This window comes from Kocuria rosea (assembly GCF_006094695.1).
Classification (GTDB): domain Bacteria; phylum Actinomycetota; class Actinomycetes; order Actinomycetales; family Micrococcaceae; genus Kocuria; species Kocuria rosea.
In genome coordinates this window covers 2,611,310-2,667,955 of the sequence record NZ_CP035103.1, presented here as the reverse complement: position 1 = coordinate 2,667,955, position 56,646 = coordinate 2,611,310, and the positions used below count along the sequence as shown (strand labels likewise).

The following is a 56,646-nucleotide window of genomic DNA, read 5'->3' as shown; positions in this document are numbered from 1 at the left end:
AACCGGCTCTCCTCGTCAGCGCGGGTATCCGGGTGCCGACAACGGCACGTGACGGATGATCCTGACGTGATGGAGTGCTGGGTCCGGAAGGTGCTCCGCTCCGGGATCTCGAGCAAGCACGGCACAGGGCGAGTGAGTTGTTCGCCGCTCCCGCCGGACCCTGTTCCCCGAAGGGGGCCCGACATGCTTCAAGGATGACCGACGGGTCGGACGCTGTAGTCGGCCTCCGGATGGAGAAATCCTGTCCACCCGTGGTTGTACGCGGTGACGATCACGGGACGCGGACGGTCAGCGCCGCCCGAGACTCCGCACGGTCCGGACCGGTGGCCGGCGGAAGAGCCAGGTCCAGGATCCGCCACCCGGCCACGGGCCGCCCCGGGACGGGGCCCGCCCCGACCTCGTCGACGGAGGGCTCGCGGAACAGTCCGGAGCCCATGGCCTTGAGCAGGGACTCCTTGCGCGCCCACACCGTGGTCACGGCGGCCGGCCGGTCCGCGGCGGGCAGGGTCCGCAGGGCGATGATCTCGGCGGGGTGGAGCAGGGGGACCACCTGCTCGGCGGCGGCCGAGTCCTGGAGGCGTTCGACGTCCACCCCCACCTCGCGCTCGGCGGTGGCCACGAGCACCTGGTCGCCGCTGTGCGAGAGGGAGAAGTGCAGGGCGTGGTCCTCGAGCCGCGGCTTGGGCCGGGGCCCCACAGCGGGAACGGGCGGTCCCAGGCGCAGCGAGGCCGGGTCCGCGCCGGTGCGGGCGGCGAGCTCGTGGCGCAGCACGCAGTGGGCGACCACGAACCGCCGCCGGTCGCTCTCGTGGCGGAACGCCGCGGCCCGTTTCCGCTCGTCCTCGTCCAGGCAGTCCCGGACAGACTCCGCCCAGCCGATCAGCGGGGCCACGCGGGCGAGCACGACCCGCACGTCCGCGGGGGCGCCCGGCACCGGCAGCTCGACCGTGCCGGGCACGCCCGGCGGGAGCGTCGTCACGACGACGGGCTCACCGGGAGCGGCCGGGATCGGCGCACGCCTCGAGGTCCTCGAGCAGGCGGTGCCGGTTCTCCGCGAGCGGGTGGTGGCCGCCGGGGTACTCGCGCCGCTGCACGGCCCCCGTGCTGACGGGACGCCAGGCGTCCATGCCGGCGGCGTCCACCGTGTGGTCCTCGCTGCCGCGCAGCAGCAGCAGGGGCGCCCCGACCGGGGCGGGGAGCCGGTCGTGGGCCATCGAGACCAGCAGGTCCGCGCGCAGGGCTGGCAGTTGCAGGGCCATCAGCTCGGGGTTCGCCAGCACCGCCTCGGGGGTGCCGCCGAGCCGCCGCAGCCACCGGGCGAGCGCCTCGTCCGCGCCCGGGTCCTGCGGGTCGAGCCCGGCCCGCAAATCGTCGTCCCCGTCGTCCGCCGCGTCCACGGCGCCCGGGGCGGTCTTCGCGGAGAGCGCGAGCAGCGACACCCGGATCCCCTCCCGGTGCTCGAGGAGCGAGGCGAGCTCGGCCGCGACGGAGGCGCCCATGCTGTGGCCCAGGACCACGAGCGGGACGTCCGAGGCCGCCCACGGCGCGCCGGCGACGGCCTCGGCCGCCTCCGCGGCGAGGGCGGCGACCGAGGGCGCCGGCGGCTCCCGGAAGCGGCTCTCCCGGCCGGGGTACTGGACGCCGAGGACGTGCACGTCCTCGCGGACGAGGAACCGCCAGTACCCGGCGGCCGCGCCCGAGGGCGGGCAGCAGAGCACCCGCAGCCGCGGCGTCCGGGCGGGGGCGCCGCTGCGCAGCCGGTCCTGCGCGGAGAGGTCCACGAGGCAGCGCCCGGGGGCGCCGGTCGGTCGGGTGCTCATCGGGGCCGGGCCGCCCGCCTCAGGAGATGGTCGCCAGAACGGCGCCGGCGGAGACGGTGTCCCCGGGGCTGACGGACAGCCCCGAGACCGTGCCCGACTTGTGGGCGGTCAGCGGCTGCTCCATCTTCATGGCCTCGAGCACCAGCACGAGATCGCCCTCGGCCACCTCGTCCCCGTTGTCCACCGCGATCTTCACGATGGTCCCCTGCATCGGGGAGCTCAGGCTGTCGCCGCTCGCCGCGGCGGTGCCGCCGCCGCGGGCGGAGCGGGACTTGCGGGGCTTGGCCGCGGCCCCGTTGGGCTTGGCCGTGCCGGGCAGGGCGGGCAGGACCACCTCGAGGCGCTTGCCGGAGACCTCGACGACGATCGCCTGGCGCTCCTCGGCCTCGGGCCCGGCCTGCGGGACGCCCTCGAAGGGCGGGATGGTGTTGTCGAACTCCGTCTCGATCCACCGCGTGTGCACGGAGAAGGGGGCGCCGTCCGCGGGGGCGAACGCGGGATCGGCGACGACGGCGCGGTGGAAGGGGACCACGGTGGGCATGCCCTCGATGCGCAGCTCCGCCAGCGCCCGGCGGGAGCGCTCGAGCGCCTGCTGCCGGGTGGCCCCGGTGACGATCAGCTTGGCGAGCATGGAGTCGAAGTTCCCGCCCACGGTCTCGCCGGCCTGCACACCGGAGTCCACGCGCACGCCGGGACCGCCGGGCAGGTCGAGGGCGGCGATGGTGCCGGGGGAGGGCATGAAGTGCCGTCCCGGGTCCTCGCCGTTGATGCGGAACTCGATCGAGTGGCCGCGGACCTCCGGGTCGTCGTAGCCGAGGGCCTCGCCGCGGGCCAGCCGGAACTGCTCCCGCACCAGGTCGATGCCCGTGACCTCCTCGGACACGGGGTGCTCCACCTGCAGGCGGGTGTTGACCTCCAGGAACGTGATCGTGCCGTCCTGGCCCACCAGGAACTCGCACGTGCCCGCGCCCTGATAGCCGGCCTCGCGCAGGATCGCCTTCGAGGAGGCGTAGAGCAGGCGGTTCTGCTCCTCGGACAGGAACGGCGCCGGCGCCTCCTCCACGAGCTTCTGGTTGCGCCGCTGCAGGGAGCAGTCGCGGGTGGAGACGACCACCACGTTGCCGTGGGCGTCGGCCAGGCACTGGGTCTCGACGTGCCGCGGGGCGTCCAGGAAGCGCTCCACGAAGCAGTCGCCGCGGCCGAACGCCGCGGTGGCCTCGCGCACGGCGGACTCGTAGAGCTCCGGGATGTCGTCGCGGTTGCGGACCACCTTGATGCCGCGGCCGCCGCCGCCGAAGGCGGCCTTGATGGCCAGGGGCAGCCCGTGCTCGTCGGCGAACGCGAGGACCTCCTCGGCGGAGCCGACCGGGTCGGTGGTGCCGGGGACCTGCGGGGCGCCGACCTTCTCCGCGATGTGGCGGGCGGCCACCTTGTCGCCGAGCTTGGCGATGGCCGCGGGCGGGGGCCCGATCCAGGTCAGTCCGGCCTCGAGCACGGCGAGGGCGAACTCGGCGTTCTCGGACAGGAAGCCGTAGCCGGGGTGCACGGCGTCGGCTCCCGAGCGGGCGGCGACGTCGAGGATCTTGTCGATCACCAGGTACGAGTCCGCGGCGGTGGACCCGCCGAGCCCGTACGCCTCGTCCGCCGTGCGGGCGTGCAGGGCGTCCCGGTCCGGGTCGGCGTACACGGCCACGGAGGCGATGCCCTCGTCGCGGGCGGCGCGGATCACGCGCACCGCGATCTCGCCGCGGTTGGCGACGAGCACCTTGGTGATGGGGCGGATGGCGCCGTCCGCGGGGTTCTTACCGGTCACGTCTCACTCCTTGTCGAATCCTCCGATGCACTGTATTCCCCGTCGTGAGCAATCGCCCAACCACCCGGCGGCGGACCGGAAATGCGACGCCGTTTCTGTAGGAGTCCTACAAAGCGCAGACCGGTTCCGGCGGGGAGCGGTTCTCAGCGGCCGGCGGTCCACAGCTCGGGCACGCCGACGCCCGCCCGGCCGAGCAGCGTGCGCAGGGTACTGAGGCTCAGGCCGACGACGGCGTGCACGTCGCCCTCCACCCGCTCCACGAATGCCGCGCCGAGCGAGTCGATGGTGAAGGACCCGGCCACCTCCAGGGGCTCGCCGGTGGCCACGTAGGCCGCGACCTCGTCGTCGGACATCTGCGCGAAGAACACCTCGGCGCTGGCGGGCGCGCCGCCGCTCCAGCCGCTCCCGCCGTCCGCCGGGCTCCGCGTGTCCACGAGCCAGTGGCCCGTGTGGAGCACCCCCGAGCGCCCGCGCATGGCCCGGATCCGGGCGGTCGCCGTCGCGGCGTCCAAGGGCTTGCCGTGCACCTCGCCGTCGAGCTCGAAGACCGAGTCGCAGCCCACCACGAGGGCGCCGGCGGCCTCGGGCAGCGCCGCCACGGCCTCCGCCTTGGCCCGGGCCAGGACCATCGCGGTCTCCTCGGCGCCGGTCACCCCGCGCTCCCGGACCACGGCGTCCTCGTCCACGTCGGAGACGAGCCGGTCGTGGCCGATCCCGGCGTCGGCCAGCAGCTTGGTGCGGGCGGGGGAGCGGGAGGCGAGGACGAGGCGGGGAGTCACCGTCCCAGGATACGCAGGCCGTGCGCGCGAGGGGCCGCGCTGCGCCCCTCGCCCACGCGCGAGGGGCCGCGTCCTGCTGATGAGACGTTCTCCCACCGACAGGACGCGACCCCTCACGATCGCCCGGGACAGGACGCGACCCCTCGCGTCCGCCCGGCTCAGTACTCGACGACCACGCGGCCCTCGATCTTGCCCTTCTCCATCTCGTCGAGGACGGCGTTGACGTCCTCGAGCGGACGGGTGCTGTAGGTCGGGTGGATCAGACCGCGCGCGTAGAAGTCGAGGGCCTCGACCATGTCCTGGCGCGTGCCCACGATGGACCCGCGGATGGTCAGGCCCTTGAGCACGATGTCGAAGATCGGCGCCGGGAAGTCCCCGGGCGGCAGGCCGTTGAACACGATCGTCCCGCCGCGGCGGACCATGCCGATCGCCTGGCCGAACGCGGCCGGGTGCACGGCGGTCACCAGCACGGCGTCCGCGCCGCCCGGGATCTGCGCGAGCACGGCCTCGGCCGGGTCCTCCGCGAACGCGTTGACGGTGATCTCCGCCCCGTGCTTGCGGGCGAGGGCCAGCTTGTCGTCGGCGACGTCGACCGCCGCGACCCGCAGGCCCATGGCCACCGCGTACTGCACGGCCAGGTGCCCCAGGCCGCCGATGCCGGAGATCACCACCCACTCCCCAGGCCGCGCCTCGGTCATCTTCAGGCCCTTGTAGACGGTGACCCCGGCGCACAGCACCGGCGCCACCTCGTACGGGTCGGCGCCCGCGGGGATCTGCGCGGCGAAGCGGGCGTCGACCAGCATGTACTGGCCGAAGGACCCGTCGATGCTGTAGCCGCCGTTGACCTGCTCCTCGCACAGCGTCTCCCAGCCGGTGCGGCAGTTGCGGCAGTGCCCGCACGCCGAGGCCAGCCAGGCGTTGCCCACGAGGTCGCCCTCCTGCACCTCCGTGACGCCCGGGCCGAGGGCCACGACCGTGCCCACGCCCTCGTGGCCCGGGACGAAGGGCGGGGTGGGCTGGACCGGCCAGTCGCCGTGGGCGGCGTGCAGGTCGGTGTGGCACACACCGGTCGAGATCAGCTTGACGAGGACCTGGCCGGGGCCGGGTTCGGGGACCGGGAGGTCCTTGACCTCCAGGGGCTGCCCGAAGGCGGTGACGACGGCGGCGGTCATGGTGCCGGGGACCGCGGTGGCCGCGGACTCCTGGACGGTCGGGGCTTGATGGGCGTTCATGGTGCTCCTCCTGGAACGGGCGGACGATCGGGACGGGACGGGTGAGGGCGGTTTAGAAGAATCCCTGGGCGTCCTCGGAGTAGGAGACCAGCAGGTTCTTGGTCTGCTGGTAGTGGTCCAGCATCATGAGGTGGTTCTCGCGGCCGATGCCGGAGGACTTGTAGCCGCCGAACGCGGAGTGGGCGGGGTAGTTGTGGTACTGGTTCACCCACACGCGCCCGGCCTGGATGTCGCGGCCGGCGCGGTAGGCCAGGTTGCCGTTGCGGGCCCAGACCCCGGCACCCAGGCCGTAGAGGGTGTCGTTGGCGGTGGCCATGGCGTCGGCGTAGTCGGTGAAGCGGGTGACCGACAGGACGGGCCCGAAGATCTCCTCCTGGAAGATGCGCATCGAGTTCTCGCCCTCGAACACCGTGGGGGAGACGTAGAAGCCCTCGGCGAGGTCCCCGTCCAGCACGTTGCGCTCGCCGCCCACGAGGACCTTCGCGCCCTCCTGCTTGCCGATGTCGATGTAGGAGAGGATCTTCTGCAGCTGGTCGTTGGAGGCCTGCGCCCCGACCTGGGTGTCGAGGTCCAGCGGGTTGCCCTGGACCATGCCCTTGACCCGCTCCACGCCGTCGGCGAGCAGCCGGTCGTAGATCGAGCCCTGGATCAGGGCCCGCGAGGGGCAGGTGCAGACCTCGCCCTGGTTGAGGGCGAAGAACGCGAAGCCCTCCAGCGCCTTGTCGTAGAAGGAGTCCTGGGCCGCGGCGACGTCCTCGAAGAAGATGTTCGGGGACTTCCCGCCCAGCTCGAGGGTCACCGGGATGATGTTCTGGGACGCGTACTGCATGATGAGCCGGCCGGTGGTGGTCTCGCCGGTGAAGGCGATCTTGCGGATCCGGGGGCTGGAGGCCAGCGGCTTGCCGGCCTCCACGCCGAAGCCGTTGACCACGTTGACCACGCCCGGGGGCAGGATGTCCGCGAGCAGCTCCATGAGCACCATGATCGAGGCCGGGGTCTGCTCGGCCGGCTTGAGCACCACGGCGTTGCCCGCGGCCAGGGCCGGGGCGAGCTTCCACACGCCCATGAGGATCGGGAAGTTCCAGGGGATGATCTGGCCGACCACCCCGAGGGGCTCGTGGAAGTGGTAGGACGTGGTGTTGTCGTCGAGCTGGGAGAGGGTGCCCTCCTGGGCGCGGATGGCCCCGGCGAAGTAGCGGAAGTGGTCGATGGCCAGGGCGATGTCCGCGTTGATGGTCTCGCGCACGGGCTTGCCGTTGTCCCAGGTCTCGGCCACGGCGAGCATCTCGAGGTTCTGCTCCATCCGGTCGGCGACCCGGTGCAGCACGAGGGCCCGCTCGGCGACCGGGGTCTTGCCCCAGGCCGGGGCGGCGGCCCACGCGGCGTCGAGCGCGGCGTCGATGTCCTCGGCGGTGCCGCGGGCCACCTCCGTGAAGGGCTTGCCGTTGACCGGGGAGATGTTCTCGAAGTACTGGCCCTTGACCGGGGCCACCCACTGTCCGCCGATCCAGTGCTCGTAGCGGGGCTTGAAGGTGACCTTCGAGCCCTCGGTGCCCGGCTGCGCGTAGACGGTGGTGAGGGACTGGGTTTCAACGCTCATGGTGACCTGCTCCTGGTGCGTGACGGTGCGAGTGGCACGGGTGCGGACCGCCTCGTCCGCACCATCGTGTGATGCGGATCACGCTACGGGGGGTCACGTTGCACGCACGTTGCACGCACGGTGCGGCGGGCTCCGTGGCCGGTCAGCGGCGCAGCCGCTCCAGCTCGAGCACGGCCTCGGCGCGGGCGGGGGAGCGGGCCGGCAGGAGGCGCAGCAGCAGCGCCCACGCCTCGGCGTCGTCGGCGGCCTCCGGCAGGGTGAGGTACTCGCGCACGGCTTCGGCCGAGCCGTCGGTCAGGACGGCCTCGCGCAGGAGCCCGGTGAGGCGGTGGCGCAGGGCCACGAGGGACGGCGCCTCGGAGTGGGGCAGCAGCGCCCCGGTGTACTCGCGCAGCGCCCGGCGGTGCGAGCCCCGGGCGAGCAGCTCGAGCACCCGGCCCGCGTCCGAGGGCAGCGGGGTCTCGAGCCGGTAGGGGCGGGAGGCGATCGCCGGCCCGCCCCGGGACTCGAGCAGCCGGCGCAGCCGCAGCACCTCGGCGCGCACCGTGGTCTCCTGCGCCCGGCCGGCCCACAGCTGCTCCGACAGCTCCGCGGTGCACAGGCCGTTGCCGGCGCGGGACAGGGCCAGGAGGATCTCGGCGTGGCGCTCGGTGAGCTCCAGCGCCTGACCGTCCAGCACCAGCGCCGGCGGGGCGTCGCCGAGTACGCGCAGGAACGCGCCGTGGGCAGGGGCGGCGGCCGGCGCCGCGGCGGTCTCGGAGTGGCGGGCGGAGCGCAGGGCGAGGGCCAGCTCGGCCCGGGCGGCGCGCACCGCCGCGCCGACCAGCGCCCGGGTGGCGGGGGCCGCGGCGGCGTCCCCGCCCGTCAGGTCCACCGCCCCCAGCAGCGCCCCCGTGACGGGGTGCAGCAGCGGGGCGGCCGTGCAGGTCCAGGGCCGGGCCTCGGGGTAGAAGTGCTGCTCGCGGTGCACGGTCACGGGCCGGCGCAGGACCAGGGCGGTGCCCGGGGCGTTGGTGCCCACGGCCGGCTCGGACCAGTCGGCGCCCTCGACGAAGCCCATGGACTCGGCCCGCCGCCGGGTCGCGGCGCTGCCCCGGACCTGCAGGATCACGCCGCCGGGGTCCGTGACGGCCACGACCAGGCCGGTGTCCTCGGCCAGCGGGGTGAGCAGCTCGTCGAGCACGGGCATCAGCAGGCGCAGCGGGGAGCGGGCCTCCCGGACGTCGGGGCCGTCCAGCACGACCCGCGGGGTGCAGCGCTCGGGCGCCGAGAGGTGGTCCAGCGACCGGGCCCAGGACAGTCGCAGCAGCGGGTCCGTCGTCGTCGGTCCGTCCGCCGGTGCGCCCACGCGCCGCCTCCTGTCCCGTGCTGTGACCCAGCTCTCATGCCCGTCCCAGGGTAACCCGTGACGCGTCCAGGAACAGCGAGGGGCGGGGAACTGCCGGAATGCGTCGAGCATTCTCGCAGTTCCCCGCCCCTCGCGGTGGGGACGGCGGCGCCGGGGCTCAGCGGACCCCGGTCGCCGCGGCCTCCTCGGGGGTGGCGCCCTCGGGGGCGGCGTCCTCGGGGACGAAGGGGTCGCCGGAGCGCGGGGCGTCGTAGAGCTCCCGGTCCAGCAGCCCCTCGCGGTGGGCGACGATCGTGGGCACCAGGGCCTGGCCCGCCACGTTGAGCGCGGTGCGGCCCATGTCGATGATCGGGTCCACGGCCAGCAGGAGGCCCACGCCGTCGAGCGGCAGGCCCAGCGTGGACAGCGTCAGGGTGAGCATCACGGTGGCGCCCGTGGTGCCGGCGGTCGCCGCGGAGCCCAGCACGGACACGAGCGCGATGAGCACGTAGTGCGTGACGTCCAGCTCGATCCCGTAGAACTGCGCGACGAACAGGGCGGCGATCGCGGGGTAGACCGCGGCGCAGCCGTCCATCTTGGTGGTGGCCCCGAGCGGCACGGCGAAGGACGCGTAGGCGCGGGGCACGCCGAGGCTGCGCTCGGTGACGCGCTGCGTCAAGGGCATGGTGCCCACCGAGGAGCGGGAGACGAAGCCCAGCTGCACGGCCGGCCACACGCCGGAGAAGTACTGCCGGACGGAGAGCCCGTGCGCCTTGACCAGGGCCGGGTAGACCACGAACGCCACGACCAGCAGGCCGGCGTAGACGGTCGCGACGAACGCCAGGAGCCCGCCCATCGAGGTCCAGCCGTACTCGAACACGGCCCGGCCGATGAGCCCGAGGGTGCCCAGCGGGGCGAGGCGGATGATCCACCAGACCACCTTCTGCACCACGGCGAGCGCGGCCCGGACCACGGCCAGGAAGGGCTCGGCGGGGGCGCCCACCTTCAGTGCCGCGATGCCGACGGCGGCCGAGACCACGAGCACCTGCAGCACGTTGAAGCCGAGGGAGGTCTGGACGGTCTCCGGGTCCACCACGGAGGAGGAGACCTGCAGGCCCAGGAAGTTGGCGGGCACCAGGCCGGTGAGGAAGCCCAGCCACGAGCCCTGCGTCCCGGTGTAGGCCTCGGCGGGCGCGGCCGCGCCGCTGCCGGCGCCGGGCTGGACGACCAGGCCGAGCACCAGGCCGACCGTCACGGCGATCAGGGCCGTGATCCCGAACCACAGCAGCGTCTTCCACGCGAGCCGGGCGGCGTTGGAGACCTCCCGCAGGTTGGCGATCGAGGAGATCACCGCGGTCACGATGAGGGGGACCACGGCGGCCTTGAGCAGGCTGACGTAGCTGGTGCCGATGGTGTCCAGGGCGGTCATCAGCCAGTTGGGGTCCGTGTCGGGGTCGCCGCCCAGGGCGTCGGCCACGGTGCCCAGGACCACGCCCAGGAGGAGGGCGAGCACGATCTGCGGGCCGAAGGAGGTCATCCACCGGGGCAGCCGTCGAGTGCTTTCTGCGGAAATCATGTGGCCACGATAGGGCGCGGGAATATACAACACCGAATGACGGTGACGAAATGTGACGCCGGAATGACGGAGGTCACAGGGCGAGCGCGTACCGCAGGGTGTCCAGGCCCACCGAGCCGACCCGCAGCGCGCGGGTGTGGAAGTCCTTGAGCAGGAACTCCGGGCCCGCCACGGCGCGGGCCGCCTCCCGCGCCTGCTCCCACAGCTGCTGGCCCACCTTGTAGGACGGCGCCTGCCCGGGCCAGCCCATGTAGCGCATCCACTCGAAGCGCAGCATCGGGTCCGCCATCACGATGTTCGAGCGCAGGAACTGCCAGCCGTCCTCGGGCGTCCAGACCTCGCCGGGGCGGGCCCCGCCGAGGGCGTCCCCGAGCTCCGCGGGGATCCGGTAGCCACAGTGGAAGCCGACGTCGAACACCACCCGCGCCGCCCGCAGCCGCTGGGCGTCCAGCATCCCCATCCGGTCCCCGGGGTCCTGCAGGTGGCCCAGCTCGTCCATGAGCCGCTCGGCGTACAGCGCCCAGCCCTCCCCGTGGCCCGAGACCCACACGCCCATCCGCCGCCACCGGTTGAGCTCGCCCGAGTTGGCGAGCGCGGTGGAGAACTGCAGGTGGTGGCCGGGGACGCCCTCGTGGTAGACGGTCGTGGTCTCCTCCCACGTGGTGAAGGTCCGGGTGCCCTCGGGCACGGACCACCACATGCGCCCGGGGCGGGAGAAGTCGGCGCTGGGCATCGAGTACCAGATCCCGCCGTCGTGGGTCGGGGCGATGCGGCACTCGAGCCGGCGCATGGGGCCGGTGAGCTCGAAGTGCGTGTCCGCGAGGGCGTCCACGGCGGCGTCGGAGAGGTCCTGCATCCACGCCTGCAGCGCGTCGGTGCCGTGCAGCTGCCGCGCCGGGTCCGCGTCCAGGGCCGCCATGGCCTCGGCGACCGTGGCGCCGGGGGCGATCCGGCGGGCGAGCTGCTCCTGCTCCGCCACGATCGTGCGCAGCTGCTCCACGCCCCACGCGTAGACCGTGGCCGGGTCCAGGACGGCGCCCAGGAACTCCTGCAGGCGCAGCGTGTACACGTCCGGTCCCACCGCGTCCGTGCGGGGCGCGTCCGCGGCGAGCTCCCTGCCCAGCACGGCGGCGAGGCCCCGGTAGGCGTGCCGCGCCGCCTCGGCCGCCTCCCCGACCTGCTGCCGCAGCGCCTCGGGGACGCGGGGGCTGCGCGCCAGCCGGTCGAAGAAGCCGTGGCGCGCCGCGTAGCCGGTGCACTGCCGGGCCGCGTTGCGCAGCTGCGCCGCGGAGGCCGAGCGGCCGAGGGAGCGGGCGTGCCGCAGGCCCAGGACGTAGGAGTCCACGGCGGCGGGCACGGCGCGCAGCCGGCCGGCGAGGTGCGCCCAGTCCTCGGCGGTGCTCCGGGGCAGGTCGTCGAAGACCTCCCGGATCTCCTGCACCGGGGAGGAGATGTTGTTGACCTCCCAGCCCCGCAGCCCCTCCTCGTGCAGGAGCAGGTCCAGGCCCAGGCGCTCGCGCAGGGCGTGGCCGGTGATCCGGTCGACGTCGTCGACCGGGGCCGCGCGCTCGAGCTCCGCCAGCGTCCGGCGGGCGGCGTCGGCGTGGGCCTCCAGGCCCTCGGGCCCGAAGTCGCGGTACTCGGCCTCGTGCCCGGGGAAGCCGTGCACGGTGGCCTGGGCCGGGTCCAGCTCCATGGCGCACGCGAACCAGCGCTCGGCCACGGCGTCCACGTCCGTGGGCTCGCGCCGCCCCGCGCCGAGGGGTGCGGGGCCGGCGCCGGTCAGGGGGTCGGGCCGTTGATCGGTCATGCACGTCACAGTAGCGCCGGGCGCTCCCTAGACTGCGGAGCATGTCCGCTCCTGCGCCGCGCGCGAACTCCGCGCCCCCCGCGACCGTCCCGGCCGGGCCCTCGGGGACCGCCGGGACCGGGCCCGCCCTGCTCGTGGTGGTCGCGGGGGTGGTGGGCGCCCTGCACGTGTGGAAGCTGGCCCCGGCGCTGCCCGTGCTCTCCGCCGAGCTCGGCCTGAGCCTGGTGCAGGGCGGGTTCCTGCTCTCCACCGTCCAGGTGGCCGGCATGCTGCTGGGCGTGGTGGTGGGTCTGTCCGGGGACCGGATCGGCCTGCGCCGGGGCCTGGTGCTCGGCCTGGGCCTGCTCACCGCGGGCTCCGTGACGGGACTGCTCTCCACGGGGTACGGCCCGCTGCTGGGCTCCCGGGTGCTGGAGGGCGTGGGGTTCATGCTCGTGTCGATCTGCGCCCCGGCCCTGATCCGGCGCACCGTGGCCCCGGCCCGGGTGTCCTTGCTGGTGGGGCTGTGGGGCTGCCACATCCCGGTCGCCGCGGCCCTCTCCCTGCTCCTCGGCGGGCTGCTCAGCGAGGCCCTCGGCTGGCGCACCTGGTGGGCGGCCGCCGCGGCCGGCTCCGCGCTCCTGGGCGTGCTGGTGCTCGCCGTGCTCCCGCCGGACCCGGCCCACACGGTGGTGCACGGGGTGCGGCAGCGCCTCGGGCTGACCCTGCGCGCACCGGGGCCGTGGCTCGTGGCCGCGGTCTTCGGGCTCTACACCGCCCAGTGGAACGGGGTGGTGCAGTTCCTGCCCTCCATGTACGCCGAGGCCGGGATCGCGGCGGGCGCCGCCGCGGGGCTCAGCGCGCTCGCCGCGGGGGTCAACGTGGTGGGCAACCTCGGCGCGGGCCGGGCCCTGCATCGCGGGGTGCGCCCCGTGGTGCTGTGGTGCACGGGCTTCGCCGTGCTGGGCCTGGCCGCCGTGGTCGCGTTCGGGATCGCCCCGCTGCTGGACGAGGGCGTGCGCTTCGGCGCCCGGTACGGCGCGGTCCTGGTGTTCTCCGCGGTGGGGGGAGTGGTGCCGACCACGGCGATCGCCAGCCTCATGCGCGTCGCGCCCACCCCCACCACGGTGGCCACCACGCTGGGCCTGGGCCAGCAGTTCAACGCCCTGGGCCAGTTCGCCGGCCCGCCCGCGGTCGCCTCGGTCGCGCAGGCGACCGGCTCCTGGGACCTGACGTGGGCGGTGACGGCGGTGCTCGCCCTGGCGGGCATCGCGGTGGCGCTCGTCGTCTCCCGGCGGATCCCCCGGGAGCCGTGACCGGGCGCCACCCGGGGCACGGCGTGCGGGTCACTCCTCCGGCCCGGTCACTCCTCCGGCCGGGTCCGCCGCCACGCGCCGCGGCCCGGTCACTCCTCCGGCCGGGTCCGCCGCCACGCGCCGCGGCCCGGGCGCAGCTTCAGGCCCAGCCGCATCCGGCGGAACTGGTCCCGGCGCCCCGGGGAGCCCTTCGCGTCCTCCTCGCCCGCGTGCCGGCGCGCGAGCAGGACGGCCGTGACGGCGGCGACCTCCTCCGGCGTGGGGCTGCCGGCCGTGAAGCGCAGGGACGGGGTGCCCTCGGCGGGCTCACGGAGGGTCACAGCGGGATGTTCCCGTGCTTCTTGGTGGGCATCGACGCCCGCTTGTCGCGCAGGGCCCGCAGGGCCTTGAGCACCTGCACCCGGGTCTCGGACGGGGAGATCACCGCGTCCACGTAGCCCAGCTCGGCGGCCTGGTAGGGGTTGAGCAGGCTCTCCTCGTACTTGCGCACCAGCTCGGCGCGCAGCGCCTCGACGTCCTCGTCGTTGTCCGCGGCGGCCTTGAGGTCCCGGCGGTAGAGGATCTCCACGGCGCCCTGGGCGCCCATCACACCGATCTGCGCGGTGGGCCAGGCCAGGTTGACGTCCGCGCCGAGCTTCTTGGAGCCCATCACGATGTAGGCCCCGCCATAGGCCTTGCGGGTGATCAGGGTGACCAGCGGGACGGTCGCCTCGGCGTAGGCGTAGAGCAGCTTGGCGCCGCGCCGGATGATGCCGTTGAACTCCTGATCGGTGCCGGGCAGGAACCCGGGCACGTCCACGAGGGTGAGGATCGGGACGTTGAACGCGTCGCAGTGGCGCACGAACCGGGCCGCCTTCTCGGAGGCCGCGATGTCCAGGGTGCCGGCGAACTGCATGGGCTGGTTCGCCACGACGCCCACGGTGTGCCCCTCGACCCGGGCGTAGCCGATCATCACGTTGGGGGCGTAGAGGGCCTGCATCTCCAGGAAGTGCCCGTCGTCGACGATCGCCTCGACCACCGCGCGCATGTCGTAGGGCTGGTTCGCGGAGTCGGGGACCAGCACGTCCAGGGCGAGGTCCTGGTCGGTGACCTCGTCCTCCTGGTCGTGGTCCACCAGGGGTGCCTCCTGCAGGTTGTTCGCCGGCAGGAACTCGAGCAGCTCGTGCACGAAGTCCAGCGCGTCCTGCTCGTCCTCGGCGAGGTACGTGGCCGTGCCGGTCGTCGCGTTGTGCTGGCGCGCCCCGCCCAGCGTCTCCATGTCCACCGTCTCGCCCGTGACCGTCTTGATGACGTCCGGGCCGGTGATGAACATGTGCGAGGTCTTGTCGACCATCACGATGTAGTCGGTCAGGGCGGGGGAGTAGGCCGCCCCGCCCGCGCACGGGCCCATGATCAGCGAGATCTGCGGGACCACCCCGGAGGAGCGGACGTTCATGTTGAAGATGTCCGCGAACATGGCCAGGGAGGCCACGCCCTCCTGGATCCGCGCCCCGCCGCCGTCGTTGATCCCGATGACCGGGCAGCCGTTGCGCAGGGCGAACTTCTGGACCTTGACGATCTTCTCCCCGTTGACCTGGGACAGCGACCCGCCGAAGACCGCGAAGTCCTGGGAGTAGACCGCCACCAGGCGCCCGTCCACCGTGCCGTAGCCGCTGACCACGCCGTCGCCGGGCAGCTTCTTCGACGCCATCCCGAAGGCGGTCGAGCGGTGGGTCGCGAGGGCGTCGAACTCCACGAACGAGTCCTCGTCCAGGAGCATCTCCACGCGCTCGCGGGCGGTGTTCTTCCCGCGGGCGTGCTGCTTCTCGACCGCCGCCTGCCCCGCGGGCACCTCGGAGCGGGCCCTGCGGTCGTGGAAGTCGGCGATCTTGCCGGCGGTGGTCGTCAGGTCGTGGGTCACAGGCACCTCGTGGTCTGGTACGCGGCCGGCCCGGCGGGCCGATCGGTCCGGTCCGGGGTGGTCAGGGGACCTGCTCACTCTAGTCCGCGGCCGCGGGGGCCTCCGTTGTAGAACTCCTACAAAATCCGTGCCCGGGTCCGGGGGACACGGGACGGTGCTCAGCCGACGCTGCCGAGGACCACCTTCCAGGGGCGGACGGTCCGCTCGGTGACCACCCCGTGGCGCACCAGCGGGTCCTCGTCGGTGAGCCGCTCCACCGCCCCGGCGTCCTCGGCGGCCAAGACCAGCAGCGCGCCGGGCGCGCCGTCGTCGTCGAAGGGACCGGACGCGAGCAGGTGCCCCTGCTCCACGAGCCCGCCGAGGTACTGGCGGTGCTCCGGCCGGCGCGCGGCCAGGACGTCGGCGGGCCCGCCGTAGACGTAGGTGACGGCGAAGGTCGTGCGGTTCTCGGCTGCGCTCACGGTGGCTCTCCCGGGGGTCGTGCCGCGGCCCCGCCCGGCCGGACGGGACCGTCCAGCCGGTTCCCGGGGAACGGGGCTACTACTGTGGATGTGGTCCGAACACTACGCGGACGGCGCCCGGCCGGACAGCACCGACCGCCCCGGCCCGTGCGGACCCGCCCGTGACGACCGACCCGTGACGACCGACCCGAGGAGCACCGTGCCCGACCCCTGCGCCGCCGACCTGCGCGAGCCCGCCCTGCTCGCGGCCCTGGCGGGCCTCGGCCTGGGGCGGATCGACGTCCTCGACGAGGTCGGCTCCACGAACGAGCACCTGACGGCCGCCGTCACCCGGCAGGCGCGCGGGCCCCGCCCGGACCGGCCGTGGACCGACCTGTCCCTCGTGCTCACCGGCCACCAGAGCGCCGGGCGCGGCCGGCTGGACCGGGTGTGGACCACCGAGCCCGGCACCGCGCTGACCTTCAGCCTCCTGCTGCGCCCGGCCGACGCGCGCGGCCGCCCGCTGCCCACCCAGCACTTCCCGTGGCTGACCCTGCTGATGGCCGCGGCCGTCGTCGACGCCCTGGACGGGCTCGCGGCGGCCGGCGCACGGATCAAGTGGCCCAACGACGTCCTGGTGGACGGGCGCAAGGCGGCCGGCCTGCTCGCAGGTCTCGTGCTGGACGGGCAGCACCCGCCGGCGGTGGTCCTGGGCACGGGCATCAACGTCGCCCAGCAGGAGCTGCCCGTGGACACGGCCACGTCCGTCCGGCGCGCCACCGGCCGCGAGGTCGAGCGCGCCGCCGTCCTGCGGGCCGTGCTGGGCGCGTTCGTCCCCGTCTACCTGCAGTTCTGCGCGGACCCGGAGGCCGCCGTGGGCCCGGGCGGGCCGCTGCGCGCCCGGATCACCGAGCGGATGGAGACCATCGGCCGCCCGGTGCGCGCCGAGCTGCCCGGCGGGGCCGCCCCCGTCACGGGCACCGCGACGGGCCTCGGCGAGCACGGGGGCCTCCTGGTGCGCGAGGACGGCGGCGCCGAGCGCGAGGTGACGGCGGGCGACGTGGTGCACCTGCGCCCGGCCCCGGACCCCCCCGGGACGGCCTGAGCGTGCCCGCCCGTCCCGCCCTGCAGCCCGGGGAGCGCGTGCTCGTGTCCACACGGGCCCACGGCGCCCGGCTGACCCGGCCCTTCCTGGTGCTGCTGCTCACGGTGTTCACGCTCTCCTTCGCCCAGCGGGCCCTCGAGCTGCGCTGGCGCCCCGTGGCGGAGCCGTGGACCACGGTGCACGCCGGGGTGGAGCTCACCCTGCTCGTCGCGGCCGGCTGGGTGGTGCTCCGCAGCTGCCTGCGCCCGCTGGTGCGGTGGTGGCGCACCCGCTACGTGCTCACCACCCGCCACCTCGTGCTGCTGCGCCCCGGCGGTGCCCGCAGGACCGTGTCGCTGCCCCTGCAGCAGCTGCGACGGGTCTCGGTGGAGCGCCGGCGCGGTCCGGCCCTGGGCCGGCACGACGGGCGCGTCGTGGCGGACTTCGGGCCCTTCGGCGGCCTGCGCCTGGAGCACGCCCCGGAGGCGCAGCGCCTGGCCGGGCTGATCCGCCGGGCCGCCGAGGACGAGTGGGCGGCGGGCGGCGGCGCCGGCCGGGCGGGGGATCCCGGTCCCGGTGGGGGTGCGCCGTGGCTCCGTCCCACTAGAGTGGACCGCGACGCGGTCGTGGCACCACGCCCAGGTCCGTCCGGCGCCCCGCGCCGACCGTGGAGCCGGCGGGCCGTCCACCAGGAACAGGAGTGACGTGTGGCGAGTGAGGACCCGGAGAACCAGGGCGAGCCGGAGCTCGGCCCCCAGACGGCACAGCTGAACCTGAACCTGCACAACCCCGTCCAGGCCAACCTGTACCGCTCGGACGAGTCCAAGGCCGCCGTGCAGGCCCTCGAGCAGACCCTCCTGGGCTCCGAGCGCGACCTGCGCCGCCGGGAGGCCGCGCGCCGGGGCGGGCTGTCCCTGCTGTCCGCACGGAAGGTGTGGCGGGCCCTGGGCTTCCCGAACCTCACCGACGACGACCTCTGGTTCACCGAGCAGGACTCCGAGGCCCTCCGGGTGCTGTCCACCATGGTCCTCGAGGAGAAGGTCACCGAGGAGGCGGCGCTGTCCCTGGTGCGCTCGATCGGGCAGATGACCGACCGCATGGTCGTGTGGCAGGTCGAGGCGCTCGTCGAGGACATGGTCGTCCACCGGGGCATGACCGACGCCGCCGCCCGGCGGCAGCTGCTGCACCTGCTGCCCGACCTCATCGACGCGATCGAGAACCTCCTCGTCTACTCGTGGCGGCGGCAGATGAACGCCGCCGTGCAGCGGCTCGCGATGCGCGTGGAGCGCCCGGACGGCTCGACCGCCACCGGCCCCACGTCCGACGACGGGGCGTCCGCCGTCCTCCCGCTCGCGCGCGGGGTGGGCTTCGCGGACCTGGTCTCCTACACCTCGCTGTCCCGGCAGATGAACGAACGGACCCTGGCGAACCTCGTGCAGCGCTTCGAGAACCGCTGCGCGGAGGTGATCGCCGTGGGCGGCGGCCGGCTCATCAAGACCATCGGGGACGAGGTCATGTTCCTCGCCGAGACCCCCGAGGGCGGGGCCCAGATCTCCCTGGCCCTGGCCCGCGCCATCCGCGACGACCCCGAGCTGCCGCAGGCGCGCGTGGCCTTCGTCTGGGGGCGCGTGCTGCCGCGGCTCGGGGACATCTACGGGCCCACGGTGAACCTCGCCTCCCGGCTCGTGTCGCTGACCGAGCCGGGCTCCGTGCTCGTGGACGCCTCGACCGCCGCGGTGCTCTCCGGCGACGACCGCTTCATCCTCCTGCCGCAGCCCACCCGCAACGTGCGGGGCTTCGGCGACGTCCAGCCCGTCGCGCTCTCCCAGGGCGCCGGTCCCGGGCTGGAGGTCGACTTCGAATGAGCGCACCCCTCGTCATCCGCGCGGGCGCGTCCACGGACCGGGGCCTGCGCCGGGAGTCCAACGAGGACGCCCTGGTGGTCACGGCCGCGATGTGCGCCGTGGCGGACGGGATGGGCGGGCACGAGGCCGGTGAGGTGGCCAGCGCCCTGTGCGTGCGCACCCTCGGGGCATCCCCCCTGTTCCAGCTGGAGGACTTCCGCTCCTTCGAGGTCCTCGAGCCGGAGCCGCCCCGGGACATCGCCCGGTTCCGCGCCGTCGTGGAGCGCGAGCTGCGGCTGGACCCGGAGATCCCCGAGGACGCGATCGAGGCTGTCCGCCGGGTCCGCTCCGTGCTGTGGCAGGCGGACCAGCACATCCAGCACGCGGTCGAGGGCCGGGCGGGCACCACCGTCACCGGCGTGTGGCTGCTGCGCATCGACGGGCGCATGCTGTGGGTCGTGTTCAACACGGGCGACTCCCGGACCTACCGGCTGGTCTCGCCCCAGCCCGGGGGGCGGGCCGGCGAGGGCGAGGGCGGGCCGCGGATCGAGCAGCTGACCGTGGACCACTCCGAGGTGCAGTACCTCGTGTCGATCGGGCAGCTCACCGCCTCCCAGGCGCTCGTGCACCCGCGCCGCAACGTGATCACCCGCGCCCTGGGCACCGGCCAGGTGTGGGAGCCGGACGTGTGGGTGCTCCCGGCCCGGCACGGGGACCGGCTGATGCTGTGCTCGGACGGGCTGACCAACGAGCTGAGCCCCGCCCACATGGCCCGGGTGCTCGCCTCGGTGCCCCACCCGAAGGAGGCGGCCGACGTCCTGCTGCAGGCCGCGCTGCGCACCGGGGGGCGGGACAACGTCACCGTGATCGTGGCCGACGCCGTGCGGCCGGGGGAGTACGCCCCCGGCTTCTGAGCCGCATGCACGCCGCGTCCCCCGAAGTGGGGGGCATCATGATCCGTCACAACGGCACCGCTCCCACCAGGCCTGTTTACCTTTGAGAACATGGTTCTCTCGCGCCGCTCGTTCGTTCTCTCCGGCCTGGTGCTCGCCGCCTCCGGGGCCTTCGGGGGCGCCCTGGCGGAGCCCTCCGCCGGCCGGCGGCCGTTCGTGCTGTGGGGCTCCTCCTCGGCGGCGAGCGCCCTCCACCGGGACCGCCCGCGGGGCTTCCCCGCGGTGCGCATCGACGACCTGCTCTCGCAGCTGCTGGAGGTGCCCGGGACCTCGCGCGCGGTCAGCGGCGACCGGTCGTGGCAGACCCTGGCGATGCGCAGCAGCGCCCACCCCTACCTGCCCCGGCTGGGCTCCGGCTACGGGGTGGGGCGGATCCCGGCCCACGGGCCGCTGGTCGTGCCCACCGTGGACGGCCGGGTGCCCAGCGTCCACCTCGCGATCCCGGGCACCGTCTCCGGTCTGCCGTGCACGATCCAGGCCGTGGGGCGGGACGAGGGGGACGTGGTGCTGCGCCGGGCGGTCCCGGGGGCCGAGCTCGAGGTGGCGCCCGCGTCGGAGGCCCGCTGGCGCACGGCGCTGGAGGGGGAGCACCGGGGCCACGTCCACCTGCTGTGGACGGGCAAGAACAACATCGAGGACCCGGACCAGGTGCTCTCCGACACCCGTGCCGCGTGGGGGGTCGAGCCGGGCACGTCCGTGGTGATGGGCCACTGGCACACCGCGGCCGACCGTCCCGGCACCGCGGGGTGGGAGGAGGTGCGCGCGGTGAACGCGGCCCTCCGGGCCGAGTACGGCGACCGGTTCTACGACACCATGGCCGATCTGCGCGATCCCGGTCTCTGGTCCCTGGCGGCGCTGCGGGCCCACCGGATCGGGGCCTCGCCCGCGGACCGCCGGTGGCTGGGCCTGGGGCTGCCCCCGCGCTCGGTGGTCGCCGCGGACCGCCGGCACCTGAACGCGCTGGGCAACACGATCGTGGCCCATGGTCTGCACCGCCACCTGACCGGCGCGGCGGGTCTCTACTGAGCGCTGCGCGGCCCCGGAGGTCACACCCGGGTCCCGGGGCCCGGACCTCTTGCGCCGGAGCACCGGGCGCCCTAACATACAACCAAATGGTTGTACGAAATGAGCTGACGGACGACGAGGTCGACCGCATCTTCCAGGCCCTCGCGGACTCGACGCGACGGGACATCGTGGTGCGGGTGCTGCGGCAGGAGCAGTCGGTCTCCGCGCTGGCCGCGCACTACCGGATGAGCTTCGCCGCCGTGCAGAAGCACGTGGCGGTGCTCGAGCGGGCCTCGCTGGTCACCAAGGAGCGGCGCGGCCGGGAGCAGGTGGTGCACGCCGGGGTGGCCACGCTGCGCCGGGCGGCGGCGCTGCTGGCGGACTACGAGCAGATCTGGCGCGGGCGGGCCCGCGCCATCGAGGACCTCCTCGCCGAGGAGACGCCCCCGGGGGACCCGGGGCCCAGGAGGAAGGGAGCATGACATGCCGGTCATCGACGTGCACAAGGACACCGAGGCACTGACCCTGACGTTCGTCGCGGAGTTCGCCGCGGACGTCGAGCGGGTCTGGGAGGTCTGGGCCGACCCGCGCCAGCTCGAGCGCTGGTGGGGCCCTCCCGAGTGGCCCGCCACCTTCGAGGAGCACGAGCTCGCCGAGGGAGGGCGGTGCCGCTACTACATGACCGGCCCCGACGGGGAGAAGGCCCGGGGCTGGTGGACGGTCACCGCCGTGGACGCCCCGCACCGGCTGGAGTTCGACGACGGCTTCGCGAGCGAGGACGGCGAGCCCGACCCCGCGCTGGGGGCCACCCACGGCGTCGTGACGTTCGAGGCCGTCGACGGCGGGACGCGGATGACCACGGTCTCGACCTTCGAGAGCGCGGACCAGCTGGAGCAGATGTCCGCGATGGGCATGGAGGAGGGCATGCGGGAGGCCATGGGCCAGATCGACGGCCTCCTCGCCGGCGCCGTCCCCCGCTGAGCCGCCGGGGTCCCGGCCGCCGACGGCGCAGCCCTCCCCGGTCCTCGCCCGCGCCGCGGGACCGGACGACGACGCCGCCCCGGGGCCTCCGGGGCGGCGTCGTCACCGCCGGGCCCGCCTGCGGTGACGGCGTGCGACGGCGGGCCCGACCGGTCAGGCGTCCTGGGTCACGGCAGCGCCCTCGGCCGGCGCGGTGCCGGAGGCGGGCTCACGGCCCTCCGCCGGCTCCCGGCCCTCCGCGGACCTGCGGCCCGGCTCGGCCGCCCGCTGCGCGGACGCCGCGGCCCGCTGCGCTGCCTTCTTCAACGGCTTCAGCTCGAGCCGGCGCTCGTGCTTGCGCTCCGCCCGGCGCTCCGTGCGCCGCTCGGCCTGCTTCTCGGCGCGGCGCTCCCGCTTCGCCTCCTCCGGGGCCTTCTCGCCCGGTGCCCCGGCGGCGGGCGTGGCGGTCTCCCGGCGCGGGGCGCGCTCCTTGACCGGCGCGCTGCCCGAGGCGCGCAGCCGCCGGTAGTGCTCGGCCGCCTCCTCCTGGCGCCGGGCCTCGATCCCCGTGGCGATCTCGGCCCGCAGGTGCTCCGGCTCGAGCTCGAACGCGGCCACGAGGTCGAGGGCGTGCGGGCGCAGGCGGGCGAGCAGCCGGTCGATGTACTCGTCGAGGCTGCGCCCGCGCCGCATGGACAGCCGGCCGTAGGAGAGGTACCACGCGAGGTTCTTCTCGATGAGCCGCAGCCCGAAGACGTCGCGCAGCCAGGTGAGCACGGTGCGGGTGCCCGGGTCCGCGACCTGCTCCAGGCCGCGGGTGAAGGCCTCCCACTGCAGCAGCTCCGCGTGGGCGCGCGCCGCGGCGATGATCTTGTGCTGGTTCTCGTTGAACAGCGCCGCGGCCTCCGCGCGGGGGAGCTTGGCGCTGGGCCGCAGGTTCTCCGCGATCTCGGCCACCATGGTCTGCACCCGGTCCGTGAGCAGCGCGCGCTGCGCCGACTCCTCGCGCAGGGCGTTGACCGAGCGGCGCACGTCCCCGGTATCCCGGAAGGCCTGGCCGAGCTTGCGCAGCCCCGACCGGTGGTAGGTGGCCTCGGTGGCCCGGCCGGCCACATAGCGGGCCATCACGCCCACGTCGACGTGCTTGAACTCGTCCGCCCAGTCGGAGAGCAGCCGCTTGGCCACGAGCTGCAGCAGCACCGTGTTGTCGCCCTCGAACGTCGCGTAGACGTCCAGGTCGTGGCGCAGGGAGGTGAGCCGGTTCTTGGTCAGGAACCCCGCCCCGCCGCAGGCCTCGCGGCACTCCTGGAGGGTGTCGAGGGCGCTCCAGGTGGACAGCGCCTTCAGGGCCGCGGCGAGCGTCTCGAGGTCCTGCCGGTTCTCGTCGGTGTCCTCGCGGCCGGAGAAGACGTCGTCGTACTTGTGCAGCAGCTCCTGGTGGGCGAAGTGCATGGCGTAGGTCTCCGCCAGCCGCGGCAGCAGCCGCCGCTGGTGCTGCTGGTAGTCCAGCAGCACCTCCTCCTGGACGTCGGAGGACGCGTTGAACTGCCGGCGCTCGCTGCCGTAGCGGATCGCGATGCTCAGCGCGGCCTTGTTCGCCAGGACGGCCGCGCCGTCGAGGGAGACCCGGCCCTGCACCAGGGTGCCGATCATCGTGAAGAACCGGCGGCCCGGGCTCGCAATGGGCGAGCTGTAGGTGCCGTCCGGAGCCACAGCCCCGTACTTGTCCAGCAGGTGCGTGCGCGGGACCCGCACCCGGGTGAAGTGCAGCCGCCCGTTGTCGATCCCGTTGAGCCCGCCCTTGTGGCCGTCGTCCTCGCCGCCCACGCCGGGCAGGAAGTTCCCGTCCGCGTCCCGCAGGTCCACCCAGAACGCGTGCACGCCGTGGTTCACGCCGAGCGTCACCAGCTGGGCGAAGACCACGGCGGCGCGCCCGTGCACGGCGGCGTTGCCGAGGTAGTCCTTCCACGCCGCCGTGAAGGGGGTGTGGATCTCGAACTCCTCCGTGGCGGGGTCGTACGTGGCGGTGGTGCCGATCGAGGCGACGTCGGAGCCGTGGCCGATCTCGGTCATCGCGAACACGCCCGGGATCTTCAGGTCCCGGATGTCCGCGAGCCAGCGCCGGTGGTGCTCCTCGGTGCCGAGGTTGAGCACCGCGGAGCCGAACAGGCCCCACTGCACCCCGGCCTTGATCTGCATCGAGGGGTCCCCGAGCAGCAGCTCCTCGAAGCCCGAGACGTTGCCGCCCGGGTCGTTGTGCCCGCCGTACTCCTCCGGCAGCCCGCGGCTCATCGCCCCGTGCTCCACCAGCAGGTGCAGCTGGCCCAGGACCCGCTCGCGGTGCTCGTGGTGGGTGAGGCCCGGCTGCTGGTGCAGCCGCTCGTCGAGCAGCATCCGGCGGGTCTCGCGCCGGACCTCGGCCCAGCGCCCGAGCAGCACCTCGCCGAGGGCGGCGACGTCCACGGCGGGCCCCGGGAGCCCGGCGCCGTCCGCGGTGGCGGGCCCGGCGGCGGAGCCGGCTGCGGCGGTGGTCGGTCGGTCGATGGTGGTGGTCATGTTCGCTCCTGTCGTGGGTGACCGGCGGTGGCCGGTGCGGTCACGGGGTGGTGGGGCCGGCCGGGGTCCGTGCCGGCCCGGGCGGTGGTCAGGTCGAGGGGGGCTCCGGCACGGGTGCGCCGGGCGGGCGCAGGCCGTCGACGGCCCAGCCCACGATCAGCTCCGTCATCCGCTCGCGGGACGGTCGCCGCGTGCCCTCGGGGGTGTTCATCCAGGCCTCGCCGGCGCCGCGGACCATGCCGATCGTGGACGCGGCCCAGTAGCTGAGCACCGGCTCCTCGAGCCGGCGCTCGGCGGGGGTGTGGTGCACGTGGGCCTCCGCGAGCAGCCCGCTGACGGACTCGGCGAACTCCTGGATCAGCCAGCGCTCGCCGCCGTCCCCGGCCGGGGCGTCCTCCTTGCCGGAGCGCTCGCCGCGGGCCCGCTCGGCCCGGTGCCGGTCGTGCCGCGAGCGCCCGGGGTCGGGGGAGAGGGCCACGACGAAGCGGTACACCGACGCCGAGCGCTCGATGCTGAGCAGGTACTCCGCGACCATCGCCTCGACCGAGTCCTCGAAGGAGCCGGCCGCGCGGGCCGCCTCCTCGAGCCGGTCGCGCATCCGCGTCACGGTGTACTCGCCGACCGCCCGCTGCAGTCCCGCCTTGTCCCCGAAGTACCGGTAGTAGACGGACTTGGAGGTCTGGCACGCGGTGGCGATCTCCTCCATGGACGCCTGCGCGCCGAGCTCGTCCACGGCGCTGCGCGCCGTGCGGATGAGCTCGATCCGGCGCTGCGCGCGGTGCCGGGCCCAGCGGGAGGAGCGTCCGTCCGTGGCGGGCGTGCCGCCCGGGGCGGCGGAGTCAGTGGCGTCGACCTGTTTCACGATACCCAGAGTATCAGGTATTGTCTTTCGTGACGTGATCATCATCACAACACCACCGAGGAGTTACCTGTGAGCGAGTCCACCCCCGAGCAGACCGTCGAGCCCACCGCCGAGCACACGACCCCCAGCGGCGCCGGACGCACCGGCGTGGCCCGCCGTGCGGTCGTGATCGGCGCCAACCGCATCCCCTTCGCCCGGGCGCACGGCGCCTACGCCAACGCCGGCAACCAGGACATGCTCACCGCCGCCCTGGACGGGCTGGCCGCCCGCTACGGCCTCGCCGGGGAGCGGATCGGCGAGGTCGCCGCCGGCGCCGTGCTCAAGCACCCCAAGGACTTCAACCTCACGCGCGAGTCCGTGCTCGGCTCGGTCCTGGACCCCCGCACCCCGGCCTTCGACGTGCAGCAGGCCTGCGCCACCGGCATGGAGGCCGTCTCCACGCTGGTCAACAAGATCCGGCTCGGCCAGATCGACTCGGCCGTCGCCGGCGGCGTCGACTCCGCCTCGGACGCGCCCGTCGTGGTGAGCGAGCGGCTGCGCCGGAGCCTGCTCGAGCTCAACCGGGCCAAGAGCACCCCGCAGAAGCTCAAGGCCCTCGCGGGCCTGCGCCCGGCCGACCTCAAACCGGTGGCCCCCGGCACGGGGGAGCCGCGCACGGGGCTGTCCATGGGCGAGCACCAGGCCCTCACCACCGCCCGCTGGGGGATCTCCCGCGAGGCCCAGGACGAGCTCGCCGCCGCGAGCCACCGCAACCTGGCGGCCGCCTACGAGCGCGGGTTCTTCGACGACCTCGTCACCTCCTTCCGCGGCCTGTCCCGGGACAACAACCTCCGCCCGGACAGCACGGTCGAGAAGCTCGCCGGGCTCAAGCCGGTCTTCGGGAAGTCCCTCGACGCCGGGGCCACCATGACGGCGGGCAACTCCACGCCCCTCACCGACGGCGCCTCCACCGTGCTGCTCGCCTCCGAGGACTGGGCCGCGGAGCGCTCCCTGCCCGTGCTCGCCGACGTCGTGGACGTCGAGGCGGCCGCCGTCGACTTCGTGCACGGCGACGAGGGCCTGCTGATGGCCGGCGCCTACGCCGTGCCCCGCCTGCTGGCCCGCCAGGGCCTGGCGCTCGAGGACTTCGACTTCGTCGAGATCCACGAGGCGTTCGCCGCGACCGTGCTCGCGACCCTCGCCGCGTGGGAGGACGAGCAGTTCGGCCGCGAGCGGCTGGGCCTGGACGGCGCCTTCGGCACCGTGGACCGCAGCCGGCTCAACGTCACGGGCTCCTCGCTCGCGGCCGGGCACCCGTTCGCCGCGACCGGCGGGCGCATCGTCGGCACCCTCGCCAAGCTCCTGCGCGAGCGCGCCGACGAGACCGGCCGCCCCGCCCGCGGGCTCATCTCGGTGTGCGCCGCCGGCGGCCTGGGCGTCACCGCGGTCCTCGAGGCCCGCTGAGCCCGCGCCCCCGACACCCCGCCGACCCCCACAGCAAGGACCCCGACCCCATGGCAGACACCTATCTCGACCTCGTCAGCTCCGGCCCCGGCGGCCGGCTCGCCCGGCAGCTCGGCCTGCCCGCCCCCGCCCGGCTGCGCCGCCACCGCGCCGGGGACCCGCTCGTGCCCGGACCCGTCCTCGTGCTGGGGCGGGGGGAGGAGGCCGACCGGATCGCCGCGGCCCTGCTCGGCTGGGACCTCGACGTGCGCCGCCACCCCGACGACGTCCACCGCTTCGGCGCGGTCGTGCTGGCCCTGACCGAGCTCGCCCGGCCCGCCGAGCTGGCCGAGCCCGCGCTCGGCCTGGGCGGGGCGCTCCGCTCGCTCGCCCCCGGCGGCCGGGTGGTCACCGTGTCCCGGCCCGCCCCGGGCATCGGCACGGGCGCGGCCTCGGCCACGCCCGCGGCGGCGGAGCCGCTCGACCCGGCCGTCGCCGCGGCCCGCCAGGCCGTCGTCGGCCTGCTGCGCTCCACCGCCCAGGAGATGCGCGGCGGGGCCACCGCCAACGGCGTCCTGCTCGCCGAGGGCGTCGCCCCCGAGGCCCCCAGCGTGCTGGGCGCCCTGCGGTTCCTGCTCTCCGGGCGCAGCGCCTTCGTCTCCGGGCAGTTCGTGACGGTCGGCGACGACGCCGGGGCCCTGCCCGCGGACTGGGAGGCCCCCCTGCGGGGCAGGGTCGCCGCTGTCACCGGCGCCGCCCGCGGCATCGGCGCACAGATCGCCCGCACGCTCACCGGCGCCGGCGCGCGCGTCGTCGTCGTGGACGTCCCCGCCGCGGGCGAGCCCCTGGCCGCCCTCGCCAACGAGATCCACGCCGTGGCCCTCCAGCTCGACGTCACGGACGAGCACGCCGGCGAGCGGATCCTCGGGCTCGCCCGGGAGCGCTTCGGGCACCTGGACGTGGTGGTGCACAACGCCGGGATCACCCGGGACAAGCTGCTGGCCAACATGGACGAGTCCCGCTGGGCCTCGGTGCTGGCCGTGAACCTCGAGTCGCAGCTGCGGATGAACGACCAGCTCCTGGCGGGGGAGGGCCTCGGCGAGGCGCCGCGGATCGTCTGCCTGGCCTCCACGAGCGGTGTGGCGGGCAACCGCGGCCAGACCAACTACGCCGCCTCGAAGGCCGGGGTGATCGGGATGGTCGCCGCCACCGCGCCCCTGCTGGCCCGGCGCGGCGGCAGCATCAACGCCGTGGCCCCCGGGTTCATCGAGACGGAGATGACCGCCCGGATCCCGGCGGCCCGCCGCCAGGTCGCGCGCCGGCTGAACTCCCTGCAGCAGGGTGGGCTGCCGGAGGACGTGGCCCAAGCCGTGCTGTTCCTCGCCTCGGACGCCGCCGGCGGCGTCAACGGGCAGACGCTGCGCGTGTGCGGCCAGAACCTGGTGGGGGCGTGAGCATGGCCGCCGACCGGCACGAGACCGTGGTCCTGCCCGGCGTCCCCTCGCTGGGCGGGCTCTACGCCCGTGCGGCGGCGGGGGCGGCCGGGGACCTGCTGCCGCGCGCCCTCGCCGACCGGGTGCCGGGCCGGCTGCCCGGCCGGCCGGCCGGGGCGCGCCGCGGCACCGGCGACGCCCCGCTCGAGCTGCCGGCGGTGGCGCACGTCGTCGAGGACGTGGTCGTCGACCCCGCCGGGCACGAGGCGTTCTGCCGCGCGGTCGGGGCGCCGCTGCGCGAGGGCCCCGGCGGCACCGAGGCCTTCTCCGGGCACCTGCACGCCCTGGCGTTCCCCGTGGCCATGAGCGTGCTCACCCGCCCGGACTTCCCGCTGCCGGTCCTCGGCATGGTGCACCTGGCCAACGAGGTCGAGCACCTCCGGGCCGCGGCGGTGGGGGAGCACCTCACGGTCACCGCCACCGCCGAGCGGCTGCGCCCGCACCGCTCCGGCGCGCAGGTGGACGTCGTCGCCCGCCTCGCGCGCCGGGACGGCGAGACCGTCTGGACGGGCCGCTCCACCTACCTCGCCCGGGACGTGCGCGTGCCCGGGGCGGCCGACGACGCCCCGCGCGCGGAGTTCGTGCCGCCGGCGCCGACCGGGCACTGGCGCCTGGCGGCCGGCACGGGGCGGGACTACGCCGCGGTGAGCGGGGACTGGAACCCCATCCACCTCTCCGGCCCGACCGCCCGGGCGCTCGGCATGAAGGGCGCCATCGCCCACGGCATGTACTCCGCCTCGCGCGCCCTCGCCGAGGTGGGCGTGCCGCCCGGGACGCCCTTCCGCTGGACGGTGGAGTTCGCGGCCCCGGTCCTGCTCCCGGGCACGGTCGCGGTCGCGATCACCGACGACGGCCGGGGGCCCGGCTGGCGGGGCTCGCGCTTCGCCGGGTGGGACCCGCGGCGCAGGCGCCCGCACTTCACGGGGACGGTGGCGCGGCTGGACGGCTGACCCGCCGCCGCGGGCCCGGTCGACGGTGGCGTCCGGCGCGTGGGCCACAATGGTCGGGTGAGCCCACAGCAGAGGACAGACGCACGACCCGTCGACGCCACCGGCCAGGACCTCAACCCCGCCCCGCCCAGCGAGGACCTCAAGGAGCAGTACGCGGAGCTCGTGGACCGGGTGCGCGCGGCACGGACCGCCTACTACGTCGAGGACGCGCCCACCATCTCGGACGCGGAGTACGACGAGCTCTACCGGCGGCTCGAGGAGGTCGAGGCGCTGCACCCCGAGCTGGTGGCCAACGACTCGCCCACCCAGGAGGTCGGCGGCGAGGTCTCCGCGGCGTTCACGCCCGTGACGCACCTCGCGCGGATGTACTCCCTCGAGGACGTCTTCTCGATCGACGAGCTCACGGCCTGGCTGGCGAAGGCCTCCGCCTCCATCGAGGCGCTGCCGGACGCCCCGGAGTCCGCGTGGCTCACCGAGCTGAAGATCGACGGGCTGGCCGTGAACCTGCTCTACCGGAACGGCGAGCTCGTGCGGGCCGCGACCCGGGGGGACGGCACCACGGGCGAGGACGTCACGCACAACGTGCGCACCATCGCCACCATCCCCACCGTGCTCACGGGGGAGGACGTGCCCGAGGAGGTCGAGATCCGCGGCGAGGTGTTCATCTCCTCCCGCGACTTCCGCGCCCTCAACGACGCCATCGTGGCCGAGGGCCGGGCGCCCTTCGCCAACCCCCGCAACGCCGCGGCGGGCTCGCTGCGGCAGAAGGACCCGGCGGTCACGGCCCGGCGCCGGCTGTCCATGTACGTGCACGGGGTGGGCGCCGCCACGGGCCTGCACGCCGACACCCAGTCCCAGGTCTACGAGCTGCTCGAGCGGTGGGGCCTGCCCGTCAGCCCGTACTACCGCGTGCTGCCCTCCACGGAGGACGTCCTCGCGTTCATCGAGGAGTACGGCCGCCGCCGCCACGACCTCATCCACGAGATCGACGGCATCGTGGTCAAGGTCGACGACCGCCGCACCCAGTTCCGGCTCGGGCACACCTCCCGGGTGCCCCGCTGGTCCGTGGCCTACAAGTACCCGCCCGAGGAGGTGCACACCCGGCTCAAGGACATCCTGGTCAACGTGGGCCGCACCGGGCGGGTCACCCCGTTCGGGCTCATGGAGCCGGTGCGGGTCGCCGGGTCCACCGTGGAGATGGCCACCCTGCACAACCAGGACGTGGTGAAGGCCAAGGGCGTGCTCATCGGGGACACCGTGGTGCTGCGCAAGGCGGGCGACGTGATCCCCGAGATCGTGGGGCCCGTGGTGGCGCTGCGGGACGGCACGGAGCGCGAGTTCGTGATGCCCACCCACTGCCCGTCCTGCGGCACGGAGCTGCGCCCGGCCAAGGAGGGCGACGTCGACATCCGCTGCCCCAACGCCCGCAGCTGCCCGTCCCAGCTGCGGGAGCGGGTCTTCCACGCCGCCGGCCGCGGCGCGTTCGACATCGAGGCCCTCGGCTACGAGGCCGCCCTCGCCCTGACCCGGCCCGACGAGCCGGAGACCCCGCCGCTGACCAGCGAGGCGCACCTGTTCGACCTCACCCCCGAGGACCTGCGCGAGGTGCGGATCCGGCGGGAGAAGAAGTCGCGCGGCACGCCCACGGGCGAGACCGAGCTCGTGCCCTACTTCTGGACGAAGGGCACGGCCAAGAAGCCCTCCGAGCCCACCGCCACCACCCGCAAGCTGTTCGAGGAGCTCGAGAAGGCCAAGGCGCAGCCGCTGTGGCGCGTGCTCGTGGCCCTGTCCGTCCGGCACGTCGGCCCGACCGCGGCCCGCTCCCTGGCCACGGCCTTCGGCTCGTTGCCGGCCATCCGCGACGCCGACGAGGAGACCCTGGCCCAGGCCGACGGAGTGGGGCCCGTGATCGCCGCGGCCCTCACCGAGTGGTTCGCCGAGCCGTGGCGCCGGCAGATCGTGGAGCGCTGGGCGGCCGCGGGCGTGCGCATGGAGGACGAGGTGGACGAGTCCGTGCCGCGGACCCTCGAGGGCACCACCGTGGTGATCACCGGCACCCTCGAGCGCTTCAGCCGCGACTCCGCGAAGGAGGCGGTGCTGGTGCGCGGCGGCAAGGCCTCCGGCTCCGTGTCGAAGAAGACGCACTTCCTGGTGGCGGGCGAGAACGCCGGCACCAAGCTGGACAAGGCCGAGCAGCTGGGGGTGACCGTGCTCGACGAGGCCGGGTTCGAGCGGCTCCTCGCCGAGGGGCCGGACGCGCTCGCCGGCGCGGCCGGGAGCACCTCCGAGGACGCCCCGGCCGGCACGGAGAACGGCACGGAGAACGGTACGGACGACGAGGACGGGGCCTGAGCATGGGACGCCACGACGACGCGCTGGAGGGCCTCGGCCCGACCGGCGCCCACCTGGAGGAGCTGCTGGAGCTGGCCCTGGCGGCCGCCGAGTCCGGGGCGGAGGTCCTGCGGGGCCGCGACGCCGGCCGGCTGGGCGTCACCGGCAAGTCGGGGGAGGGGGACTGGGTCACCCGCTTCGACGTCGCCGCCGAGCAGGCCGTGCTGCGCACCATCCTGGACCGCCGCCCGCACGACACCGTCACCGGCGAGGAGTCGGGCACGCACCGCCCGGAGCACCCCTCCGGGATCCGCTGGTCGGTGGACCCGCTCGACGGCACCACCAACTTCATCCGCGGCATCGTCTACTACTGCACGTCCGTGGCCGCCGCCGACGCCCAGGGCAACTGGCTCGTGGGCGCCGTCAACGCCCCCGCCCTGCGCCGCACCTACTTCGCCGTGCGCGGGGCCGGCGCGTGGGTGGAGGAGGACGGCGCGTCCCGCCGGCTCGAGGGTCCCGTGCCGGACAGGGCGGGCCGGCTCTACGGCACCGGCTTCTCCTTCGACGCCGACCGGCGCGAGCGCCAGTTCCCCGCCTTCGCCGCCACCATGCGGCAGTACACGGACATGCGGCGCCTGGGCTCGGCGGCCCTGGACCTGTGCATGGTCGCGGACGGCGCGCTCGACGGGTACGGCGAGCAGGGTCTGCACGAGCACGACTGGGCCGCCGGCGCGCTCATCGCCGAGGAGGCCGGCGCCCTCGTGACCCGGCCGGAGCTGCCCTCCCCGGCGGCGGGCGAAGTGCCGGCCGCCGACCGCCTCGCGGCCTGGATCACCGCACGCGAGCGCGGCATTCCGGGCTGAGTGCGGGCCGGGGCCCGGCCCGCTGAACGTGTGATATGGCTCTCGTCACTTGACCGAGACCAAAACGTTGCCATAGCGTGACCTTCGAAGCGTTCTTCCCGAGGGCATTCCCTCCGCTTCCCGGAGTGCGAACTCCTGCGCCGGCGTCCTTCACGGGCCGGCACCCCTGCAGACCGCGAACGTGTGATACCTCACGACGGGCCGAAAGGGGTAGCGCAACGAAAATCGTTACGCTATCGTGATAATCAGCTTCCCCGAGGATTCCTCCGGGGATCCGGTGTGCCTGGAGTCCGACTCCCGGCGCGCCACCACACCATGCTGGGTGCTGCCGTAACACCGCACGTCGTCTGAAGGGCAGACACCTGTAAGCACTTACCCACCAACACCTTGACGGGTAGACGACGGCGCGAAGACATCCGGGGACGGAAACGAGCGCAGGTGGCCCAGGGAGCATCATGACCAACGCTTTCGCTGTTCGTCGCAACGTCCGTCGCGGTGCCGCCGCTCTGATCCTCGGCGGGACCGCCGTGGGCGCCATGGCCCTCCCGGCCAACGCCGCTCCGGCCTCCACCTGGGACGCCCTCGCCGAGTGCGAGTCCGGTGGCAACTGGGGCACCTCCACCGGCAACGGCTTCTCCGGCGGCCTGCAGTTCACCCCCTCCACCTGGGCCGCCTTCGGTGGCCAGGGCGCCCCGCAGGACGCCTCCCGTGAGCAGCAGATCGCCGTGGCCGAGAACGTTCTCGACGGCCAGGGCTGGGGCGCGTGGCCCGCCTGCTCCGCGAAGCTGGGCCTGTCCGGCTCCGCCGCTCCCTCCGCCAACCCGATGGGCTCCGCATCCGTGACCCCGCAGTCCGTCGAGGCCCCGGCCCCGATCGAGGCTCCGGCCCCCGCCCCGGTCGCCGCCCCGGTCGCCGCCCCCGAGCCCGGCCCCGTGGCCGCTCCCGTCGAGGCCCCGGCCGCCGTCCAGGCCCCGGTCGTCGAGTACGTGGCTCCCGCCGCCGCCGTGGCCCCGGCCTCGGTCTCCGCCGAGACCTACACCGTGGTCGCCGGCGACACCCTCGGTTCCATCGCCGACAAGCTCGGCATCGAGAACTGGGAGGACCTGTACGCCGCGAACGAGGGCACCATCGCCGACCCGAACCTGATCTTCCCCGGCCAGGTGCTGAACATCCCCGCCTGATCCCCACCGGACAGGCACCGCGCGGCCGCGCCGCGCGAGAGCATGCGAGAGGGCCCCTCTGATCGGAGGGGCCCTCTCGCATGCTCGGCGGGCACCGGCACGGCGCCGACCGTGCGCTCAGCTCACGGCGTGCGCTCGGGCCGGCTCCACAGCCACGGCTCGGCGGGCTCGGCCCCGGCGTCGCCGAAGCTCACGGAGCGCTCCGCGCCCTTGACCCGGTACGGCTGGATCACCGTCAGGGACTCGCCCTCCCGGTGCTGGGTCTCCACGGCCACGGCCGTCTGCCCGGAGCGGTCCGGCAGGGTTACGGGGAAGGCGACCGCGGCGCAGAGGAGGTCGTCCCGCAGCTCCACCGCCCGCGCCCGCAGGGCGTCCAGGGCGGCCTCGGGGCTCAGCTCCTCCGCGTCCTCGGCCGGCAGGCTGTCGAGCTCGTACTCGCCGTCCTTGCGCGCGGTGACGAGGAAGGGGGGAAACGCCCCGTGCTGCCCCAGCTGCTGCTCGGCCACGGCCTGGACGTGGGCCATGACCGTGTCGATCGTCGCGGCGGCGTCCTTGCTGACCCGCTGGCGCCACGCGTTGGCGGCGTCCGTCGCGGAGGTCGCGCGCGCGGCCTTCCCGGAGCGGGCGCCGGGGCGCCCGCTCTTGGCGCCTCGGTCCTTCTTCGTGCGGGCGGGGGTGCTCTTGGCCATGTCCGGGTGCTCCTGTGCGGTGGTCGGTGCGTCCCTCCAGGGTATGCCCCTGCGGGGCCCCCTCCGGCCGGGAAGGAGGGGAGTGCCGCGCGGCTAGACTGGACCGGAAACCACCCCCGATCACGAGCAGGAGTGCGCATGTCTGCGATCACCCGCGAGCAGGTCGCCCACCTGGCGAAGCTCGCGCACATCGAGATGACCGAGGAGGAGCTGCGGTCCATGGCGAAGGAGCTCGACCTCGTCGTCGACTCCGTCGCGTCCGTCAGCGAGGCCGCCGGCCCGGACGTCCCGGCCACGAGCCACCCCATCCCGCTGCAGAACGTCTTCCGCGAGGACGTCGTGGGCGAGACCCTCACCGCCGAGGAGTCGCTGCTCAACGCACCGGACGCCGCCGAGGGCAAGTTCAAGGTGCCCGCGATCCTGGACGAGGAGTAGCCGCATGAGCAGCACCGGAACGCCCCAGGGACCCGTCGGTCTCTCCGCCGCCGAGCTCGCCCGCCGGCTCGCCGCCGGCGAGATCACCTCCGTCGACGCCGTCCAGGCCCACCTGGACCGCATCCGGGAGACCGACGGCGAGCCCGTCGACCCCGCCGACCGCAGCCGCGGCCGGACCGGGCTCAACGCCTTCCTGCACGTCAACACCGAGGAAGCCCTGTCCGTGGCCGCCGAGGTGGACGCCGCCCGCGCCCGCGGTGAGGAGCTGCCCGAGCTCGCCGGCGTGCCGATCGCGGTCAAGGACCTCATCGTCACCAAGGGGCAGCCCACCACCGCGGCGTCCCGCATGCTCGAGGGCTGGATGAGCCCCTACGACGCCACCGTGACCCGGCGGCTGCGCGCCGCCCGGATGCCGCTGCTGGGCAAGACGAACCTCGACGAGTTCGCGATGGGCTCCTCCAACGAGCACTCCGCCTTCGGCGACACCGCCAACCCGTGGGACCTGTCCCGCATCCCCGGCGGGTCCGGCGGCGGGTCCGCCGCCGCCGTGACCGCGTTCCAGGCGCCGCTGGCCCTGGGCACGGACACCGGCGGGTCCATCCGCCAGCCCGCGGCCCTGACCGGTTCGGTGGGCGTCAAGCCGACCTACGGCGGGGTCTCGCGCTACGGCGTGATCGCCATGGCCTCCTCGCTGGACCAGGTGGGCCCCGTGGCGCGCACGGTGCTCGACGCCGCGCTGCTGCACGAGGTGATCGGCGGGCACGACCCGCAGGACTCCACGTCCCTGCCCGACCCGGTCGGCGACCTCGCCGCCCAGGCCCGGGCCGGCGCCGCCGAGGGCGGGCTGGCGGGCCTGCGCGTGGGCGTGGTCAAGGAGCTCACGGGCGAGGGCTTCCAGCCCGGCGTCCAGCAGCGCTTCGAGGAGGCCGTGGAGCTGCTGCGCTCCGCGGGCGCCGAGGTCGTGGAGGTCTCCACCCCGAACTTCAAGTACGCCCTGGGGGCCTACTACCTCATCATGTCCTCCGAGGTCTCCTCGAACCTCGCCAAGTACGACGGCGTGCGCTTCGGCCACCGCGTGCTGCCCGAGGACGGGCCCCTGACCATCGAGCGCGTGATGGGCTCCACCCGCGCCGCCGGCTTCGGGGCCGAGGTCAAGCGCCGCATCATCCTGGGCACCTACGCGCTGTCCGCGGGCTACTACGACGCCTACTACGGCTCGGCGCAGAAGGTCCGCACCCTCGTGCAGCGCGACTTCGCGGCCGCGTTCGAGCAGGTGGACGTGCTGGTCTCCCCGACGTCCCCGACCACCGCGTTCGAGCGGGGCGCCGTGGACGAGTCCGCCGACCCCATGCAGATGTACCTCAACGACATCGCCACCATCCCCACCAACCTGGCCGGGGTCCCCGCGATCTCCGTCCCCGGCGGCCTCGCCCCCGAGGACGGGCTGCCCGTGGGCATCCAGTTCATGGCCCCCGCACGCCAGGACGCCCGGCTCTACCGCGCCGGCGCCGGCCTGGAGGCCCTGCTCGAGCAGCGCTGGGGCGGACCGCTCTGGCAGCGGCTGCCGGACACCGCCGCCCTGGTCCGGGACCTGGCCGGCGGCCCCGCCGCGTCCGATCTGTCCGCACCCGTCCGGGGAGGAGCCCGCTGATGAACCGGAGCACCGAAGAGGTCCTGTCCTTCGACGAGGCCATGGAGAAGTACGACCCCGTGCTGGGCTTCGAGGTCCACGTGGAGCTCAACACCCGGACCAAGATGTTCGACGCCGCCCCCAACGTCTTCGGGGACGAGCCGAACACCAACGTCACCCCCGTCTCGCTCGGCCTGCCCGGGGTGCTCCCCGTGGTGAACCGGGTGGCCGTGGAGTCCGCGATCAAGCTCGGGCTCGCCCTGGGCTGCGAGATCCGCCCGGTCTCCCACTTCGCCCGGAAGAACTACTTCTACCCGGACACCCCCAAGAACTTCCAGACCTCCCAGTACGACGAGCCGATCGCCGAGAACGGCTCCGTCGACGTGGAGCTGGAGGACGGGACCGTGTTCACGGTCGAGATCGAGCGCGCCCACATGGAGGAGGACGCCGGGAAGCTCACGCACATGGGCGGCGCCGCCGGGCGCATCCAGGGCGCGGACTTCTCCCTGGTCGACTACAACCGCGCCGGCGTCCCGCTCATCGAGATCGTGACGAAGCCCATCGTGGGCGCCGGCACCCGCGCGCCCGAGCTGGCCCGCGTGTACGTGGCCCTGATCCGGGAGATCGTGAAGAACCTCGGGATCTCGGACGCGAAGATGGAGCGCGGCAACGTCCGCTGCGACGCCAACGTGTCCCTCATGCCCAAGGGCAGCGCCACGTTCGGCACCCGCTCCGAGACGAAGAACGTGAACTCGCTGCGCGCCGTGGAGCGTGCCGTGCGCTTCGAGATCCAGCGCCACGCGGCGGTCCTCGACTCCGGCGGCACGATCGTGCAGGAGACCCGGCACTGGCACGAGGACACCCGCTCCACCACGAGCGGGCGCCCCAAGTCGGACGCCGACGACTACCGCTACTTCCCGGAGCCCGACCTCGTGCCGGTCGTCACCGACCACGAGTGGATCGAGCGGCTGCGGGCCGAGCTGCCCGAGCCCCCGGCCGAGCGCCGGAAGCGGCTCAAGACCGACTGGGGCTTCTCCGACGAGGAGTTCCGGGACGTCGTCAACGCGGGGGTCCTCGACGAGATCGAGCAGACCGTGTCCGCCGGCGCCGCCCCGGCCGCGGCCCGCAAGTGGTGGATGGGCGAGATCGCCCGCCTGGCCAACCAGCGGGAGGTGGAGATCGCCGAGCTCGGCGTCACCCCGCAGCACGTCGTCGAGCTCAACGGGCTCATCGACGCCGGGAAGATCAACGACAAGCTCGCCAAGAAGGTCCTCGCCCACGTCCTGGAGGGCGAGGGCTCGCCCGCGGAGGTCGTGGAGCGGCGCGGCCTGGCCGTGGTCTCCGACGACTCCGTGCTGACCGCGGCGATCGACGACGCCATGGCGCAGATGCCCGACGTCGTGGCGAAGGTGCAGGCCGGCAAGGTCCAGGCCGTCGGCGCCCTCATCGGCCCCGTCATGAAGGCCACCCGCGGCCAGGCCGACGCGGGCCGGGTGCGGGAGCTGATCCTGGAGAAGCTCGGCGTGCAGGGCTGACCGCCGCCCGCGCCCGCGCAGGACTGCGCGCGCGGAACACCGAGGGGTCGCCTCCTGTGGGAATCCGCAAAGGATTCCGGCAGGACGCGACCCCTCGCTGAGCGGCTGGGCCTGGACGCGACCCGTCGCCGCGCGGCGTGCGAGCATGGGCGCATGGACCCTGCGTGCGACGTGCTCATCATCGGCGGCGGCATCGCCGGACTGTCCCTGGCCTCGGAACTGGCCGAGCGGCGGGGGAGCGGCGCCGGGATCGTGCTCGCGGAGACCGAGCCCGTCCTGGCCCACCACACCTCCGGGCGCTCGGCCGAGCAGCTGATCCCCAGCTACGGCCCGGCCCCCGTCCGGGAGCTGACCGGGGCGACCGTGGCCCGGCTGCTCGACCCGCACCCGGCCCCGCCGCGGCCCCTGGCCTGGCCCAGCCGCATGGTCCTCGTCGGGACCGAGGCCCGGCTGCACGCCGAGGCCGCCCCGGGGACGCAACCGCTGTCCCGCGCGGAGCTCGTGGAGCTGTGCCCCGAGCTGGCCTGCTCCCCGGCGGACGCGGTCGAGGCCGGGCGCCTCGACAGCACCTCCGTGCGCACCGACGCCGCCGCGCTCGTGGCCTGGCACCGCGACCGGGCCGCGGCGGCGGGCGCCCGGCTGCTCACCGGCGCCCCGGTGACCGCGGCGGACCCCGACGGCGCCGGCTGGCGGGTCACGGCCGGCGGGGACCGGATCCGGGCCCGGCAGGTCGTCGTCGCCGCGGGCGCCTGGGCGGACGAGGTGGCGGGCCTGTTCGGCGCGGCCCCGCTGGGCCTGCGCCCGCTGCGGCGCACCGCGGCCCTCGTGCGGCTCGCGAAGCCGCTGGCCCCGGACCACCCCATGGTCGTCGCCGCGGACTCCGGCTGGTACTACCGGCGGGCCGGGGACGGCGCGCTCGTCTCCCCGTCCGAGGCCGTGCCGTGCGAGCCCTGCGACGCGCAGCCGGTGCTCGAGGACGTCGAGGACCTCCTGGGGCGGCTCAACACCGTGACCTCCCTCGGCGCCACGGGGATCGAGCGGGCCTGGACCGGTCTGCGCACCGAGGCCCCGGACGGCGTGCCCGTGTGCGGCGCCGACGCTGACGTCCCGGGGCTCCTGTGGCTGGCCGGCCAGGGCGGCTACGGGTTCCAGACGAGCACGGCCATGGCCCGCGCCGCCGCGGACCTGCTGCTCGACGGGGCCGTGGGTCCGTGGTGCTCCCGGGAGACGGCCGCCGCCCTGGACCCGGGCCGCTTCCGGCGCTGAGCCCCCGGGGGCCGGCGCGGCGGGCGCCGTGCCGTCGACCGCCGTGCCGTCGGGCGCCGTGCCGCTCGGCCGCGGGGGCCGGCGGGGCAGACCGCGCGCGGGACCCGCCGGCCCGGGTCAGGCGCCGGCGAGGCCCATCCGGTCCAGCACCCAGGCGTACTCCCAGGCCGTGTCCTTCCACTGCGAGTACCGCCCCGAGGCGCCGCCGTGGCCCCCGGCCATCTCGCAGCGCAGCAGCACCGGCTCGCCGGAGGTCGAGGCCTCCCGCAGCGCGGCGACCCACTTGGCGGGCTCCACGTAGAGCACCCGGGTGTCGTTGAGGCTCGTGACCGCGAGGACCGGGGGGTAGGGCAGCGGCCGGACGTTCTCGTAGGGGGAGTAGTCGCGCATGTACCCGTAGACGTGCGCGTCCTCGATGGGGTTGCCCCACTCCTCCCACTCGAGGGCTGTGAGCGGCAGGGACGGGTCGAGGATGGAGGTCAGCGGGTCCACGAACGGCACCGCCGCCAGCGCGCCGCAGTACCGCTCCGGGGCGAGGTTGAGCACCGCGCCCACCAGCAGGCCGCCGGCGGAGCCCCCCATCACCAGGATCCGCCGCTCGTCGACGTCCGGCCGGGCGGCGAGGTGCTCGGTGACCGCCACGTAGTCGGTGAACGTGTTCGTCTTGTGCAGCTTCTTGCCGTGCTCGTACCAGGTCCGCCCCAGCTCCCCGCCGCCGCGCACGTGGGCCACGGCCCAGACCACGCCGCGGTCCAGCAGGGACAGCCGGGAGACCGAGAACGCGGGGTCGGTGCTGTGCTCGTAGGAGCCGTAGGCGTACTGCAGCACCGGTGCCGGCACGGAGGGGTCGAGGTCGGCGCGGCGGACCAGGGAGACGGGGATGCGGGTCCCGTCCGCCGCGGTGGCCCAGTCCCGCTCCACCGCGTAGTCGGCGGGGTCGTAGCCGCCGAGCACCGTGGCCTCGCGCCGCAGCAGCGGCTCGGCGGGCAGTGCGCCGTCGTCCCCGGTGGCGCCCGCCACGAAGAGGTCGTAGACGCGCGGGGGCGTCGTGAAGGACGTGTAGGACAGGCGCACCACGGGGGCGTCGTGCTCCGCGGCGGAGACGCTCGCGGTGTAGAGCTCCTCGGCGAAGGCCGGTTCCACGGGGGCGGCCTGGGCGTCCGTGCCCAGCCCGGCGAGCGGGAGCAGCCGGACCCGCAGCGTGGTGTCCGCCCGGACGGAGACCACCAGGTGGGTGGCCGTCACGGCGCAGCCGTTGACGCGGACGGTGTCCGAGGCCGGCACGACGTCGCGCAGGGCCACCTCCGCGACCGGGCGGCCGAGGTCGGCCGGGTCCATGAGGGAGATCCGGGAGTTCGGGGCCTCGTGGTCGTGGGTCAGCAGGATCTGCTCCCGCCCGTCCAGCAGCAGGGGCTCCGCCTCGTAGAGCACCCGGTCGGTGCGGGGCAGCACCACCCGCAGCGGCGCGGCCGGGTCCGCGACCGGCTGGATGAGCTGCTCCGAGAACTCGGAGCACATGGCCTCCACCACGATCCAGCGCCGGTCCGCGGACAGGCCCGCCCCGAGCCACAGGCCGGGGTCGGCCTCCTCGTGGACGACGACGTCCTCGGCCACCGGGGTGCCCAGCTCGTGCCGGCGCAGCTGGTGGGGGCGCCAGGACTCGTCCACCACCGTGTAGTACACGGCGCGCGCGTCCGGGGTGAGGAAGGACCCGTAGAACGTCCCGGGGATCTCGTCGGCGAGCAGCGCCCCCGTGGTGAGGTCCCGGACCCGCAGGGTGAAGCGCTCGTCGCCGGTGACGTCCTCGGCCCAGGCCAGCAGCTCCCCGTCCTCGGAGACGTCGAAGCTGCCCAGGGAGTAGAACTCGTGCTTCGCGGCCTCCGCGTTGGCGTCGAGGAGCACCTGCTCCCCGGCCATGGGGGTGCCGGGCTCGACGACAGGCGGGGTCCAGTCCGCCAGCACGTCGCCGGTGGTCACGGCCGGGACCCGGCAGAACACCTGGTGCGCGCCGCCCTCCACGGTGCGGGCGAAGTACCACCAGGCGCCGCGCCGGCTGGGCACGGACAGGTCGGTCTCCTGGGTGCGGTCCTTGATCTCCCCGAAGATCGTCTCCCGCAGGCCCGTGAGGTGGACGGTGGCGGACTCCGCGTACTCGTTCTCCGCGGTGAGGTGGGCCAGCACCTCGGGGGAGTCCTTGTCCCGCATCCACTCGTACGGGTCGGAGAACACGTGGCCGTGGAAGGCGCGCTCGACGGGCTGCTGGCGGATCTGCGGGGGAAGGACAGTCATGGTCCCCATCCTAGGGAAGACGTCCCGGGTGGGGAGGGGCGGTCCGGGCGGGCCCGGGGGCGCCCGGCGCGGGCTGCACGGGGCGGCCGGCGGGCCGGTGCCAGAATGGCCGCATGAGCACCCATGCCCACCTCGCCCCGCGACCGCCCGCCTTCGGCTCCACCCGCGCCGACCTGTGGGTGCAGGTGCTCCTGGTGCTCGGGGTGTCCCTGGGCGCCTCGGCCCTCTGGGCGGTGCTGTCCCTCGCCGAGCACCTGGCGCGCGGACCGCTCTCCGAGGCGCAGGCCACGATGAACCCGCCGCTGAGCCCGCAGCCCCTCATCGACCTGCTGCGCCAGCTCACCGGGATCGCCCTGGACCTGGTGCCGGTGCTGCTCGCGCTCTACCTGCTCGCCGGCTCCGCCGGGGCGCTGGGCACGGTCCGCCGGCGGATCGGCCTCGACGCCCGGATGCCCCTCCCGGACCTGGGCCTCGGCACCGTGCTCTTCCTGCTCATGGGCCTGGGCACGCTGGCGCTCTACGGCGCCGGCCGGGCCCTGGGCGTCACCGCGGAGGTGACCACGTCCGGGCTCGCCGCGCACTGGTGGACGGTGCCCGTGCTGCTGCTCTCGGCCGTGCGCCACGCCCTGGTCGAGGAGGTCGTGGTGGTCGCGTTCCTGACCGACCGGCTGACCCGCATCGGGTGGAGCTGGCCCGTGGTGCTGGTGGTCACGGCCCTGTTCCGCGGCAGCTACCACCTCTACCAGGGGATCGGGCCCTTCCTCGGCAACGTGGTGATGGGCCTCGTCTTCGCGGAGCTCTACCGGCGCACCGGCCGGGTGATGCCCCTCGTCGTCGCGCACTTCCTGCTGGACGCCGTCGGCTTCCTCGGGGCCGCCCGGCTGCTGGGCTGAGCCCCGCCCCGCGGGGCGCGGCCCAGCCGCCGGGCACCGCGGGTCCGGCCGCGGACCGGACCGGGCCGGCCTCAGATGGTGACGGCGCCGTCCGGGGTGCTGAACGAGACGGAGAGCACCCCGGGGGTGCCGTCCGGATAGCGCCAGTCGACCTCGAGGTCCTCGAGCGCGGTCTCGACGGGGGCGCCCAGCCACTCGGCGACCCGCTCCGGGGCACCGGCGATGGTCATCCCCGCGAGCCCCACGTCCGTGATCCGCGCCTGGGACGGGTGCATCTCCGGGGCGGAGTCGAAGTGGATCATGAACGGCAGCTGCGGATCGGCGATCAGGCCCTTGACGCCGATCTGGTGCCACTCCAGGCACCGGCCGTCCGGGAACACCCGGTGGCCGGGCACGGAGCGGCGCCCCAGGCGCTGCTCGAAGGGGGCGAGGTCCTCGACCTCCACGACCCAGCCCAGCCAGCCGCCGCCGGCCGCGGACCGGGCCCGCACGGCCTGCCCGAAGGGGGCCTTCTCCGCCGCCGGGTGCTGGAGGACCTCGACGACCTCCACGTACTGGTGGTTCGTGAGCGGCAGGATCATGTTGCGGGTGCCGAAACGGGGGTGCACCCCGCCCTTGACCGGTTCGATCCCGAGCTGGTCGGCGATGCGCTCGGTGGTGGCCTCCAGGCCCTCCGGGCGGCAGGCGTAGGACACGTGGTCGACTCTCATGGGCACATCGTGGCACCCTGTGAGTTTCGTCTCCAAATCGGTCCGCGACGCGCCGGGCACCGTGCGGGCGGCACCCCGGCCGGGGCGTCACGCCCGACCCCGGCTTGACGCCGTGCGGGCCTGATCCGGAGAATGCTGTCCAGGTCATGAGCGCCAGCGTCCAAGCCCCAGCTAGCTGGCCGGCAACCCTCCACCGCGGTGGGGTGCCCTGGGTGAAGACCAGGCTCCTCGCGTCCGGCGAGCGAGCAAGCGCGGGTCCCCGGCGCCCGGCCGTTCCCGGCCGCACCGCCTCGGCCGGGACGGGACCCCTGAGATCCACAAGGAGTCCCACGGCATGTCCGATCTCCCCGCCTCCAGCACCGACGCCTCCGCCGCCCGCACCGACGTGGCCGCGGCCGAGCGCCCCACCCCCGAGAACCCCGGGGGCTGGGCCTTCGAGACCCGGCAGATCCACGCGGGGCAGAGCCCCGACCCGGTCACCGGCTCGCGCGCCCTGCCGATCCACCAGACCACGTCCTTCGTCTTCCCCGACGCCCAGACCGCCGCCGACCGCTTCGCGCTCGCCGAGCTCGGCCCGATCTACACGCGGATCGGCAACCCGACCACGGAGGTCGTGGAGAACCGGATCGCCGCCCTGGAGGGCGGCGTGGGCGCCCTCATGCTCAGCGCGGGGCAGTCGGCGACGACGTTCGCCGTGCTCAACGTCGCCGGCGCGGGAGACCACCTCGTGGCCAGCCCCAGCCTGTACGGCGGGACCTACAACCTCTTCAAGTTCACGCTGCCCAAGCTCGGCATCGAGACCACCTTCGTCTCCGACCCCGACGATCCCGAGGCGTGGCGGCGGGCGGTCCGGCCGAACACGAAGGCCTTCTTCGCCGAGACGATCCCGAACCCGCGCAACGACGTCCTCGACATCGAGACGGTCTCCGGGATCGCCCACGACCACGAGGTCCCGCTCATCGTGGACAACACCGTGGCGACCCCCTACCTCGTCCAGCCCCTGCGCTGGGGCGCGGACGTCGTGGTGCACTCGGCCACCAAGTTCCTCGGCGGGCACGGCACGGCCATCGGCGGCGTGATCGTGGACTCCGGGGCCTTCGACTACGGCCGCTACCCGGACCGCTTCCCCGGCTTCAACCAGCCGGACGAGTCCTACGGCGGCCTCGTCTACGCCGAGGCCCTGGGCGCGGAGGGGCCCTTCGGCGTCAACCTGTCCTACATCCTCAAGGCCAGGGTGCAGCTGCTGCGCGACCTCGGCTCGGCGATCTCCCCGTTCAACGCGTTCCTCATCGAGCAGGGCATCGAGACGCTGTCCCTGCGGATGGAGCGGCACGTGGCCAACGCCGGGACGGTGGCCCGCTGGCTCGAGGCCCGCGAGGACGTGCGCTCGGTGTCCTGGGCCGGGCTGGAGTCCTCCCCGTGGCACGAGCGGGCGCAGAAGTACGCGCCCCGGGGCGCCGGGTCGATCCTGGGCTTCGTCCTCGACGGCGGCCGGGAGGCCGGGGCCGCCTTCGTGGACGCCCTGACCCTGCACTCGAACGTCGCCAACATCGGCGACGTGCGCTCCCTCGTGATCCACCCCGCGTCCACCACGCACAGCCAGCTCCTGCCCGAGGAGCAGCTGGCCGCCGGCGTGGAGCCCGGCTTCGTGCGCCTGTCCGTGGGCCTGGAGCACATCGACGACATCCTGGCGGACCTGGAGCAGGGCTTCGCCGCGGCCGCGGCCGCGCAGGGAGGACAGGAGTGACCGTGACGGTCGTGAGGGGCTCCGGCGCCGGGACCGCCGTCCGCGAGGACGGCGTGCCGCGGGTCGCCGGGATCGGCGAGCTCGAGCTCGAGTCGGGCTTCCGGCTGCCCGACGTCCGGATCGCCTACGAGACGTGGGGGACGCTCGCCCCGGACGCCTCCAACGCGGTGCTCGTCGAGCACGCCCTCACCGGGGACACCCACGTGGCGGCCGGCCGGGCCCGCCCCGGCGCCCCCGAGGCCGAGCGGCGCGCCGCCGAGAGCGGCGGCTGGTGGGAGGGCCTGATCGGCCCCGGCGCCGCCATCGACACGGACCGGTGGTTCGTGGTCTGCACCAACATCGTGGGCGGCTGCTACGGGTCCACGGGCCCGGCGACTCCCACGCCGCCGAGCGTGGACCCCGAGGGCCGCCCCTGGGGCTCCCGCTTCCCGCTCATCACCGTCCGGGACTCCGTGCACGCCGAGGCGGCGCTGGCCGACGCCCTCGGCATCGACGCCTGGCGCCTGGTCATCGGCGGCTCCATGGGCGGGGCCCGCGCCTTGGAGTGGGCCGTGACCTACCCGGACCGCGTCCGGGCGTGCGCGGTGGTCGCCGCGTGCGCCCAGTCCAGCGCCGAGCAGCTCGCGTGGGGCCAGGCGCAGAACCTCGCGATCCGCCAGGACCCGCACTTCCGCGGCGGGGACTACTACGACGGCCCGCTGCCCGTCACGGGCCTGGGACTGGCCCGGCGGATCGCCCACATCACCTACCGCTCGGCCGACGAGCTGCACCACCGGTTCGGGCGCTCGCCGCAGGCCGAGGAGCAGGTCATCGACACGCACGCCGGCGGGCGGGGGCGCTACCAGGTGGAGAGCTACCTCGACCACCAGGCGTCCAAGCTGGCGGGCCGCTTCGACGCCAACAGCTACCTCGCCGTCAACGAGACGCTCATGTCCCACGACGTCGCCCGGGGCCGCGGCACGCTCGAGGAGGCGCTGTCCGTGACCTCGTGCGAGTGGCTCGTGGCGGCGGTGGACTCCGACCGGCTCTACCTGCCCCGCGAGTCCGACGTCCTGGCCGCCGCGCTGCCCGGGGACGTCCGGCGGCACACCCTGACCTCGCCCTCGGGCCACGACGGCTTCCTCATCGAGGCTCCCCAGCTCGGCAAGCTGCTCGTGGAGACCGTGCTGCCCGAGCGCTGAGCCGGGACGGGGGTCCTCAGCCGTTCCCGCTCGCTCAGCCGTCCGCGGCACCCCGGTCGTCGCCGGGGCCCGCCCCGGGTCCCTCGCCGGGCGCGACGCCGCCCCCGGGCACGGTGGGGGTGCCGAAGTGCGGCCGCTTCGGCCGGACCTGCGCCCCGGAGCTGGTGCGCCGGATCCGGCGGGCCACCCACGGGCGCAGATAGCGGTGGGCCCAGACGAGGTCCTCGCCGCGGGCCTGCCGCCAGGACGAGGGCGGGCGGTCGGGCACCACCTCGGGCACGAGGCCGTGCGCGAGGCCCAGGGTGTCCAGGGCCTCGACCGCGATCCGGTGGTGGCCCAGGGGCGAGAAGTGCAGCCGGTCGGGGTCCCACATCGCCGGGTCCGCGAGCTCCCGCAGCCCCCACAGGTCCACCAGCACGGCGTCGTGCCGGGACGCGACCACGCGCACGTTCTCGTTGTAGACCGCGATCCGGCCCCGGATCCCGCGCAGCACGGGCGTGGCGCCGATGTCCGGGCCGCCGACCAGCACGACCGTCGCCCCGTTCGCCGCGAGCCGGCCCACGACGTCGTCCATCTCCTCGGCGATCGCGTCCGGGTCCCCGCCGGGGCGCAGCATGTCGTTGCCGCCCGCGCAGACCGTCACGAGGTCCGGGGTCAGCTCCAGGGCCGGTGCCACCTGCTCGTCGACGATCTGGCGGAAGAGCCGGCCGCGGATCGCGAGATTGGCGTAGGACAGGCCGGGGGCGAGGCGGTTCAGCTCCTCGGCGACCCGGTCCGCCCAGCCGCGGTGCCCGCCGGGGGAGCCGGGGTCCGGGTCCCCGATGCCCTCCGTGAACGAGTCGCCGATCGCCACCATGCGGCGCCACGGGTGGACGGGAGGTGCGGTGTCCGGGGGCCCCGGCGTCGTCTCGGTCATGCCTCCCGGTCTACCACCGGGCCCGGCGGGCGTCCACGCGCCCGCGCCGCGGGCCCCGGGACCGGGTGGCACACTGGTGCCATGACCGACGCCACCGTCCCGACCGGGACCGCCACCCCCTTCGCCGTGTGGAGCAGGGACGCCGACGCCCGCCCCGGCACCCCGCTGCTCGTGCTCCTGCACGGCTACGGCTCGCACGAGCAGGACCTCATGGGTCTCGTCCCGGCCCTGCCAGGCGAGTTCAGCGTGGCGTCCGTGCGCGCTCCCCAGCCCGCCGGGTTCGGCTACCAGTGGTTCCCGCTCGCCGCGGACCTCAGCTTCTCCCTCGACCGGGTGGCCGAGGCCGTGGAGCCCGTCGCGGCGTGGCTGCGGGAGCTGGCCGCGGACCACCCCAGCACCACGCTGCTGGGGTTCTCGCAGGGCATGGCCATGGCCACGTCCCTCGCCCGGCACATGCCGGGCGAGATCGCCGCCGTGGTGGGGCTCTCCGGCTTCGTGGTCCCCGGCGAGCACCCCCTGTTCGCCGACGAGCAGCTGCGGGAGCGGCCGCTGCGGATGTTCTGGGGCCGTGACCCGCAGGACCCGGTCATCCCGCAGGAGCTCGTCGACTCCACCGCCGAGTGGGCGCTGGAGCACGCCGACGTCATGAAGGTGCACTACACCGGGGTCGGCCACGGGATCAGCCCGCAGGAGGTGGGGCACGTGCGCGAGTACCTCACCCAGGTGGTGCTGGGGGACCCGGACCGCCCGGTCAGCCGCCCGCGGTGATCCGCACCGAGGCGCCCCCGGCGGAGACGACGTCCCCCGGGTGCAGCTGCCGGCCGCGCCGCGTCTCGACCTCGCCGTTGACCGAGACCTGACCGTCCTCCACCAGGCCCCGGGCGTGCGCCCCGTCCTCGGCGAGGTTCGCCAGCTTGAGCGCCTGGCCCAGCCGGATCATGTCGTCGCGGATGGGCAGTTCGTCGGGGCCGCCGGGCTGCTGGGGAGTCGTCATGCCCCCATTGTCCCAGGTCCCGTCCGGTCGGCGGGCACGGCGGGAATTGGCTACCCTGGGACGAGGACGTCGCCCGCGGCGTCCTCGTTCGTGACGGCCGACGACGGCCGGTCCCCGCCCGGCGCACCGCCGGGCCACACCACCCACCACGCGCGTCCGCAGCCGGCGGTCGGGCGAGACCCTGGAGGAATCCCACATGGCCCCCAAGTCCACGCTGGACAACGTCATCTCGCTGGCCAAGCGCCGCGGTTTCGTGTTCCAGGCGGGTGAGATCTACGGCGGTTCCCGCTCCGCCTGGGACTACGGGCCCCTCGGCGCGGAGCTCAAGGAGAACATCAAGCACGAGTGGTGGCAGACCTTCGTGCGCGGGCGCGAGGACATGGTGGGCCTCGACTCCTCGATCATCCTCCCGAAGGCCGTGTGGGAGGCCTCGGGTCACGTGGCGACCTTCACGGACCCGCTCGTGGAGTGCACCTCCTGCCACAAGCGCGCCCGCCAGGACCACCTGGTCGAGGCCTTCGAGGAGAAGAAGGGCCGCGCCCCCGAGAACGGCATGGCCGAGATCCCCTGCCCCAACTGCGGGACCAAGGGCCAGTGGACCGATCCGCAGCAGTTCTCCGGGCTGCTCAAGACGTTCCTCGGCCCGGTCGACAACCAGGAGGGCCTGCACTACCTGCGGCCCGAGACCGCCCAGGGCATCTTCGTGAACTTCAACAACGTGGTCACCGCCGCCCGGAAGAAGCCGCCGTTCGGCATCGGGCAGATCGGCAAGGCGTTCCGCAACGAGATCACCCCGGGCAACTTCATCTTCCGCACGCGCGAGTTCGAGCAGATGGAGATCGAGTACTTCACCCACCCGTCCGAGGCCGGACACTTCTTCGACGAGTGGGTCGAGGCGTGCTGGAACTGGTTCACGGACCTGGGCATCGACCCGGACCACATGCGCCGCTACGACGTCCCCGAGGACGACCGGGCGCACTACTCCGCCGGCACCATCGACATCGAGTACCGGTTCGGCTTCCAGGGCAACCCGTGGGGCGAGCTCATGGGCGTGGCCAACCGGACCGACTACGACCTCGGCGTGCACAACGAGCACTCCAACACGGACCTCAGCTACTTCGACCAGCAGACCAACGAGCGCTACGTCCCGTACGTGATCGAGCCGTCCTTCGGCCTGACCCGGTCGATGATGGCCTTCCTCGTGGACGCGTACACCGAGGACGAGGCGCCCAACTCGAAGGGCGGGGTGGACAAGCGCACGGTCCTCAAGCTGGACCCGCGCCTGGCCCCGGTCAAGGCCGCGGTGCTGCCGCTGTCCCGCAACGAGGACCTCTCGCCGAAGGCCAAGGACCTGGCCGCCGAGCTGCGCCGGAACTGGAACATCGACTTCGACGACTCGGGGGCGATCGGGCGCCGCTACCGCCGCCAGGACGAGATCGGCACCCCGTTCTGCATCACGGTGGACTTCGACACCCTCGAGGACCAGGCCGTGACCATCCGCGAGCGGGACGCGATGACCCAGGAGCGCGTGGCCCTCGACCAGGTGAAGTCCTACCTCGCCGGGAAGCTCGTCCGCTGATGAGCGGCGCGCTGACCGGCTCCGGGCTGCGGCCCTGGCGGGACGGGGACGACCTGCGGCTGCTCGAGGTGTGGCCCGACCCGGAGACGCCCCCGGCCGCCGCCTTCCGGGCGACCCTGCGCCCCGACGACGACGCCCCGTGGTCCCGCACGGTCGTGGCGGAGGACTCCGGCGTGCCGGTCGCCGCCGGCACGGTCTACGAGTCGGCGCTGCACCCCTCGAGGCTGTGGGCCTACGTGGAGGTCGCCCCCGACCGCCGCGGCGAAGGGCTCGGGCGGGCCCTGCTGGAGCGGCTGCGCACCGAGGCGGCGGGCTCGCCCTCGGGCGTGCAGGCCCTGCGCACGAAGGCGGCGCCCGGCTCGGCCGGCGAGCGCTTTGCCCGGGCCGCCGGCCTGGACCCCGTCCAGGACTCGCGCGTGGTCCGGGTGGCGGCCGGGGCCCTGCCCCTCCAGCCGCTGCGGGAGCACCCCGACGGGACACCGGCGCAGGCCGTCGAGGACCTGGCCACCGGCTCGGTCGAGCTGACCCGGGCGCTGTGGGCGTTCTACCGGGCCGTGCACGCCTGGGACGAGCCGGCGGACCTGTCCGTGGGACGGGTCAACCAGCTGTTCCTCTCCGACGCCGCGCACGCCTTCGGGGCGCTCGTGCTGCGCAACGGCGTGGGCCCGGGGGAGCGGGGCAGGATCTCCGCGTTCGCCGTGAGCTACCGGCCCGTCGAGCTCGACGCCGCCCCCGGCGCCCCCGCCCCTGAGGACGGGCCGGACGAGCCCGCCCACGTCGTGCTCGGCTGGACGCCGGGGGACGCCGCGGCAGGTCCCGCGCTCGAGCAGCTGCTCGCGCTGCTGGCCCACCACCACCCCGTGCAGTTCCAGGTGGACGGGTCGATGGAGCCGCTGACCGCCGTCGTCGACAACCTCCTGGCGGCCGGCGCCGCCACGGTCGTGGAGACCTCCGTCGTCCTCGCGGAGGCCGGGGACTGAGCGCACGGGCCGAGCACCGGCCCGCGGGAGGCCCCGGCACCTCGAGGTGCCGGGGCCTCCCGCGTGCCGGCGCCGGGTCCGGCCGGCGCGGGGACGGGCTCAGCCGGCCGTGCTCGCGTCGACGCGCCGGACCTCGGCCCGGTCGCCGGCCTCGGCGCCGGTGTAGTCCTGCTCCCCGTAGAGCCAGTCGGTGTAGTCCCAGATGCCGTGCCGGTCCGCGGACTTCCACAGCATGTTGCGCACGGTCCGCTCGACCGGGCCGGTGAGGTGCCAGGACTCGCCCCACACCCGCGCCGTCGTCTGGATCCGCGCGGTGCGCGGCTGGCGGACGGCGTTGTACTCCCGGAACACGGCGTTCCACCGGGAGGCGTCGTGGTGCTCCGGGTCCGCGAACACGGACCGCGCGGCGATGGCCTCCAGGGCGGCGGCGTCCTCGAGGGCCTGGCAGGCGCCCTGGGCGAGGTACTGCAGCATCGGGTGCGCGGCGTCGCCGGCCAGGGCGATGTTGCCGTCCACCCAGTTCTCGATCGGCACGCGGTCGAACATGGGCCAGCGCTGCACGTGGCTGAGGTTGTCGAGCGCCGCCCGGACCTCCGGCACGCAGTCCCGGTAGGCCTCGCGCAGCTCGGCGTCGCCCTCGTAGACGAGCTGACCGGCGGCGAAGGACGGCGAGCGGTAGACGGCCACGGTGTTGAACAGCTCTCCCTGGCGCAGCGGGTACTGCACGAGGTGGCACTCGGGGCCCATCCACACGACCACGGCCTCCATGTCCCCGGCGTGGGTGATCTGCGAGATCGGCAGCGCGCCGCGGTAGGCCACGTACTCGGAGCCGACGGGCTGGTCGTCGGAGAGCTGCGCGCGGACCACGGACCTGATCCCGTCCGCGGCGACGATCGCGTCCGCCTCGAAGACCCGGCCGTCGTCCGCGGTCGCCCGGGCCACGGCGCGCCCGTCGACCTCCACGTTCTCGGTCTTCGCCACCCGGACGTTGTTGTGCAGGTTCACGCCGAGCTCGGCGCACTCCTCCATGAGCAGGCGGTGCAGGTCCGAGCGGTGGGCCACGATGTAGGGGGCGCCGTAGCGCTCGTAGTACTCGCCGGTGACGTCCTCCCGCAGCAGCTCCTCGCCCGTGAGGGCGTCGCGGAAGACGATGTACCGGGGGGCCACGCCGGTCTCGACGGCCCGGTCGAGCACCCCCCACTCGCGCAGCAGGCGGGTGGCGTTGGGTGACATCTGCAGGCCGGCGCCGACCTCCCCGAACTCGGGGGCCTGCTCCACGAGCTCGACCTCCGCGCCGAGCCGGCGCAGGGCGAGGGCGTTGCCGAAGCCGCCGATGCCGCCTCCGATGACGAGGACCTTGGTGTGCTGTGCCATGGTGGTGATTCCTTTCGAGCTGTGCTGGACGGTGTCAGGCGACCGGCTGGGTCCGTACGACCCGGGGCGCCTGGCGGGCCTTGGTGATGACGGGCAGGAGGGCGAACTGCAGGACCGTGGCGACGGCCGCCGCACCCGCGAAGAGGAGGAACACGGGGTGGACGCCGTCGGCGGGGTCGGCGTAGGCGCCGAGCACGAGCCCCGCCGTCTGCGGGGCGAGGACGGCGCCGATGCGCCCCACGCCCAGGGCCCAGCCGAGCGCGGTGCCGCGGAGGCTGTCCGGGTAGTACAGGGTGATGGCGCCGATGATCAGGGACTGCGTGCCGTGCGTGCCGACACCGGCGAGCACGAGCATCAGGTAGATCAGCCAGACCGGCTCGTCGCCGACGACCATGATCACGAGCAGCCCGGCCGCGGCGGCGCCCGAGGCGACGGCGCCGGTGAGCACCGGACCGAACCGGTCCCCGGCCCAGGCCGTGAGCACGGAGCCCAGCACCGCGCCGAGATTGAGGACGAGCGCGAACGTCAGGGCCCCGCCGATCTGCGCGCCCTGCAGCCGCATGAGGTTCGGCAGCTCGGTGCCCAGCCCGTACCAGGCGAAGAGGGTCGCGAGGGTGGCGGCGGCGAACAGGATGCTCATGGTCAGGTGGGGCGGGCGGAGCAGGGACCCGAAGCCGGGCCCGTGCATCTGCGCGGCGGCCGCGGCGGCCCGCTGCTCCGGGCCGGGGTCGGCGGGGATCACCTTCAGGGCCACGGGCACGAGCACGACGAGGGCCAGGACGGGGAAGACGAACATCCACCGCCAGCCCTCCCAGCCGAGCCAGTCCGCCGGGATCACGGGGATGCCGGTCAGGGCGGCGAGCGAGCCGCCGATCGGCACGCCGGACATCATGAGCGTGGCCATGGCCGAGCGCCACCGGGGCGGGATGAAGTCCGCGGCGAGGGCGTTGGCCGAGGGCACGAGACCGCCCAGGCCGAGCCCCGCCACGAGGCGCAGCAGCGCGAAGACCCACTCGTCGGGGGCCACGGCGCACGCCACGGTCGCCAGGGAGAACACCACCGTGCACCAGACGACCGTCTTCTTCCGGCCCAGCCCGTCGGAGAGCCGCCCGGCGAAGACCGCCCCGATCATCATGCCGAGGAACGCCGAGGAGCCCACCGTGCCGGCGGTCGCCTGGGACATCCCCCACTCCTCCATGAGGGAGGGCTTGACCGTGCCGAAGACGATGAGGTCGTAGCCGTCGAAGACGATGAGCAGCCAGCAGACCAGCACGGCGATCCATCGGGCGCGCCGGCCCACCGGGGCGGGCGGGGCGGCGGCGGCAAGAGCCGTTGCGGACATCGGGACTCCGTTTCACAGGTGAGGGGCGCCACCGGCGTGCGGCGCGTCACACCAGGATGTGCCCGTGACCGGCACGCCCCGAAACTTATTCTGCTGGATGGAACAAACGGTGTGTCGTGGATCTCCATCGGGGTGCGGCGGGCGCCTAGACTGGGCCCGTGCAGAACCAGGACCTGGAGCGGAAGCCGGCCTACTCCCTGCAGTCCGTGGACAACGTCCTGCGCCTGCTCCAGATGCTGCGCGACTCCGGCGGGGTGCGGCTCAAGGACGTGGCGCAGGAGCTGGGCGTCGCCCCCTCCACCGCGCACCGCCTCCTGTCGATGCTCGTCTACCGCGGCTTCGCCGTCCAGGACGACTCCCGCCGCTACCTCGCGGGGCCGGGGCTCGGCGTCTCGGTCCCCGAGTCCGGCTCGCACAGCCGGCTGCGCGCTCTCGTGCAGCCCTACCTGGAGCTGCTCAGCGAACGGACCCACGAGACCACGAACCTCATGGTCAGGGTCGGCACCACGGTCCGCTTCCTCAGCTCCGTGGAGGGGGCGGGGCTGCTCAAGGTCGGCGACCGGCGCGGCGCCGTCCTCCCGGCGGCCGCCACCTCCGCGGGCAAGCTCCTCCTGTCCTACCTCTCCGAGGAGGACCTCGCGCGGCTGTTCCGCACGGGCTCGGCCCGGACCGTGGGGGAGTACCTGGACGAGGCCGCCTTCGGCTCCTTCGTCCGGTCCCTGGCGATGATCCGCTCCGTGGGACTGGCCTTCAACCGCGAGGAGGCCGAGCGCGGCGTCTCCGCCGTGGCCTGCGCCGTGCGCGATCCCGAGGGGCGCCCCCTGGCCGCCCTGTCGGTGTCCGTGCCCGTGCAGCGGGCCGGCGTGATCGAGGACCGGGCGGTGATCCGGGCGCTGCGGGAGGTGTGCCGGGAGATCGAGGGCGAGATCGCCGCGGAGATCGAGTCCGGCCGGCCCCGGTGAAGCGGCCGTGGAGCACCGGAGGAAGTTTCCATCCAGCAGAATTCATTGCCGGTCCCGCCGGTGCCTGCTCTAGCGTGGCCAGTAACTCACATCACAGCGCAGGGTGGTCCGCCCCGCGACCCGCGAGCACCGAGGAGCTCACCATGAGTCACGACAACCAGATGACGGTCCCGGCCCCCACGCCTCAGGAGCAGGCCCAGCTCGACGCCCTCTACCAGGACTTCGAGTCGGGCCACATGGTCCCGCTGTGGACGGAGATCGGCAACCTCATGCCGGAGGCCCCGGCCTCGGCGGCCGTCCCGTTCGTGTGGGAGTGGAAGAACCTGCTGCCGCTGGCCGAGCGGGCCGGGGACCTGGTGCCCGTGGGCCGCGGCGGGGAGCGCAGGGCCATCGCGCTGGCGAACCCCGGTCTGGGCGGGCGCCCGTACGCCACCCCCACCCTGTGGTGCGCCATCCAGTACCTCGGCGGCCACGAGGTGGCGCCCGAGCACCGGCACTCCCAGAACGCCTTCCGCTTCGTGGTCGAGGGCGAGGGCGTGTGGACCGTGGTCAACGGCGACCCGGTGCGGATGTCCCGCGGGGACTTCCTGCTCACCCCGGGCTGGAACTTCCACGGCCACCACAACGAGCTCGATGCGCCCATGGCGTGGATCGACGGCCTCGACATCCCGTTCGTGCACTACACCGACACCGCGTTCTTCGAGTTCGGCATCGACCGGGTGACCGACGAGTCCACCCCGGAGTTCTCCCGCGGCGAGCGGCTGTGGTGCCACCCGGGCCTGCGGCCCCTGTCGGGTCTGGGCAACACCGTGTCCTCCCCGATCGGGGCCTACCGGTGGGAGCACACCGACCGGGCGCTCACCGAGCAGCTGGCGATCGAGGACGAGGGCTACCCCGCCACCGTGGAGCAGGGCCACGCCGCCGTGCGCTTCGTGAACCCCACCACCGGCGGGGACGTCATGCCCACCATCCGGGCCGAGTTCCACCGCTTCCGCCCCGGCACCGAGACCCGCACGACGCGGGAGGTCGGCTCCAGCGTCTACCAGGTCTTCGAGGGCCGCGGCCGGTTCGTGCTCGACGGCGAGGTCCGGGTCGTGGAGAAGGGCGACCTGGTGGTCGTCCCGTCCTGGACGGCCTGGCAGATCCAGGCCGAGACCGGGTTCGACCTGTTCAAGTTCGGCGACCAGCCGATCGTCGAGAAGCTGAACTTCAACCGCACCTTCGTGGAGGGCGAGGAGAAGTAGCACCGCACCTCCGGCGCGCGGAGCGGACCGCCCCGCGCGCCGGACCACGTCCGTGGCGCCCCGCCGGGCGCCGCCGCACACCGACCCCCACATCCCGACCCAGGAGACACTGACCGATGAAGCTTGCAACCCTGCGCACCAACGGGACCACCACGGCCGCCCGCCTCGACGGCGAGGTGTTCACCGAGATCGAGGGCTGCCCCGACCTCGGCGCCCTGCTCGCGGAGGAGAACTGGCAGCAGATCGCCGCCGACGCCTCCGGGCCGACGCACCCGGCCGCCGGCGCCGAGCTCGAGACGATCGTCGCCGACCCCGGCAAGGTCCTGTGCGTGGGGCTCAACTACAAGAGCCACATCCAGGAGATGGGCCGCGACCTGCCGTCCTACCCCACGATCTTCGCCAAGTTCACCGAGACCCTCACCGGCCCGAACGACGACATCGAGGCCGTCGCCGAGGACCCCCAGCTGGACTGGGAGGGCGAGCTCGTCGTCGTCGTCGGCAAGCGCGCGTACAAGGTGGACGAGGCCGACGCCGGTCAGTACATCGCCGGGTACGCCGCCGCCAACGACATCTCCATGCGCGAGTGGCAGTTCCGCACCAAGGAGTGGTTGCAGGGCAAGATCTGGGCGAAGTCCACCCCGGTGGGCCCCGTCATGGTCACCGCCGACGAGTTCGACCCGAAGCAGGCCGTCCTGCACACCCGGGTCAACGGCGAGACCATGCAGGAGCACTCGATCGGGGACCTGCTGTTCACCCCGGAGCACCTCGTGGCCTACTTCTCCACGATGCTGCCGCTGAACCCCGGGGACATCATCCTCACCGGCACCCCCGGCGGGGTGGGCCGGGCCCGCAACCCGCAGGTCTTCCTGAAGTCCGGCGACGTGGTGGAGGTCGAGATCGACGGTCTGGGCGTGCTCACCAACAAGATCGTCGACCCCGCCTGAGCGCGGGCACGAGAGGAGTCAGCCATGGTCGCCCGTCAGGACCTCACCACCGACGAGGACCTCAAGGCCCAGCTGCTGCTGGTGCGCCGCGGCACGGCGTTCTGGTCCCGCAAGGTCAACGAGCTCACGGACGACGAGCTCGACGGACCCTCACTGCTGCCCGGCTGGTCCCGCCGGCACGTCATCGCCCACGTCGGCTACAACGCCCGCGCCCTGACCCGGCTCGTGCAGTGGGCCAACACCGGGGTGGAGACCCCGATGTACTCCTCCCCTCAGGCCCGCAACCAGGAGATCGCCTACGGGGCGACCCTGCCGGCCCGGGCGCTGCGCCACCTCAACGACCACGCCTCGGTGTCCCTGAACGTCGAGTGGCGGGACACCCCGGAGGCGGCGTGGAGCCACGAGGTGCGGACCGCCCAGGGCAGGACCGTGCCGGCCACGGAGACCGTCTGGATGCGCAACCGCGAGGTCTGGATCCACGCGGTCGACCTCGACAACGGGCCCCGCTTCTCGGACGTCCCGGCCGAGGTCCTGACCCGGCTGCTGAAGGACGTGACCGGCAACTGGGCGGGACAGGACAAGGACCCCGGGCTGCGGATCCAGGTCTGTGACGCCCCGGAGCTCGGTGAGCTCGGGGCCGGCGCCGGCCAGGACGCGGGGATCCTGGTGCGCGGGGACCTGGCCGCGGTCGCGCAGTGGGCCTCCGGGCGCGGCGGGGCCCGCCTCGAGGTCGGCGCCGACGTGGCGAACCCGCGCTGGATCTGACCCGCGCCGGCCGGCGCAGGGCCCCGGGGAGCACCCCGGGGCCCTGCGCCGCTGCCGTCCGTGAGAGAATTCCCC

At 74.3% G+C, this 56,646-nt stretch carries 49 protein-coding genes and 1 riboswitch; of the genes, 28 read left to right on the top strand and 21 right to left on the bottom strand.

What is annotated here, in order from left to right; genetic code table 11:
- Nucleotides 1-271: 271 nt before the first annotated feature.
- From EQG70_RS12295 to EQG70_RS12255, 9 genes are all read right to left on the bottom strand, one after another.
- The gene (locus tag EQG70_RS12295; RefSeq protein WP_109268681.1) at nt 272-979 is read right to left on the bottom strand and encodes a 4'-phosphopantetheinyl transferase family protein; all 708 of its coding nucleotides are present in this window, start codon (nt 977-979) and stop codon (nt 272-274) included.
- A 10-nt stretch (nt 980-989) separates the two neighbouring features.
- Complete coding sequence (locus EQG70_RS12290; protein WP_109268682.1) at nt 990-1,820, bottom strand: thioesterase II family protein; 831 nt, start codon at nt 1,818-1,820, stop codon at nt 990-992.
- 19 nt (nt 1,821-1,839) lie between these two features.
- Nucleotides 1,840-3,633 carry an acetyl/propionyl/methylcrotonyl-CoA carboxylase subunit alpha gene (locus EQG70_RS12285; RefSeq protein ID WP_052132896.1) on the bottom strand — a complete coding sequence of 598 codons (1,794 nt, stop codon included), beginning with the start codon at nt 3,631-3,633 and terminating at the stop codon, nt 1,840-1,842.
- 143 nt (nt 3,634-3,776) lie between these two features.
- On the bottom strand, nt 3,777-4,412 hold the full coding sequence (locus EQG70_RS12280; RefSeq protein WP_035926461.1) for a Maf family protein: 636 nt from the start codon (nt 4,410-4,412) through the stop codon (nt 3,777-3,779).
- Nucleotides 4,413-4,570: 158 nt separating this feature from the next.
- Nucleotides 4,571-5,644 carry an alcohol dehydrogenase AdhP gene (gene adhP, locus EQG70_RS12275; protein WP_109268683.1) on the bottom strand — a complete coding sequence of 358 codons (1,074 nt, stop codon included), beginning with the start codon at nt 5,642-5,644 and terminating at the stop codon, nt 4,571-4,573.
- Nucleotides 5,645-5,696: 52 nt separating this feature from the next.
- Nucleotides 5,697-7,244 carry an acetaldehyde dehydrogenase ExaC gene (exaC, locus tag EQG70_RS12270; protein WP_095651396.1) on the bottom strand — a complete coding sequence of 516 codons (1,548 nt, stop codon included), beginning with the start codon at nt 7,242-7,244 and terminating at the stop codon, nt 5,697-5,699.
- A gap of 142 nt (nt 7,245-7,386) precedes the next feature.
- Nucleotides 7,387-8,592, bottom strand: a complete 1,206-nt coding sequence (locus EQG70_RS12265; RefSeq protein ID WP_109222358.1) for a sigma-54-dependent transcriptional regulator family protein — start codon at nt 8,590-8,592, stop codon at nt 7,387-7,389.
- 157 nt (nt 8,593-8,749) lie between these two features.
- Nucleotides 8,750-10,147, bottom strand: a complete 1,398-nt coding sequence (locus tag EQG70_RS12260; protein ID WP_109268684.1) for a dicarboxylate/amino acid:cation symporter — start codon at nt 10,145-10,147, stop codon at nt 8,750-8,752.
- Between the two features lie 73 nt (nt 10,148-10,220).
- Nucleotides 10,221-11,957, bottom strand: a complete 1,737-nt coding sequence (locus EQG70_RS12255; protein ID WP_172604869.1) for a DUF885 domain-containing protein — start codon at nt 11,955-11,957, stop codon at nt 10,221-10,223.
- 41 nt (nt 11,958-11,998) lie between these two features.
- On the opposite strand from EQG70_RS12255, the gene EQG70_RS12250 reads away from it, so the two are divergent.
- On the top strand, nt 11,999-13,252 hold the full coding sequence (locus EQG70_RS12250; protein WP_095651399.1) for an MFS transporter: 1,254 nt from the start codon (nt 11,999-12,001) through the stop codon (nt 13,250-13,252).
- 89 nt (nt 13,253-13,341) lie between these two features.
- On the opposite strand, the gene EQG70_RS12245 is transcribed toward EQG70_RS12250, so the two are convergent.
- The 3 genes from EQG70_RS12245 to EQG70_RS12235 all read right to left on the bottom strand — a co-directional run bounded on the left by EQG70_RS12245 (nt 13,342) and on the right by EQG70_RS12235 (nt 15,613).
- The gene (locus EQG70_RS12245; RefSeq protein WP_109243380.1) at nt 13,342-13,572 is read right to left on the bottom strand and encodes an acyl-CoA carboxylase subunit epsilon; all 231 of its coding nucleotides are present in this window, start codon (nt 13,570-13,572) and stop codon (nt 13,342-13,344) included.
- Nucleotides 13,569-15,152: an acyl-CoA carboxylase subunit beta gene (locus tag EQG70_RS12240; RefSeq protein WP_017833849.1), complete on the bottom strand. Its 1,584-nt coding sequence runs from the start codon at nt 15,150-15,152 to the stop codon at nt 13,569-13,571. The genes EQG70_RS12245 and EQG70_RS12240 overlap by 4 nt, the downstream gene beginning before the upstream one ends.
- 158 nt (nt 15,153-15,310) lie before the next feature.
- The gene (locus EQG70_RS12235; RefSeq protein ID WP_109268685.1) at nt 15,311-15,613 is read right to left on the bottom strand and encodes a YciI family protein; all 303 of its coding nucleotides are present in this window, start codon (nt 15,611-15,613) and stop codon (nt 15,311-15,313) included.
- Nucleotides 15,614-15,812: 199 nt separating this feature from the next.
- On the opposite strand from EQG70_RS12235, the gene EQG70_RS12230 reads away from it, so the two are divergent.
- From EQG70_RS12230 to EQG70_RS12200, 7 genes are all read left to right on the top strand, one after another.
- On the top strand, nt 15,813-16,697 hold the full coding sequence (locus tag EQG70_RS12230) for a biotin--[acetyl-CoA-carboxylase] ligase (protein ID WP_167508888.1): 885 nt from the start codon (nt 15,813-15,815) through the stop codon (nt 16,695-16,697).
- Between the two features lie 2 nt (nt 16,698-16,699).
- Entirely contained in the window at nt 16,700-17,380 is a 681-nt protein-coding gene (locus tag EQG70_RS12225) for a YdbT family protein (RefSeq protein WP_109268687.1), read from the top strand.
- A 3-nt stretch (nt 17,381-17,383) separates the two neighbouring features.
- A complete protein-coding gene (locus tag EQG70_RS12220; RefSeq protein ID WP_017833845.1) occupies nt 17,384-18,541 on the top strand; it encodes an adenylate/guanylate cyclase domain-containing protein in 1,158 nt (385 codons plus the stop codon).
- Nucleotides 18,538-19,434, top strand: coding sequence for a PP2C family protein-serine/threonine phosphatase (locus tag EQG70_RS12215; protein ID WP_017833844.1), 897 nt, complete (start codon nt 18,538-18,540; stop codon nt 19,432-19,434). Before EQG70_RS12220 ends, EQG70_RS12215 begins: the two co-directional genes overlap by 4 nt.
- Before the next feature lie 90 nt (nt 19,435-19,524).
- On the top strand, nt 19,525-20,499 hold the full coding sequence (locus tag EQG70_RS12210; RefSeq protein ID WP_109268688.1) for a hypothetical protein: 975 nt from the start codon (nt 19,525-19,527) through the stop codon (nt 20,497-20,499).
- A gap of 86 nt (nt 20,500-20,585) precedes the next feature.
- The gene (locus EQG70_RS12205) at nt 20,586-20,960 is read left to right on the top strand and encodes an ArsR/SmtB family transcription factor (RefSeq protein ID WP_031283191.1); all 375 of its coding nucleotides are present in this window, start codon (nt 20,586-20,588) and stop codon (nt 20,958-20,960) included.
- Between the two features lies 1 nt (nt 20,961).
- Nucleotides 20,962-21,459: an SRPBCC family protein gene (locus tag EQG70_RS12200; RefSeq protein ID WP_035926429.1), complete on the top strand. Its 498-nt coding sequence runs from the start codon at nt 20,962-20,964 to the stop codon at nt 21,457-21,459.
- 153 nt (nt 21,460-21,612) lie between these two features.
- On the opposite strand, the gene EQG70_RS12195 is transcribed toward EQG70_RS12200, so the two are convergent.
- Nucleotides 21,613-23,994 carry an acyl-CoA dehydrogenase family protein gene (locus EQG70_RS12195; protein WP_109268689.1) on the bottom strand — a complete coding sequence of 794 codons (2,382 nt, stop codon included), beginning with the start codon at nt 23,992-23,994 and terminating at the stop codon, nt 21,613-21,615.
- Nucleotides 23,995-24,082: 88 nt separating this feature from the next.
- Nucleotides 24,083-24,856 carry a TetR/AcrR family transcriptional regulator gene (locus EQG70_RS12190; protein ID WP_017833839.1) on the bottom strand — a complete coding sequence of 258 codons (774 nt, stop codon included), beginning with the start codon at nt 24,854-24,856 and terminating at the stop codon, nt 24,083-24,085.
- Nucleotides 24,857-24,925: 69 nt separating this feature from the next.
- Between EQG70_RS12190 and EQG70_RS12185 the strand changes: the two genes are divergently transcribed.
- From EQG70_RS12185 to EQG70_RS12160, 6 genes are all read left to right on the top strand, one after another.
- Nucleotides 24,926-26,299 (top strand): acetyl-CoA C-acetyltransferase, encoded by a 1,374-nt coding sequence (locus EQG70_RS12185; protein WP_017833838.1) that lies wholly within the window; start codon nt 24,926-24,928, stop codon nt 26,297-26,299.
- Between the two features lie 50 nt (nt 26,300-26,349).
- Nucleotides 26,350-27,732, top strand: a complete 1,383-nt coding sequence (locus EQG70_RS12180) for a 3-oxoacyl-ACP reductase (protein WP_017833837.1) — start codon at nt 26,350-26,352, stop codon at nt 27,730-27,732.
- Between the two features lie 2 nt (nt 27,733-27,734).
- Entirely contained in the window at nt 27,735-28,721 is a 987-nt protein-coding gene (locus EQG70_RS12175; RefSeq protein ID WP_109268690.1) for a MaoC/PaaZ C-terminal domain-containing protein, read from the top strand.
- Between the two features lie 57 nt (nt 28,722-28,778).
- Entirely contained in the window at nt 28,779-31,073 is a 2,295-nt protein-coding gene (gene ligA / locus EQG70_RS12170; protein ID WP_109268691.1) for an NAD-dependent DNA ligase LigA, read from the top strand.
- A 2-nt stretch (nt 31,074-31,075) separates the two neighbouring features.
- Nucleotides 31,076-31,915, top strand: a complete 840-nt coding sequence (locus EQG70_RS12165) for an inositol monophosphatase family protein (RefSeq protein WP_017833834.1) — start codon at nt 31,076-31,078, stop codon at nt 31,913-31,915.
- A 455-nt stretch (nt 31,916-32,370) separates the two neighbouring features.
- On the top strand, nt 32,371-33,096 hold the full coding sequence (locus EQG70_RS12160; RefSeq protein ID WP_109222367.1) for a LysM peptidoglycan-binding domain-containing protein: 726 nt from the start codon (nt 32,371-32,373) through the stop codon (nt 33,094-33,096).
- A 122-nt stretch (nt 33,097-33,218) separates the two neighbouring features.
- On the opposite strand, the gene EQG70_RS12155 is transcribed toward EQG70_RS12160, so the two are convergent.
- Entirely contained in the window at nt 33,219-33,785 is a 567-nt protein-coding gene (locus EQG70_RS12155; RefSeq protein ID WP_017833832.1) for a hypothetical protein, read from the bottom strand.
- Nucleotides 33,786-33,923: 138 nt separating this feature from the next.
- Here EQG70_RS12155 and gatC point away from each other — a divergent pair, with 138 nt between their 5' ends.
- From gatC to EQG70_RS12135, 4 genes are all read left to right on the top strand, one after another.
- Entirely contained in the window at nt 33,924-34,220 is a 297-nt protein-coding gene (gatC, locus tag EQG70_RS12150) for an Asp-tRNA(Asn)/Glu-tRNA(Gln) amidotransferase subunit GatC (protein WP_017833831.1), read from the top strand.
- A gap of 4 nt (nt 34,221-34,224) precedes the next feature.
- The gene (gatA, locus tag EQG70_RS12145) at nt 34,225-35,871 is read left to right on the top strand and encodes an Asp-tRNA(Asn)/Glu-tRNA(Gln) amidotransferase subunit GatA (RefSeq protein WP_035926412.1); all 1,647 of its coding nucleotides are present in this window, start codon (nt 34,225-34,227) and stop codon (nt 35,869-35,871) included.
- Entirely contained in the window at nt 35,871-37,385 is a 1,515-nt protein-coding gene (gene gatB, locus EQG70_RS12140; RefSeq protein ID WP_017833829.1) for an Asp-tRNA(Asn)/Glu-tRNA(Gln) amidotransferase subunit GatB, read from the top strand. The genes gatA and gatB overlap by 1 nt, the downstream gene beginning before the upstream one ends.
- Nucleotides 37,386-37,538: 153 nt before the next feature.
- The gene (locus tag EQG70_RS12135; protein WP_109268692.1) at nt 37,539-38,651 is read left to right on the top strand and encodes an NAD(P)/FAD-dependent oxidoreductase; all 1,113 of its coding nucleotides are present in this window, start codon (nt 37,539-37,541) and stop codon (nt 38,649-38,651) included.
- 117 nt (nt 38,652-38,768) lie between these two features.
- Here the strand turns inward: EQG70_RS12135 and EQG70_RS12130 are convergent, their stop codons facing one another.
- Complete coding sequence (locus tag EQG70_RS12130; protein WP_017833827.1) at nt 38,769-40,940, bottom strand: S9 family peptidase; 2,172 nt, start codon at nt 40,938-40,940, stop codon at nt 38,769-38,771.
- A gap of 113 nt (nt 40,941-41,053) precedes the next feature.
- Here EQG70_RS12130 and EQG70_RS12125 point away from each other — a divergent pair, with 113 nt between their 5' ends.
- Entirely contained in the window at nt 41,054-41,833 is a 780-nt protein-coding gene (locus tag EQG70_RS12125) for a CPBP family intramembrane glutamic endopeptidase (protein ID WP_109268693.1), read from the top strand.
- A gap of 71 nt (nt 41,834-41,904) precedes the next feature.
- On the opposite strand, the gene EQG70_RS12120 is transcribed toward EQG70_RS12125, so the two are convergent.
- A complete protein-coding gene (locus EQG70_RS12120; protein WP_031283179.1) occupies nt 41,905-42,543 on the bottom strand; it encodes a VOC family protein in 639 nt (212 codons plus the stop codon).
- 142 nt (nt 42,544-42,685) lie between these two features.
- Nucleotides 42,686-42,801: riboswitch (SAM riboswitch) on the top strand.
- Between the two features lie 76 nt (nt 42,802-42,877).
- On the opposite strand from EQG70_RS12120, the gene EQG70_RS12115 reads away from it, so the two are divergent.
- Together EQG70_RS12115 and metX are read left to right on the top strand one after the other, a co-directional pair.
- Nucleotides 42,878-44,290, top strand: a complete 1,413-nt coding sequence (locus tag EQG70_RS12115; protein ID WP_232035324.1) for a bifunctional o-acetylhomoserine/o-acetylserine sulfhydrylase — start codon at nt 42,878-42,880, stop codon at nt 44,288-44,290.
- Entirely contained in the window at nt 44,287-45,471 is a 1,185-nt protein-coding gene (gene metX / locus EQG70_RS12110) for a homoserine O-acetyltransferase MetX (protein ID WP_109243392.1), read from the top strand. The genes EQG70_RS12115 and metX overlap by 4 nt, the downstream gene beginning before the upstream one ends.
- 34 nt (nt 45,472-45,505) lie before the next feature.
- Here metX and EQG70_RS12105 read toward each other — a convergent pair whose 3' ends face one another.
- Nucleotides 45,506-46,387: an SGNH/GDSL hydrolase family protein gene (locus EQG70_RS12105; protein ID WP_017833822.1), complete on the bottom strand. Its 882-nt coding sequence runs from the start codon at nt 46,385-46,387 to the stop codon at nt 45,506-45,508.
- A gap of 81 nt (nt 46,388-46,468) precedes the next feature.
- Here EQG70_RS12105 and EQG70_RS12100 point away from each other — a divergent pair, with 81 nt between their 5' ends.
- Entirely contained in the window at nt 46,469-47,155 is a 687-nt protein-coding gene (locus tag EQG70_RS12100; protein WP_109268694.1) for an alpha/beta hydrolase, read from the top strand.
- Here EQG70_RS12100 and EQG70_RS12095 read toward each other — a convergent pair.
- Nucleotides 47,139-47,381 (bottom strand): RNA-binding S4 domain-containing protein, encoded by a 243-nt coding sequence (locus EQG70_RS12095; protein WP_035926391.1) that lies wholly within the window; start codon nt 47,379-47,381, stop codon nt 47,139-47,141. The genes EQG70_RS12100 and EQG70_RS12095 overlap by 17 nt on opposite strands.
- A 196-nt stretch (nt 47,382-47,577) precedes the next feature.
- Here EQG70_RS12095 and EQG70_RS12090 point away from each other — a divergent pair, with 196 nt between their 5' ends.
- Both EQG70_RS12090 and EQG70_RS12085 read left to right on the top strand, forming a co-directional pair.
- The gene (locus tag EQG70_RS12090) at nt 47,578-48,960 is read left to right on the top strand and encodes a glycine--tRNA ligase (protein WP_017833819.1); all 1,383 of its coding nucleotides are present in this window, start codon (nt 47,578-47,580) and stop codon (nt 48,958-48,960) included.
- A complete protein-coding gene (locus EQG70_RS12085) occupies nt 48,960-49,940 on the top strand; it encodes a GNAT family N-acetyltransferase (RefSeq protein WP_109268695.1) in 981 nt (326 codons plus the stop codon). Before EQG70_RS12090 ends, EQG70_RS12085 begins: the two co-directional genes overlap by 1 nt.
- A gap of 99 nt (nt 49,941-50,039) precedes the next feature.
- Here EQG70_RS12085 and EQG70_RS12080 read toward each other — a convergent pair whose 3' ends face one another.
- Nucleotides 50,040-51,314, bottom strand: a complete 1,275-nt coding sequence (locus EQG70_RS12080) for an FAD-dependent monooxygenase (RefSeq protein ID WP_109268696.1) — start codon at nt 51,312-51,314, stop codon at nt 50,040-50,042.
- Between the two features lie 34 nt (nt 51,315-51,348).
- Nucleotides 51,349-52,656, bottom strand: a complete 1,308-nt coding sequence (locus tag EQG70_RS12075) for an MFS transporter (protein ID WP_241975692.1) — start codon at nt 52,654-52,656, stop codon at nt 51,349-51,351.
- Between the two features lie 158 nt (nt 52,657-52,814).
- On the opposite strand from EQG70_RS12075, the gene EQG70_RS12070 reads away from it, so the two are divergent.
- The 4 genes from EQG70_RS12070 to EQG70_RS12055 all read left to right on the top strand — a co-directional run bounded on the left by EQG70_RS12070 (nt 52,815) and on the right by EQG70_RS12055 (nt 56,571).
- Nucleotides 52,815-53,618, top strand: coding sequence for an IclR family transcriptional regulator (locus EQG70_RS12070; protein WP_031283171.1), 804 nt, complete (start codon nt 52,815-52,817; stop codon nt 53,616-53,618).
- A gap of 143 nt (nt 53,619-53,761) precedes the next feature.
- Nucleotides 53,762-54,862, top strand: a complete 1,101-nt coding sequence (locus EQG70_RS12065; RefSeq protein ID WP_095651358.1) for a cupin domain-containing protein — start codon at nt 53,762-53,764, stop codon at nt 54,860-54,862.
- A gap of 116 nt (nt 54,863-54,978) precedes the next feature.
- Nucleotides 54,979-55,806 carry a fumarylacetoacetate hydrolase family protein gene (locus EQG70_RS12060; RefSeq protein ID WP_095651359.1) on the top strand — a complete coding sequence of 276 codons (828 nt, stop codon included), beginning with the start codon at nt 54,979-54,981 and terminating at the stop codon, nt 55,804-55,806.
- 24 nt (nt 55,807-55,830) lie between these two features.
- The gene (locus tag EQG70_RS12055) at nt 55,831-56,571 is read left to right on the top strand and encodes a maleylpyruvate isomerase family mycothiol-dependent enzyme (protein WP_109268697.1); all 741 of its coding nucleotides are present in this window, start codon (nt 55,831-55,833) and stop codon (nt 56,569-56,571) included.
- Nucleotides 56,572-56,646 lie beyond the last annotated feature (75 nt).

What these genes read in the sequence shown, in the direction of transcription:
- EQG70_RS12290 (WP_109268682.1), bottom strand. Translation starts at nt 1,820, where the DNA reads ATGAGCACCCGACCGACCGGCGCCCCCGGGCGCTGCCTCGTGGACCTC.
- adhP (WP_109268683.1), bottom strand. Translation starts at nt 5,644, where the DNA reads ATGAACGCCCATCAAGCCCCGACCGTCCAGGAGTCCGCGGCCACCGCG.
- exaC (WP_095651396.1), bottom strand. Translation starts at nt 7,244, where the DNA reads ATGAGCGTTGAAACCCAGTCCCTCACCACCGTCTACGCGCAGCCGGGC.
- EQG70_RS12260 (WP_109268684.1), bottom strand. Translation starts at nt 10,147, where the DNA reads ATGATTTCCGCAGAAAGCACTCGACGGCTGCCCCGGTGGATGACCTCC.
- EQG70_RS12255 (WP_172604869.1), bottom strand. Translation starts at nt 11,957, where the DNA reads ATGACCGATCAACGGCCCGACCCCCTGACCGGCGCCGGCCCCGCACCC.
- EQG70_RS12250 (WP_095651399.1), top strand. Translation starts at nt 11,999, where the DNA reads ATGTCCGCTCCTGCGCCGCGCGCGAACTCCGCGCCCCCCGCGACCGTC.
- EQG70_RS12215 (WP_017833844.1), top strand. Translation starts at nt 18,538, where the DNA reads ATGAGCGCACCCCTCGTCATCCGCGCGGGCGCGTCCACGGACCGGGGC.
- EQG70_RS12210 (WP_109268688.1), top strand. Translation starts at nt 19,525, where the DNA reads ATGGTTCTCTCGCGCCGCTCGTTCGTTCTCTCCGGCCTGGTGCTCGCC.
- EQG70_RS12205 (WP_031283191.1), top strand. Translation starts at nt 20,586, where the DNA reads ATGGTTGTACGAAATGAGCTGACGGACGACGAGGTCGACCGCATCTTC.
- EQG70_RS12200 (WP_035926429.1), top strand. Translation starts at nt 20,962, where the DNA reads ATGCCGGTCATCGACGTGCACAAGGACACCGAGGCACTGACCCTGACG.
- EQG70_RS12195 (WP_109268689.1), bottom strand. Translation starts at nt 23,994, where the DNA reads ATGACCACCACCATCGACCGACCGACCACCGCCGCAGCCGGCTCCGCC.
- EQG70_RS12180 (WP_017833837.1), top strand. Translation starts at nt 26,350, where the DNA reads ATGGCAGACACCTATCTCGACCTCGTCAGCTCCGGCCCCGGCGGCCGG.
- EQG70_RS12175 (WP_109268690.1), top strand. Translation starts at nt 27,735, where the DNA reads ATGGCCGCCGACCGGCACGAGACCGTGGTCCTGCCCGGCGTCCCCTCG.
- EQG70_RS12165 (WP_017833834.1), top strand. Translation starts at nt 31,076, where the DNA reads ATGGGACGCCACGACGACGCGCTGGAGGGCCTCGGCCCGACCGGCGCC.
- EQG70_RS12160 (WP_109222367.1), top strand. Translation starts at nt 32,371, where the DNA reads ATGACCAACGCTTTCGCTGTTCGTCGCAACGTCCGTCGCGGTGCCGCC.
- EQG70_RS12155 (WP_017833832.1), bottom strand. Translation starts at nt 33,785, where the DNA reads ATGGCCAAGAGCACCCCCGCCCGCACGAAGAAGGACCGAGGCGCCAAG.
- gatC (WP_017833831.1), top strand. Translation starts at nt 33,924, where the DNA reads ATGTCTGCGATCACCCGCGAGCAGGTCGCCCACCTGGCGAAGCTCGCG.
- gatA (WP_035926412.1), top strand. Translation starts at nt 34,225, where the DNA reads ATGAGCAGCACCGGAACGCCCCAGGGACCCGTCGGTCTCTCCGCCGCC.
- gatB (WP_017833829.1), top strand. Translation starts at nt 35,871, where the DNA reads ATGAACCGGAGCACCGAAGAGGTCCTGTCCTTCGACGAGGCCATGGAG.
- EQG70_RS12135 (WP_109268692.1), top strand. Translation starts at nt 37,539, where the DNA reads ATGGACCCTGCGTGCGACGTGCTCATCATCGGCGGCGGCATCGCCGGA.
- EQG70_RS12130 (WP_017833827.1), bottom strand. Translation starts at nt 40,940, where the DNA reads ATGACTGTCCTTCCCCCGCAGATCCGCCAGCAGCCCGTCGAGCGCGCC.
- EQG70_RS12125 (WP_109268693.1), top strand. Translation starts at nt 41,054, where the DNA reads ATGAGCACCCATGCCCACCTCGCCCCGCGACCGCCCGCCTTCGGCTCC.
- EQG70_RS12120 (WP_031283179.1), bottom strand. Translation starts at nt 42,543, where the DNA reads ATGAGAGTCGACCACGTGTCCTACGCCTGCCGCCCGGAGGGCCTGGAG.
- EQG70_RS12115 (WP_232035324.1), top strand. Translation starts at nt 42,878, where the DNA reads ATGTCCGATCTCCCCGCCTCCAGCACCGACGCCTCCGCCGCCCGCACC.
- EQG70_RS12105 (WP_017833822.1), bottom strand. Translation starts at nt 46,387, where the DNA reads ATGACCGAGACGACGCCGGGGCCCCCGGACACCGCACCTCCCGTCCAC.
- EQG70_RS12100 (WP_109268694.1), top strand. Translation starts at nt 46,469, where the DNA reads ATGACCGACGCCACCGTCCCGACCGGGACCGCCACCCCCTTCGCCGTG.
- EQG70_RS12095 (WP_035926391.1), bottom strand. Translation starts at nt 47,381, where the DNA reads ATGACGACTCCCCAGCAGCCCGGCGGCCCCGACGAACTGCCCATCCGC.
- EQG70_RS12090 (WP_017833819.1), top strand. Translation starts at nt 47,578, where the DNA reads ATGGCCCCCAAGTCCACGCTGGACAACGTCATCTCGCTGGCCAAGCGC.
- EQG70_RS12085 (WP_109268695.1), top strand. Translation starts at nt 48,960, where the DNA reads ATGAGCGGCGCGCTGACCGGCTCCGGGCTGCGGCCCTGGCGGGACGGG.
- EQG70_RS12080 (WP_109268696.1), bottom strand. Translation starts at nt 51,314, where the DNA reads ATGGCACAGCACACCAAGGTCCTCGTCATCGGAGGCGGCATCGGCGGC.
- EQG70_RS12075 (WP_241975692.1), bottom strand. Translation starts at nt 52,656, where the DNA reads ATGTCCGCAACGGCTCTTGCCGCCGCCGCCCCGCCCGCCCCGGTGGGC.
- EQG70_RS12065 (WP_095651358.1), top strand. Translation starts at nt 53,762, where the DNA reads ATGAGTCACGACAACCAGATGACGGTCCCGGCCCCCACGCCTCAGGAG.
- EQG70_RS12060 (WP_095651359.1), top strand. Translation starts at nt 54,979, where the DNA reads ATGAAGCTTGCAACCCTGCGCACCAACGGGACCACCACGGCCGCCCGC.
- EQG70_RS12055 (WP_109268697.1), top strand. Translation starts at nt 55,831, where the DNA reads ATGGTCGCCCGTCAGGACCTCACCACCGACGAGGACCTCAAGGCCCAG.